The sequence below is a fragment of the Gluconobacter sp. Dm-62 genome (assembly GCF_018256155.1).
In the GTDB taxonomy this organism is placed as follows: domain Bacteria; phylum Pseudomonadota; class Alphaproteobacteria; order Acetobacterales; family Acetobacteraceae; genus Gluconobacter.
On record NZ_JAERLY010000005.1, the window covers coordinates 57,672 to 115,342 of the forward strand.

Consider the following 57,671-nt stretch of genomic DNA (forward strand, 5'->3'; position numbering starts at 1 on the left):
CAAAGTGAGGGTAGCATGACGACGGTTCACAATCTGACCCCCTCCCCGCTGCGAACAATCGTTCTGCAGGGAAGCAATGGGACAGTCTCTCAGGTCATCTTCGCCCCAAAATCTTCTGCTGACTGTCTGGACTATACACTGGACTTCTCCGCACTTCTGGTCGGCACAGACGATACTCTGGCCGCGATCAAGTCGGCAACAGTCATCACGGGCCCGGGTGGAGACTATGCCCTTGCGATCATGTGGAGTGCCGTAGCAGGCACACAGCTGGTCATGTTTCTCGCCAGCGGTCAGCCGGATACGACCCAGAAAGTCCTTTTGGAAGTCATAACTGCACAGGGTCGTGTCTACTCCGTGATGACTGCCCTTCAGGTCACGAACCTGACAGCCGCGACCGCCCCGCCATCGGACTTTCCAGCTGATACGCTGACAAACGGTAAAGTCATGATCGCTGGCACTGCGGTGCTGCCGGCTGGCTACTCGGATAACGGGCAAGTGGTCATGGCGACAGAGGATGAGGCCCCAGTCGGCACGCCGGCGTTCGAGAGTGTCGCAGCGGAATCCTACTCCGGCGACGGATCAGGCCTGAATGTCACGTCCTCTGATAAGACCCAGACACTGGCGGAGTGGATGTCGAGCTCGGGCACAGCAGGGCCAGAAGGTCCCACTGGTCCCGTTGGCCCTGCCGGTCCTTTAGGTCCGCAAGGAGAACCCGGTCCGGCAGGAAAAGATGGTGCTACCGGACCTCAGGGGCCAGCCGGAGAAACAGGCGCGAAAGGTGACACTGGCACGACGGGAGCAACTGGCCCGCAAGGGTTACCGGGAGATACTGGCCCAGTGGGGCCTGCAGGGCCAGCTGGCTCAGACGCTGACGTGACGGCTGACAGCATTAAGGCCGCGCTCGATTTCACGCCTGCAGATGCCGCTGACACTCTTTCGCTCGCGAACGGCGGTATTGTTAAAGGCGGCGTAACACTGCAAGGCGGTGGGGCAACCATTACCTTCAAAGATGACGTTGGAAGTTATGTCTTCGGGCAGTGGTCCTACAACAAACTGACATTCATGGGCGGATCAAACGCGTGCTTCGTCTGGCCTGGCGCTATAGGGACGGCTTCCTACGCGTTTGCAGACCTACCTTCCCCGGATGTGAGGGTCATGGCTTTTGTGACAGACAAATCCATCAACGGCGGCGCGCAAGGCGTCATGGCCGTGTGGAACCCGGACACAAAAGTCTGGACCGGAATGGGTGGGGAGACGCTGACATAAGGGCGCTGGCATTCTGCGGGCTTCTTGCCCTCTGGTCGGATTGGCCGCAGCTGTTACGATCTGTCAGGCCCTTGCCAGTTTTCGGAATATTGACAGATATCAGCCGAAGGATGGACCGGATGCCAGAGCCCGGACAGTAGTTTAGTCATGCCAAGGCGCCATATAGGAAAAATGATACTGTCAGGCAGAATCTGGATCGGCATCCGGAGCCATTGATCTCAAACATCCGAGGTGGACCCGTCCGTTCGGACAGTTTTGTGGGCTTGATAAGCTATACCCGGTTGTCGTTATGCCGCCATTCTGACGGCGCTGCTGTTGGCCATCTGGTCCGGGGTTAACCCCGGACCAGATGGCGTCGGCACGTCATGATACGCCTCATCGGGCGTGCGTCCAGCCAGTGCCGAGTGCGGATGCTGCTCGTTATAATGGGCGATCCATCCGGCAAGCCCGGCCCGTAGCTCCGATCCGGTCTCGAATGCGTGCAGATAGACACATTCGTATTTCAACGACCGCCACAGACGTTCGATGAACACGTTGTCCAGCCAACGACCGCGCCCATCCATGCTGATGCGAACCTGGCGTCGCTCCAGGACCTCGGTGAACCGGGGCGTCGTGAATTGTGAACCCTGGTCCGTGTTGAAAATCTCCGGGGTGCCGTAGCGCACCAGCGCATCCCGGAGTGCCTCGACGCAGAATTCCGCATCCATCGTGTTCGACAGACGCCAGGACAGCACCTTGCGCGTGTGCCAATCCATGACCGCCACCAGATAGAGAAAGCCCTTCCGCATCGGGATATAAGTGATGTCGGAACACCATACCTGGTTGGGCCGGTCGATGACCGGATTCCGTAGCAGATACGGATATTTCCGATGCTCCGGATGGGGCACGGTCGTGCGCGGCTTCTGATAGATCGCCCGCAAGCCCATTCGCGCCATGAGCCGGCGAGCCCGCTTGCGGCCGACATCGTGGCCGAGACGACGAAGATGCCGGGTCATCTGGCGGGATCCGTAATACGGTGTCTCCAGGAACTGCGCGTCGATCAGCCGCATCAGTTCGAGATTCACCTCGCTCTCTGGCACAGGCCGGTAGTAGACGCCCGATCGGTTGAGTTGCAGCAACGTGCATTGCCGCACGACCGAAAGCCGAGGCCGTTTCAGGTCGATCATTTGCCGCCTCTGATCACGCCCAACCGAACAGAGGCATCGCGCAAAAAATCACGTTCCACCGGTAATTGGCCGATCTTCGCATGCAGCTTCTCCACGTCGGCCGGGCTGGCTGTCGCTTCCGGTGCTGCCTTGCCAGAAAAGAGGCTCGCCATGCCCTCGATCGCCTGGCGCTTCCATTGGGCGATCATCGTCTGATGCACGCCGTGCTTCGACGCCAGTTCCGCCAGCGTCTGCTCACCCCGGATCGCCTCTAGCGCGACCCGCGGACTTGAACTCACCCGAATACCGTTTCCGCGTAACCTTGCCCATAAACCCGCCCTGTCTCAGGTCGGATTATAGCTTATCGCCCTGTCCGAAAAACGGGGACCACCTCAGGTTGCATGACCTCATTTCCAGCCAAGGCGGGCGCGGGCATCTTCATGGTGTCGCTTTATCTTCAATTATTCTGAGGACGCATACGACCCGTTTTCCCCTGACCTGCGTCAGACAACCGCTGACTTTTCGCATTTTCAATTTTCAGGAGCAGCCTGAACCCAACACGCGCCCGCTTCGGTTAGGTCTGCTTCAACGCGATGTCCACGGCGGAAGAAACCTACCCAGAGGACGAATACGATATTGGTGTGGCTTTGCTCGCTGCAATGGTGGATCAGGCTGCCGCCTGTCAGCGTTCTCCACAAGACCGGTGTCATGCAGTTTGGGATCAGGGCTTACTGAAGGGAGAGCTGGCTTCGTGGTGCACTTGTCAATTGGAATGGACATGATTTGCCCTCCTGCAAAATGATTCAAGCACCACGCGAACCAGAGGTTCATCTGAGACAAAAAGAAACCCGGCTCTCCTCGGGTTGCTTGTTAGTTCACCAGATTGGGTGGCTCCTGCATTGGCGGGGGATCCTCACCCGGAGGTGGATACGGGTTGGGCTTGGGCGGGGCTGGCGGCATTGGTGGCCGAGGGTTGGGCAATTCACTGACGCGCTGAGGATAGGACATCATCATCTCCAGTTCAGGTGTGACAGTGCTTGAAAGCTGGTGCGAGACGCGAGTTCACTCGCCACCGAAATAAAGCTGGTCAGACCGGGCTATTTTCCGGCGTCAGGCCATATCTTAAGTCCATACCTCGACATGGCTGACGATCAAATGCTGAGAGAACAATTATTTACTGTAGTCAAAATATATCTCGGCACAAACCTGACCTAATCAAGTAGGGTTCTAATTTTTCCGTGTTCCAATAGTGAAAATCACTCTCAATGAACGAATATTGACGCTATCATACACAAAACCAACCCACAGACCGCAATCAATGTCTCAAGAACAGACCATGTTTTCAGTGTCTGAGGGACTGTAAGCCCCAGATATTCCTTCAGCTGCCAGAAGCCGGCATCGTTCATCGGACCAAAAGCAACCGAACCCGCGCCAGTTACCAGAACCATGAGTTCAGGTGAGACCCCGGTGGAGCGGGCAAGGATCGGCGCTACAATACCGGAGGCCGTTGCCATCGCAACAGTGGAAGACCCACACGCAACACGGACAATAGCTGCAAGCATCCAGGCCAGAACAAGCAACGGCATATGGGCGCCAAGAGCGGCATCCGTAATGGAACGCGATACACCGCTATCAACCAGAACACGCCCAAAACCACCGCCCGCTCCAACGAGAAGCATGATCAGTGCGGTAGGTCCAAGACATTCATTCGTAAATCGCAGAATTGTCTCGCGCGAAAAGCCTCGTGCCTGTCCAAGTACATAAAATGACAACAACGTAGCTAATAGAAGCGCAATGTCAGTATTCCCGACAAAGCGCAATACAGTGTTCAATGTCGTGTGCGGAGCAGCAATATGATCCGCTGTAGATCCAACAAGCATCAGAATAACTGGCGACAGGATTGTGAAAACCGTAACACCAAAGTTCGGAAGATTGGTGGGAGGCTCACTATTTACAAACTGCTTTGCCAGTGGATTGACCCCGACTGGTATTACGCGCGCTGAAGCAAAACGACCGAACAAGGGGCCCGCTATGACTGCGATCGGGGTTCCGATCAGAACACCGAGGAGAATAGTGCGCCCAATATCAGCATGATAGGCGCTCAGTGCCAGGAGTGCGGCTGGATGGGGCGGAATCAGGGCATGCGTGATGGACAGCGCCGCACCCATGGGGAGAGCGACACGCAGCAAAGGCGTATCGGTACGATCTGCCAAAACAAAGGCTAGCGGAATTAGAAGAACAAACCCAACTTCGAAAAATACCGGCAGACCGACCAGAAGCCCGATCAGCATCATCGCCCAATCTACATGTCGGCGACCCGAAATCGACGATATGGTCAGGACAATACGATCAGCTCCGCCAGACTCAGCCAGCATTTTTCCGAGCATGGTCCCAAGTGCAATAACAGTTCCGACATGCCCCAGAACATGGCCCGCCCCGGCTTCGAAAGATCCTACGACCTTGTCCGCGGGCATTCCGGCAATCAATGCCAATAGAATTGAGACGGAAAAAAGCACAATAAATGGATTAATTCGAAGACGGGCAATGAGGATCACGACGGATGCAATAGCAGCGGTCGCAAGCGAGATGGCGAAGATTGAGCTCATCCGGTGATAACTTCCTTCTGGTGTCCCCGACCAGAACGCCGTTCGTGTCGAAAACCGTCCTATCACAAACCTGACAGACAACGCCCCGTACCACGCTTTACAGACATTGAAACGGGGATCTTATTCAAAATACTAAAGTGATACGGTAATTCCGCCATCAACAGTCAGCATCTGACCATTTACAAAGCTTGAGGCCGACGAAGACAGAAACACGGCCGCGCCGACAAGCTCCTCCACCTGTCCCCAGCGCCCGGCGGGGGTGCGTTTGCAAAGCCATTCCGTAAATGCCTCATCAGAAACAAGCTTCTGGTTCATCTCCGTTGCAAAATATCCCGGCGCCAGTCCATTAATCTGAAGACCATACCGAGCCCAGTCTGTCGCCATGCCTTTTGTAAGATTTTTAACCGCGCCCTTGGTGGCCGTGTAGGGTGCGATACCCGGCCGGGCGAGGTCACTCTGCACAGAACAGATATTGACGATCTTGCCACGCCCCCGTGGGATCATGTGCCGCGCAACAGCTTGTCCCACGAAAAAAACAGCATTGAGATTAGTCGAAATCAGGTCATCCCAGTCTTTTCGCGTAAACTCTTCCAACGGTGCGCGTCGTTGTATCCCGGCGTTGTTGATGAGAATGTCGATCGGCCCCCGATCGCGTTCGATCGCAGCAACACCGTCAATCACCGCATCCTGATCCGTCACGTCGAAAACAGCTGTACTGGCTTTAAAGCCCGCTGAATTGAAGTCCCTTTGAACCGCGTCCAGACTTTCTGCATGCCGACCATTCAGGACGATTTCCGCGCCGTAGAGCGCCAGCCCTTTTGCCAGAGTCAGACCGATTCCGCGCGATGCTCCTGTCACAAGTGCGCGCGTACCGGAAAGTGAAAAAAGATCGGGATGGGGCATATTGATAACCTCGAAAATCACTATTTCCCTGTTCCTAGCAGTCCGAACCGCTCAGGGAACAACAACTCCACGTGCCTGCAACGCAGCTCGTCACGCAGGTACCAAACTTTTGTAAGAAAAATATCTCACATGCATATGGACACCTTAATTGTTATATGTAACACGTTAAATGATAGTTCATGCCGGTGATATGTGATATTTAATCACGATCAGGTGTCGTACGGAACTTCAGGTCTGCATGATCTGTCATGCAGACGCTGCTTCTCTGATCTGGGTGTGAATGTATGGATCTGGTTCTTGGAATTGACGTCGGCACAGGCAGCGCGCGCGCAGGTCTCTTCACCCTTGACGGGCAGAAGAAGGCAGCTTTTGTCCAGAAAATCCAGACATGGACACCTCGGGCTGAATACGCCCAGCAATCCTCTGAAAATATCTGGTCATCGGTCTGCGAAGCAACCCGCCGGGCTCTGGCAATGCTTGAGGAGCCTTATCAGGTTATCGGCATTGGTTTCGATGCAACCTGCTCTCTTGTTGTCCTTGATGAGCAGGGACATGGCCTGTCAATCGACTTGGACGGCGAACCCGGACAAGATGTCATCCTCTGGGCCGATCATCGCGCCGTAGAGGAAGCACGGGAGATCAATCGTGGTGGCCACGAAGTCCTGCGTTATGTAGGTGGTAAGATCTCTCCCGAGATGGAAACACCGAAGCTGCTCTGGCTGAAGCGTCACCTTCCTGAAGTTTATCATCAGGCGGGTTACTTTTTTGACCTTCCCGATTTCCTGACATGGCGTGCAACTGGTTCCCAGTCGCGTTCGGCTTGTTCAACAGCCTGCAAATGGACCTATCTCGCCCACGAGAAGCGCTGGGACGAAGGCTATTTCAGGTCGGTTGGGTTGGAAGAACTTGTTGCTGACAACTTCAAGCGCATCGGAAATGACATTCGTCCCCTAGGCGGTGTTCTGGACCTTAGCTTGAGCGATAAAGCAGCTACGGAAATGGGCCTCTTGGCCGGGATCCCCATTGGTGTGTCGGCGATCGATGCCCATGCCGGTGGCATCGGCCTGTTCGGTCTCAATACGGAAGGTTCTTTGTCTGATGATCAACTTGAGCGCTCAATCTCACTAATCTGCGGCACTTCGAGCTGTCATATGGCGGTCTCGAAAGAGGCACGTTTCGTCCCTGGCGTATGGGGCCCTTACTGGAACGCAATGGTCCCCGAAATGTGGCTGAACGAAGCCGGACAGTCCGCCACGGGTGCCCTGATCGACTTCATTATTTCCAGCCATACCTTCGGCTCCACACTCATGCAGGAAACCAAAGACGCCGGAACCAGCATCTATGCCCTGCTGAATGCGCGGATCGAAAAGCTGGAAAGCGACAGGTTGCCGGGAACAATCACGGCTGGGCTGCATGTTTTGCCGGATTTCCACGGAAACCGGTCTCCCCATGCTGATCCCGATCTAACCGGAATGATCAGCGGCCTCACCCTGTCCGATACGATCGATGATCTCGCCCGGCTTTACCTCGCCACCGTGCAGGGTCTTGCCTACGGCACGAAGGACATCATCGAGGCCCTCAACGCGCAGGGCTATCGCATCGATACGATCCTCGCGACCGGCGGCAGCACCAAGAATCCGGTCTTTCTCCGCGAACACGCCAATGCAACCGGATGCCGCATCCTGCTTCCTGCCGAGCCGGATTCCGTTCTTCTGGGTGCCGCCGTCCTCGGTGCCGTTGCAAGCGGAACATACACCGACCTGCGGCAGGCCATGGCGCGGATGAGCCATGCCGGAGACGAGATCCTCCCCACCCCGCGCGTCGCTGCGTATCACGCCGCCAAGCGCAACATCACGCATGACATGCTCTCGAACCAGATCATCTGGCGTCAGCAGATGCGTGACGTTCTGGAAAAGGAGAGCACGCCCTGAAGCTCTTCCCCCACTCCGCTTCTCCCATACCTGAAAACATATCCGCATTTCTTTTCCAGAGGCCGATTTCCATGACCCGTCTGAAATCAACCCGTACCGCCATCTGCACTCTCGCCCTTCTGCTCACGGGCTCGACACTGTCCAGCGCCCAAGCCACCGGCACTCTCACGATTGCCACCGTGAATAACGGCGACATGATCGTCATGCGTCAGCTTTCGAGCGAGTTTGAAAAAGCCCATCCGGACATTCACCTGAACTGGGTGACGCTTGAAGAAAACGTTCTGCGTCAGCGCGTCACAACTGACATCGCCATGAAAACCGGCCAGTTCGACGTCGTGACCATCGGGAATTACGAAGTACCGATCTGGGCCAAACAGGGCTGGCTTACTGAGATCAAGCCCGATGCCGCCTATGACGTGAACGATATTCTGCCAACCGTCCGTGATAGCCTGACTGCGGATGGCAAGCTCTATGCCCTGCCGTTCTACGCGGAAAGCGTCATGACCTATTATCGCAAGGACCTGTTCCAGAAAGCTGGTCTGACGATGCCGGATACCCCGACTTACGACCAGATCCGTCAGTTCGCCGACAAGATCACGGACAAGAGCAATCAGGTCTATGGCATCTGCCTGCGCGGCAAGCCCGGTTGGGGCGAAAACATGGCTTATATTTCGTCGCTCGCCAACACGTTCGGCGCGCAGTGGTTCGACATGTCCTGGAAACCGACCATGACATCCGACGCTTGGAAAGCGACCCTGAACTGGTACGTCTCGGCCCTGAAAGCTGACGGTCCTCCGGGCGCCACGTCCAATGGCTTCAACGAAAACCTGGCCCTGTTCGCCAGCGGTCATTGCGGGATCTGGATCGATTCCACGGTCGCAGGCGGCCTGCTGTTCGATCCCAAGCAGTCGCAGGTTGCGGACAAAGTCGGATTTGCCCCTGCCCCCAAAGGCCCCTACGGCAAAGGTCCGACCTGGTTGTGGAGCTGGAGCCTTGCCGTCCCCGTCAGTTCCCATCAGAGCGCGGATGCCCAGACCTTCATCACATGGGCCACGTCCAAGGATTACGTGAAGCTGGTCGCCGCACAGAAAGGCTGGGTCGCGGTTCCTGCTGGAACCCGCGCGTCAACATATGCCGCGCCGGAATACACCAAGGCCGCGCCCTTCGCCTCCTTCGTGTTGAACGCGATCAAAACGGCTGATCCTAATGGCCCGACCGCACAGCCACGCCCTTACACGGGCGCGCAGTTCGTCGGCATTCCGGAGTTCCAGGCTATCGGCACGCAGGTCGGCCAGACCGTTGCCGCGACCCTGTCCGACCAGATGACAGTCGATCAGGCCCTGACCTCCGCGGAGGCTTCGATCACCCGAGCGCTCCGTCAGTCCGGCCGCGCGCGCTAACGCCGTCTGATCAAGGTTAAGAACGCCATGCAGGCCGTACTCGAACATAGCCCGCCCGCAGGGGCGACAGCCCGGACCACGAAGAGGACAGGTTTCCTGCTCCTCTCTCCGTCCGTGCTGATCCTTCTGGTCTGGTCGATCGTCCCACTCGTCATGACCCTGTGGTACTCGCTGCAGAACTACAATCTCGTTGACCCCACGCTTCACGGCTTCGCCGGGCTCGACAACTACTGGTACCTGCTGACAGACCCCGATTTCCTGCACTCCCTGCTGAACACGCTCGTACTGGTTGCCGGGGTGCTGATCATCAGCGTCGGTGGAGGCACCCTTCTGGCAGTCCTGTACGATCAGGAGTTCTTCGGTCGCGGCATTGCCCGCATCATGGTCATTTCGCCGTTTTTCATCATGCCCACGGTCTCGGCATTGCTGTGGAAAAACCTGATGCTGCACCCGATCTATGGCGTCTATTCCGCCATGATGCGGGCCGTGGGCCTCACGCCGATTGACTGGCTGGCGCGCTTTCCGCTCATGACCGTCATGATGATCGTTGCCTGGGAATGGCTGCCTTTCGCGGTCCTCATCCTGCTGACGGCCGTACAGTCTCTGGATGGGGAACAGCGCGAAGCCGCCCGCATGGACGGCGCAGGGCCGATCGCCCGTTTCCGCTACATCATCCTGCCGCATCTGGGCCGCGCCATCAGCGTCGTGGTCATGATCGAGACGATCTACCTGCTGACGATCTTCGCCGAAATTTCCGTCACCACGGCGGGCGGCCCCGGCGTGGCCTCTACCAATCTCGCCTATCTGATCTATTCCCGCGCCCTGCTTCAGTTCGACGTGGGCGGTGCATCCGCGGGTGGCGTGGTTGCGATCGTCATTGCCAATATCGTTGCAATTTTTCTGGTGCGTGCCGTAGCCCGCAATCTGGAGGCCTGACATGGCGCTCAAGACCAAAACCAGCACCCGGATCGGCGTCACCATCCTTGGCTGGGGCATCGCGCTCTGGCTGTTCTTCCCGATTTTCTGGATGATCCTCACGAGCTTCAAAAGCGAAGTCCAGGCCATCTCCACGCCGCCAAAACTGTTCTTCATGCCGACGCTGAGCAGCTATGCCGAGGTGTTCGAACGGGCAAGCTACTGGCACTTTGCGCTGAATACCGTGATCGTCTCGGTGGGGGCCACAGCTATTGCCATCGCACTGGCCGTCCCGGCGGCGTACTCAATGGCCTTCATACCGTCAAAGCGCACCCGCGGCACCCTGCTGTGGATGCTCTCGACCCGGATGCTGCCCCCCGTCGGCGTGCTGGTTCCGATCTATCTTCTTGCCCGCAACACGCATCTGCTCGACACCTGTACCGGCCTTGTAATCGTGGACATGCTCACGAACCTGCCGATCATCGTCTGGATGCTCTACACGTTCTTCCGCGAAGTTCCGGCGCCTATTCTGGAAGCAGGCCGGATGGACGGTGCCACACGCTGGCAGGAAATGACGATGGTCCTCCTGCCGCTTGCCCTGCCCGGCATCGCCTCCACAGCACTCCTGTCGCTCATCCTGTGCTGGAACGAGGCCTTCTGGTCCCTGAACCTGACCTCCTCGCACGCAGCTCCGCTGACAGCCTTCATCGCATCCTTCTCCTCTCCCGAAGGGCTGTTCTTCGGAAAACTGTCCGCGGCCTCCACCCTGGCCGTCGCCCCGATCCTGATTTTCGGCTGGATCAGCCAGAAACAGCTCGTCCGCGGCCTGACCTTCGGAGCCGTCAAATGACTCTGATCCCGGCTCATTCCCTTCACTCTTTCTACACGAACGGGGCCTGACCCATGGCGACTGTCGAACTCAAAAATCTCCGCAAGACTTACCTTACGGAAGAAATCATCAAGGGCATTTCCCTGTCGATCGAAGAACGCGAATTCGTGGTTTTCGTTGGCCCGTCAGGCTGCGGAAAATCCACGCTCCTGCGCATGATCGCAGGACTGGAAGACATCACCTCCGGCGACCTCCTGATCGACGGGCATCGCATGAACGACGTAGAGCCCGGCAAACGCGGTCTGGCCATGGTCTTTCAGTCCTACGCGCTCTACCCGCACATGAACGTCTACAAGAATATGGAATTCGGCCTCAAACTGTCCGGCATGCCGGAAGCCGAGCGCCGTGCAAAAATCGAGCATGTCGCCCGCACGCTCCAGCTCGAACCCTATCTGAACCACAAGCCCGGGCAGCTTTCCGGCGGTCAGCGTCAGCGTGTCGCCATCGGGCGCGCCATTGTGCGCAATCCGAAAGTGTTCCTGTTCGACGAGCCGCTCTCCAACCTCGACGCCGCCCTGCGCGGCCAGATGCGCGTGGAGCTCTCGGCCCTGCACCGCAAGCTAGGCGCCACCACGATCTATGTGACCCATGACCAGGTCGAAGCCATGACCATGGCGGACAAGATCGTCGTTCTGCAGAAAGGCGTGGTCGAACAGATCGGCTCCCCGCTCGAACTGTACCATCACCCGCGCAACCTGTTCGTGGCCCGCTTCATCGGCTCCCCGCCGATGAACTTCTTCTCGGCTATTTTCCAAGGCGGAGACGCCGCCGGATCGAGCGTGCAGTTGCGGGATGGATCGAGCCTCTACGTCCCCGTCACCTCCCCGGGCCTTCTGCCAGGAACAAAGGTGACGGTCGGCATCCGCCCCGAACACGTCGAGCTGGCGTCCTCAGGTCCGAACAGCGGCGTCGTGGAAGTCATCGAACGCCTCGGGGCCATCACACTTGTCCACGTCCGGATGCCGGACGGGGAAATCATCGTCGTCCAGACGGACGGCGCTGCTCTCACGGATGTAGACACCCGCGTCAGCCTGACCCTGCCCCCGCACAACTGTCACCTTTTCGCGCCCGACGGTCTGGCCTTCGAAGCCTGTCACCGTCACCCGCTCGCTGCCTGATTTTAGGAACTGCACATCATGTACATGGAAAAACTCCGCCTCGATAACCGCGTGGCCATCGTCACCGGTGGCGCACAGAATATCGGTCTGGCCTGCGTTACCGCACTGGCAGAAGCCGGCGCCCGCGTCATCATCGCCGATCTCGATGAAGCCATGGCAACAAAGGCCGTGGAAGACCTGCGCATGGAAGGCCATGATGTCAGCAGCATCGTCATGGACGTCACAAAAACGGACAGTGTGCAGAACGCCATCCGTACTGTTCATGAGCAGGAAGGCAGTCTGGATATTCTGGTCGCCTGCGCGGGGATCTGCATTTCCGAGGTCAAGGCCGAGGATATGACGGATGGTCAGTGGCTCAAGCAGGTGGACATCAACCTGAACGGCATGTTCCGCTCCTGTCAGGCCGCAGGACGTATCATGATTGAACAGAAGAAGGGTGTCATTGTCGCGATCGGCTCCATGTCCGGCCTGATCGTCAACCGTCCGCAGCAGCAGGCTGCCTATAATGCGTCAAAGGCAGGTGTTCACCAGTATATCCGCTCGCTGGCCGCAGAATGGGCACCTCACGGTATCCGCGCGAATGCCGTGGCACCGACTTATATTGAAACCACGCTGACCCGCTTTGGCATGGAAAAGCCAGAACTCTACGATGCCTGGATTGCCGGAACCCCGATGGGCCGGGTTGGCCAGCCTGACGAAGTCGCCTCCGTCGTGCAGTTTCTGGCCTCCGATGCAGCAAGCCTGATGACAGGCGCCGTCGTGAATGTGGACGCGGGCTTTACCGTCTGGTGAGCTCATGCGATCCGGGCACCAGAAACGTGCCCGGATCACCGTAGCAAAAAAACGTAACAATCAGTCATCCGAGCAGAAATCTTTCAAAGTTTCATTTCGTCGCGACTCTACTTGCAACTCACTCGCAATATCGATACCAGCCTCTGATCACGCGTCATCGCGAACAGTCATTGAGGTCGGGTATGCACCGCAGCAGGATTTTTTACGCGATACCCCTCTCCCTCGTCATGAGTGGAGAAGTCTTCGCAGCCGACCAGAACACCACAACCGAACAGCCTCCGCGCTCGGGCACGAAAAAAGCCATCCCAACCGGGACACAGGCCCAAACCATTGAAAAGCTTGAAGTCCGCGCGCGCAGGGCATCCACACTCGCCTCGTCCGCAACCAAATCGGACACGCCCCTGATCGAAACGGCGCAGTCGGTTACGGTCATCACCCGCAATGAAATGGATATCCGCAACGTTCTGAACCTCAATCAGGCCGTGCGCTATACGGCGGGCGTCACAGCGGATCTTCGTGGCGGGGGCGTGGGAACACGTTATGACCAGTTCGCCCTGCGCGGATTTTCTGTGCCGACCTTTCTCGATGGACTGAAGCTTCAGGACAGCCCGACCGGTTATGCCGTGGCCCAGACCGACACCTCGCGTCTGGACCGTATCGAAATCCTCAAAGGCCCGGCATCGGCCCTCTACGGCCAGTCGAGCCCCGGTGGCCTTGTCGCTCTCTCCAGCAAACTCGCCACGGATCAGCGCTCTTACGGCAGCGTGAATGCAACCGGCGGCATGTTCGATCTGTATCGCGTGGATGCCGATGTCGGCGGCTATGTGACGGATAACGGTTTCGTCCGCTATCGCCTTGATGGCACGATCAACGGCCAGCACAGCCAGCTCGCCCGGACCGGCAGCCGCCGCTTCTCCATCAGCCCGTCCTTCACCTTCGGTGGCGATGGCCCGACGACGCTGACAATCCTGGGGAATTACCAGTACGATCCGGAAAACGGCACTTATGGCGGCGTCCCGCTGGTCGGCTCGCTCAAGGCCGCCTCGTTCGGCTACCTGCCCCGCAATTTCTACGACGGTGATTCATCGTTCGAAAAATACAACCGCCGCCATGGCTCAGTCACCTATATCCTGAACCATCGCTTCAACAGCGACTGGAGCTTCAGCACGCGCGGGCGTTACGACGACATCAAGACCCAGTACCGCAGCGTCTATGACAGCGGCTATTACGTTTCGGATGACACATTGGCCCGCTCGGCCATCGCCACCAACGAACATACACACAACCTGACATTCGACAGCCAGTTCAAGGGCAAGGTCCGTACCGGGCCGCTGCGTCACACCATGATGTTCGGCTTCGACTACATGCAGCAGAGCGCCTCGGAAGTTGGCTACTATGGGTCTGCACCGGACCTGAACGTGTTCCATCCGAACTCCCAGATGGCCATTGCCAGCCCTGCTCCCTGGGTGAACTACAACACCGATTCCCATCAGGCCGGTATCTACGGACAGGACGAAATCCACTGGCGTCATCTGATCCTGACGGGCAGCATCCGTAACGACTGGTATCGCTCGCACCAGACCGACAACATGTACAACACGACGACCAACCAGAGCCCGAGCCAGATCACATGGCGCGCTTCCGGCCTTTACCATTTCGATTTCGGTCTCGCGCCTTACATCAGCTATTCGACGTCATTCCAGCCGCAGTCGGGCAGCGTCTCGACGGATGGTGGCAAGACCGTTCGCCAAGCCAATCCGTCCCTTGGCAAGCAGCTTGAAGGCGGCCTGAAATACCAGCTTCCGGGCACAACGGTTCTCCTCACGGCCGCAGGCTTTCATATCGAACAGACCAACGTTCTCGTCGGTATTGGCAATACGGGCTACAGCGCCGAAAGCGGACTGGTCCATTCGGACGGTTTCGAGTTCGAAGCCCATGCGGAACCGTTCCACAATCTCGTCCTGACGGCGGCTGTCAGCATCCAGAAGGTGCATGATGACTCAACCGGCAAGCCGCTGATCCAGTCCGGCAAGGGCAATGCGTCGCTCTTCGCGTTCTATACGATGCCGTCCGGTCCCGCGAAGGGTCTCGGCTTCGGCGGTGGCATGCGCTATTCCAATAAATCCTATGGTGGTGAAGCATCTTACGGGAGTGTCTGGGTGCCGCAATATGCCTTGTTCGACGCGTCAGTCCGCTACGACCTGTCCAACCTTTCCCACAGCCTGCACGGCTGGAATGTCGGCGCGAGCGTCCGCAATCTCTTTGACAAGAACTTCGTCGCCAACTGCCTGAGCTATGCCTCTTACGGTCAGGAATTCTGCTATTACGGAGAGCGCCGCAACGCGCAGGCCAATATTGGCTTCAGCTGGTAAAACCCTCCCAGTCCGTTCCAAACGCTACGACATGGCCCTGCGCTTTGTCGTGGCGTTGCCACTTGGCTATGTGCTGTCAGCAGTGGCGGGAATCTGTATCGCGTTCGGGCTCCCCCTTTCGAAGGCAGACAGCGCCATGGCCGGGATCCTTCTCGGCCTGTTCCTATGGCCGATCGTCTTCATGGCATCTTTCGGTTTCACAAATATCAGACGGCTGGCATTGATAACCATCATGCTGATTCTGTGCCTGACGGCACTGGCAGCTTCAGGCGGCTGGCGACCATGAAGCCCACATTCCGCGCCTCGATGGCTATGGTCCACACGACACTGGGCCTCGTGACAGGCTGGGTGTTGTTCGCCATCGCCCTATCCGGCGCATTGAGCGTTTTTCGGCAGGACATCAGCCTGTGGGCACGACCTGAACTCTCCGGTGCGGCGCCTGATCCGCTTCTGACGGACGCCCATGCACTGGACTGGCTAAGCCGCAACGCGTCCAGCGCCAGCGCCTGGTATGTCGCCAGCGCAACCGATCTTAGTTCCTTTGCAACAGCCCTCTGGCCAGATGCAAAGGGCGATTACATCCAGCGCGCCCTCGATCCGATCAGCGGCAGCCCGGACGGCATCCGGGACACGCTCGGTGGCGAGTTCTTTTACCGGTTCCATTTCGAGCTCCAGCTTCCCTACCCCTGGGGACGGCTGATCGCAGCACTCGCAGCACTCGCCCTCGTCGTCGGGCTGCTCACCGGCGTCATCATCCATCGCCGCATCTTCGCAGATTTCTTCACCTTCCGTCCGTCCCGCGGACAGAGAAGCTGGCTGGACATGCACAACCTGCTCGGTGTCGCAGCGCTGCCCTTCCATCTGATGATTTCCTTTACGGGCGCCGTCACCCTCGGGTCGCTGCTGCTCCCATGGAGCACGCAGGCTCTCTATCGAAACGACCTGATGGCCTCCTATACGGAATTGAACCCGGCGCTCTATTCCCGCCCTGCAAGTGGCCATGCAGGGCATCTCGCGCCGCTCCTCCCCATGCTGCGGGAGGCTGAAAGACGGTTTGGCGGCGCGGGTCTGGAACAGATCTACGTCTTCAACCCGTCCGATCAGGCCTCACTCGTCACGATGATCGCAGGCAATAGCCACACCGTCAGCACGTCCTCACAGACCATCACCTTCGACGGCTCGTCAGGCCATATCCTTCAGGAGCACATTGAAAAACGCCCCGTCATAAAGGCGTACACGTTCCTGTATGGACTGCACGTCGCGCGCTTTGCCCCCGGCGTCACGCGCTGGCTCTATTTCCTGTCCGGACTGGGGCTCGCAGCCCTGATTGGCAGCGGCATGCATCTTTGGACAATCAAGCGCCTGCGCCGCCCGCATCATCTCGGACACCGGATCGTCGCACGTCTGAATGTCGGGATGCTGATGGGAACGCCAATTGCGTTCGCATCCTTTTTCATCGCGAACCGAATTCTTGCGACAGCGATGCCGCATAGAGCCAGCTATGAAGTGACAGCCCTGTTCTTCGTCTGGGGCATTACACTGGTCTACGGACTGGCCCGTCGTCCCGAGCGGACATGGCCCGGGCTTCTGGGTGGCAATGCCGTAGCGTGCTTTCTGGTCTCGCTGCTCAGTCTGCCATGGCAGACCAGCGTAATCGCAGGCGTCAGCACGACGGCCGCTGCCCTGTCTGCCTCCTTCGCCTACGCGACCTTCCGCACCATACGAAAAGCGGCCCTCCCGACATGAGCTGGATTTCTCTGCTTTGTGGACAGAGCGCAATGCTGATGCTTGTCGCAGGTTCAATGCGTGGAAACCGCGTCTTCTGGCGCGACAGTCTCACGGACGTCCAACGGCGCACTCTGAAATCATGTGCCGCCACCGGCCTGCTCTTCAGTCTTGTCCTTCAGGCAATATCCGACGGGTTCATTGTCCTGAATGTCATTGAATGGGCTTTGCTCACTGGTCCGGAAATCATGATCGCGACCCTCGTATGCTCCGTCCGGGAACACATCGCGCGACCATGATCCCAAGGCGCTTTATCCAGCCATCGCCGGATCGGTGATCGTCAGTTGCCCCGTTTCCATCCGACCGCCCAGAACATGCCTGAAGTCCGGATCATCCGGCGAAGTCAGCGTCACGTCATACCACTGATGCGTCACGGACAGGTCCAGCCTGATCTCATGATGCCCCCCGCCTTTGAGAACGACCGTCCGAAGTGGTGCAGCATTTCCCTGTCGATACTGGACAGTCACCGGCACCTTGCCGCCATTAACGAGCGAAAGAACGATTGCTGGCCTTTTCCCCTTTGTCCCGATTTCATAATGACAGCCTGACCGGAGCACGACACGGTCAATATGCCCCCGATACGCCCGGTAAAACCCGTTGGGCGCATGAACCGCCACATCATACAGACCATCCGTAGCGGGAAGCGTTACATCCAGTTCGTCACCAGCCGCGACCGTATAGGTTCCCGCCTGCATATCCCGACCGCCATTGCGATAGTCATAAACATTAAACGGAGCGCCAGCCGCCCGCTGCCCATGAACGCTCTGCCCTGCCCGCAACATCAAGCTGACATGGCCATGCCCTGCATTCACGCCACCATCACAATAGAGCTCATAAGGCAGCGCGCAGGCCGGACGCGTCCCCGTTTCCTGTCGCACGGTGTTGTGCAGCAGATCCGGCTGATCCTTCAGCGCCATGACCTCGGCGGTTGACAGGGCGTGAAAACCACCCGGCATCGGACGGTTCCGCGCATCCTCGATGGCGCGCAGATGCGTGTTCCGATCCAGATAGCTCAAGGACGGGGCCGCTTCGTCATGCGGATGGAAACATGACGTTAAATCGCCGCAGATCGCCCGACGCCATGGAGAAATATTGGTCTCCCGGACAGGTGTTCCGAACTTCTTCTCAACGAAGTGCTCCAGAAACCGCAACGTCGAGCTGTGATCGAAGAGCTGCGAATTCACCCGCCCTCCCCGGCTCCAGGGAGACGCAACCACCATCGGCACCCGGAACCCGAGCCCGATCGGACCACTCCGTGCGAGGCGATCGGGAACGCCGAGGCGCACTTCGTCCTCAGCACTTGTATATTCCAGCCCGTCCGGCCCGATCGAGGCGGAAGAACGTCCCGTCTCCGGACGCTGGGGATCGGGCGCGGCATAAGAACAGCAATGATCGAAATACCCATCATTTTCATCATAGGTCAGGATGAAAATGGTCTTTTTCCACACGCCCGGATTTTCGGTCAGAATGTTCATGACTTCTGACGCATACCAGGCTCCATACCAGGCGGAGGTCGGATGGTCAGAGAAATGCTCAGGCGCTGCCATCCACGACACGGCCGGAAGCTGCCCCGTCTGCACGTCCTTGCGGAACTGGTACAGCACATCGCCCTTCGGCGCCTTCATTCCCTTTGCGTCCGGATCATCCGCAAAGGCCAGGTCTTCAAGCGTGTGATAGTCAGGATCGGCCCGGTTGGTCACAAAAGCCTTCGTGAAAAGAGCGCGCTCTTCAGGTGTCAGATTCTCGAACCCCTTCGCGGAGTCCTGACGCCGGCGCAGAACCTCCATCAAGGCCTTTGCCTCAACGAGCTGCTCGCCCCGATCGCCAGAGACCAGCATCTCCAGTTTCTCAAGCCGGTTGATATGCTCCGAACATTCCCTGATCCGTTCTTCGATCCACGCCCCAAAGCCAGGATTGGAGCTGACATTAAAATTGTCGAAACACTCCAGCACGTTACATCCGAAATTGGACAGCCAGGAACGCTCTGCCGCGGACATGCTCCCCGTCTGGCTGATCTCGTTCTGATAGAACTTCCATGAGACCCCAACCTTTTCCAGCCGCTCCGGAAAGGTCGTCCAGGTCATGCCGCCTTCAAGGATCTCCGGATTGCGCATGTAAACGTTTGAGTCGGTGCTCTGCCGGTCACGAACAGTCCCGGTCCAGAAGACAAGACGGTTGGGCGTCGTACTCGTCATCGCCCCACAATAATTCTGATCGCAGACCGTAAAGGCATCGGCCAGAGCATAATAGAACGGCAGATCCTCACGGGTATAATATCCCATGGTCAGAGGATACTGTTTGTATTCTTTCTTGTAAGGGCGCTTGACGTCCACCCAGCGGTCATGATGCCCCCCGTTCCATGCATCGACCTGACTGTCCCGGGAGTGCGGAATAGACCCCATCCACGTTACTTTGGTATCATGAATGTTCAGACGCCAGGGCGTATAGGTCTCGCCGCTTTTGCCGGACTGTACGAAGACGGAGTTGCCATTCTTCTGACGGATCGCCCGTTTGTCATTAAAGCCCCGGACACCGGCCAGTGTTCCGAACATATGATCAAAAGACCGGTTTTCCTGCATGAGAATAACGACATGCTCGGCATTCAGATAGTTCGTTCCGGGGTCTGGAGCGATGGCATAGGCGCGACGAATGGCGGCCGGAAGCCCTTCGGTCGCTGCGGCGGCTCCACCAAACAGGGCGTATTTAAGAAAGGTTCTGCGAGTGGACATATCAACCGTTGCCTGAAGCCTGAGAGCGCATATTGCTCAAAAATAAAGGAATATGGGGTTTGAATAGTCGCCCTTCAGGCCGAATTCATCCCGCAACGCCTCGACTTCATAAAAATTTCACTTGGCAACAAAAGATGAACGGGCGTGGATCGTTTGACCGATCACACGCCCGTTCGTTCCAAACTCTCGGAAAACCGCGATCAGAAGTCGATCGACGTCTTCACGTAATACATGCCGCCGTTGAACCCATACGGCGAATAGGACGCATATTTTGTTAGGCCCTGCTGTGTGTGTGAGATGGAAGACGGAACGCGCGTCGGGTATTTATTGCCAAGATTGTTGGCCCCCACTCCGATGCTCCAGCGCGGCAGGATCTTGTAGTCCACTTCAAGATTGGTCAGCAGCGCGGGGTTCTGCATGAACGGAACACTCCCAGCACCTGTCGGAGCAGCCATATAGATGATTGAACCGTAGCGCATTTCCTGCACAAAGGCGGACCACTTGCCATATGTCCAGTTTACGCTGATCTGCTCGCGGTTCTTCGGAGCGGCATGAAGGACAACTTCCTTCGTATATTCATTGACGAAACTGGCTTTCGAGGAGCGGATTTCCGTATCAGAGAAGTTGATTCCCATTGCAAACCGGAACTGGCCCAGACGCTGCGTATGAAGCGTATAATCAGCGCTGAAATCGCCACCAAATGTCTGGGTATTATAAAGATTTGCGTAATAGGACAGTGATGTCGCGCTCTCAAGACTGTTCTGCGCCAACAGGTTCATGAGGACGGAGTCATTCGCGTCAACACTGTAGGTCTTCGTGCTGCCCAGACGAGAATTGATGGCGATGTAATACAGATTTCCAGTCACATGGAAATTGTCTACAGGCGTTGCATCAAGACCGATGCTGTAGCTGCGGGAATATTCGCCCTTCATGCTGCCTGAACCGAGATACTTGGCAATCGAGCTATTGGCCGGAACCTGATCCACCGTATAGCCAGGATACGGCGCGGAGTAGAAATAGGACATCTCGCCAAGCGTCGGCGGACGATAACCCGTATTGACGTTGGCGCGCACGGCCCAGCGCTTGTTGAAGTTATAGCGGGTCCCGGCCGAACCAGTCTCGACAGTGGCCAGGTTGTTGTAGCTCGCAACGCGGCCACCCAGCGTCCATTCCCACTTCTTCGTTACATAGAAGTCGAGATCGGCGAAACCTTCATAGACGTCACGGTTCTGGTTGGTCACGGCCATCGGAACGTTACCCGGATGATCGGTGGCGCCCAGTCCTTCCCAGGATGCCGTCTCACCTTCGGTCATCTGGAAGGTATCGTGGCGGTATTCAGCGCCAAACTTCAGATCGACCGGCCGCGGCAGAAAACCCGTCTGAAACGAACGCGAGCCACGGATACCGCTCGTCAGTTCGGTCGCAATGGACGATCCGTCATAGAATGACGTCTGCGTGCTGTCAGGAAGGGAAACGTTTTCAGAGTCCTTGGTGCCGTATTTCTGCGCATCCCGCCCGAACGTGACATAGGCATCCCACGCAAACCCGAATTTATGGGTCCGAATGCCGTTATCCGTCTGGAAATCGTACTGATCCATCGTGATATAAGGCTGGTTGCCGTTCGGATACAGGTTTGTATTGATCCAGGTATCCGTATCGGCCGCACTACGGTACGTCTCGGCCACGTTGGCACGACGATGCGAGAACGTCGAAGTGCTGTAGGCGCTGAACCCCTCTCCCAGCGGCAGAGACATATTCTCGCTCAATGTCTCGAGCGTGGATTTGGGAAGACCAAGACCGCGCTGAACATCACGATTGGCGGTCTCGTTACGGGAATCGCTGTACAGCGTCCCGTAGAAATCGCCGCCGCGGGTGGTCGGCAACTGATGCGTCACCTGGGCTGCGAGATCGAGATATCCGCCTCTGTTGCCCAGAGCCATGCCGTAATTGGCTGATCCATCAAGTCCTTGGCCATCGCCTGCGTAATAGCCATTGTTCTTGAAGTTGATGCTACCACCATGCGTATCGCGCTTGAGCACGATATTGACCGCCCCTGCGATCGCATCCTGGCCGTAAAGTGCCGAAGCCCCTTCCGTAATGACCTCGATATGATCAATCGCAGATACAGGAATCAGAGAAATATCGGCTGGTTCACTGCCCCAGTTCGTACCGGCATTCGAATTGAAATTCGCACCGATATGACGACGATGACCGTTGACGAGGATCAGCGTATCGTCAGGTGACTGCCCGCGAAGCTGCATGGTCTGGACGAAAGCACTTGCGCCACCACCTGGCAGAGCCGCCGTCGTAATAGCCGGATTAGCTTGTGCCAGTGCGGACAGAACATTCGTCTGGCCCGTCTTGAGAAGTTCCGCCCCGGTCACCACAGTCACCTGCGTCGTACTATGACGAGCCGTTACCGGAGAGAAGACAGAGTTCGTCTGCCGTCCACCAACCTGAATACTTTCCGTTGACACAGCCTGAAGCGATGTCGGGGCATGATGAACCGGCGCCTTACTTTGAGAAGGAGCAGCGGCTGAGCCTTTTTTGGCGATAATCTTGTGATGTTTCACAGGCACGGATGGCGCAGCCGACGCTGCAAAAACCATATCCGGCATGAACGCGCCCAGTGCAGCACTTGCGACCAGACAGAGTTTCCAATTTGACCCAATCAACATTGCATCCCTCTCAAGTCGCCGGAATCCCGATACGAAAGTATGAGTTTATGGTACGGATACGTTATGTTTTGGCGTCATATGGATTATTTATATTCCAATTTCGCAACGAGGACGCAGGAAAGTTTCGCAGCGTCACGCATCGTGAAAATTTGGGCGCTTTCCGATGGATTCATTGACGATTTCCACCATTAGGCAGACTATCGGGATCATAGTTCGTCACATCAGGAGATTGATCCGTTGGATATCAGGCGTTTGCAGGCCTTCGTGAAGATCATCGACCTCGGCAGCATTTCTCGCGCTGCCGACCTGTTGAATATCGCCCAGCCCGCACTCAGCCAGCAACTGGCGGCCCTTGAAAGCGCCTTCCGCCAAAAGCTTGTGATCCGAAGCAAGAGCGGCGTCACTCCTACAATTGCCGGTTCAGTGCTCTACCGGCACGTTCAGCCCCTGAGCAAGCAGTTCGACCGGGCGATGGTCGAAATCACACAGGGTGCCGGCCCCCTCGTCGGCAAGGTGTCCGTCGGCCTGTCCCCGTACAGCGCGGGTTCCACCCTCTCTGTTGAGCTTCTTCGCCGTATCCGGGAAGAACTTCCCGGCATTATTCTGCATCTGACCGAAAGTTTCGACGACATCTATAGTGAGCTTGTCATGACAGGCCGACTGGATATGGCCGTCATTCATGGCTCAGGCCCCATGAAGGGCGTCAGCTTCACCCCCCTGATGAAGGAGGAGTTTTTCCTGCTGGCCCCGCACGCACTCGATATCCCTCATGATGACGAGAACACGGTCCAGCTTGCTGACATTACGGAAATACCTCTTCTGGTGCCTCCGAAGCATAACTTTGTCCGAAAGGCCATCGACATGGCGTTTCTGCGCAAGGGGCTGGAGCCAACCATCGTCGCGGAAATCGAAGCCCTGACCACGCTTCAGGGCGCCATCCAGGAAGGGATTGGGAGCACCATCCTTCCCTGGTCGGTAGCAAGCAGGATTGCTGTCGAAGGCAAGTCCCGCATCTATTCCCTGCGCAATCCCGTCATCAGCGAGAATGTATCGCTCTGCATTCCGGAACTCGTTCCCGAGACGGAAGCGTCGGTTGCCGTCCGCGAGCGCCTTATCGAACTTGCCCGGGCCATGGCCTCGTCCCGCAACTGGCCTGGAACGCAAGCCTCTACATAGCGGCCTCTTCCACCCGTCCAACATTAGGCCGGGTCAGAAATTCGGGCCGCAGCAGGCTTGCAAGCGCCTTCTCGGACAGAAGCTCCTCCTGAAGCACGAGCTCCGAGACGGTCCGGTTTTCCACAAGGGCGCGTCGGGCAATCTGCGAGCAGGTATCGTATCCCAGAACAGGCACCAGTGCTGTGACGATGCCAATATTTCGTTCAAACAGGATAGCGACACTGCTCCGTATCCGCGACAATACCAGCCACGCATTTCCTGGTCAGAACCGTTACGGCTGCCGTCAGCGTCTTCAGGGACGAGAAAAGACAGTATCCGATCATTGGCTCGAACGGATTGAGCTGAAACTGCCCCCCATCGGCACACATGCTAAGCGTGACGTCATATCCCGCAACAAGATAGGCCACCTGGTTAACCGCCTCCGGAATGACCGGATTCACCTTGCCGGGCATGATCGAAGACCCAGCCTGTACTGCTGGCAGCGTGATTTCTCCAATACCCGCCCGTGGCCCGCTTGAGAGCAGCCGCAGATCGCTTGAAATCTTGGACAATTTGAGCGCCAGTCGCTTCAGAACACCCGAGAACTGTACGAAAACCCCGACATCCGACGTTGCCTCGATCTTGTCAGCTGCCCCCGTGACAGCCAGACCTGTCAGCCTGCCAAGCTCCCCCACAACGGCCTCTGCATAGCGCGGATCAGTGTTCAGACCCGTTCCAATCGCCGTCCCGCCCAGATTGACTGTCAGGAATGCCTTGGACTGATCCCGGATGTGCTGGATTTCAGTTTCAATCGCATGCTGAAACGCCCTGAACTCCTGCCCGAGCGTCATGGGAACCGCGTCCCGCAACTGCGTGCGCCCGACTTTCAGAATAGCTGCGAATTCATCGGCCTTTGTCCCGAAGGCCTGCGCCAGATCTTCCAGAGCGGCCAGTAAAGGTGCGGTCGCCGCAAGCACACCCAGCCTCAGCGCCGTGGGATAAACATCGTTGGTGGACTGCGCCATGTTCACATGGTCGTTCGGATGCAGAGCCCGGTAATCGCCAGCCTTTTTCCCTGCCAGCCTGAGCGCCACATTAGCAATCACTTCGTTGACGTTCATGTTGGTGGACGTTCCAGCCCCCCCCTGCATGGCATCCACGATGAAATCCTTACGGTAATCATCGCTCTTCAGCAGCGTGAGACAGGCCGCTTCGATCAGGTCCGCCCGCGTCTCATCCAGATAGCCGAGAGCTCTGTTCGTCCAGGCTGCCGCCCGCTTGACCGTCACAAACGCACGGATGAAGTCTGGAAACGCTCCCACCGGCTCGCCACTGATCGGAAAGTTCTCTGTTGCCCGACTGGTATGGACACCCCAGAGGGCTTCAACTGGAATCCGAACTTCTCCCAGCAGATCTTTCTCAACCCGGAAACTGGCTGGCGGTAGCATATCCTTCTGCTGCGTCGTCATGTGCGCCAGGACTTCTGACTGGGGTGCAGATGTCGTCATTTCGGATATCCAGAGCTGTGATTAAACCAGAGCATGACCCTTCGGCAAAGGGTCTCCAGAAGCCTTTCAGCCCCTGACTGATCTGGAGCCTATTATTGCGACTTCGATTCAACCCCATATGATTGTGATATAGGGTCAGACAATTTTCGGCAGTATCTTGGCGCTGTCGAAACGACTTACGATGCCTCCATTCGCGCACGCGTTACCAACCCCTGCGGCAATGGAGACCCATCAATGCCCGGTTTTGCTGATCGACTGAACGGAATTGGAGTTTCGGCCTCCGCCGCCATGACCGACAAAGCCCGCGAACTCAAGGCAGAAGGCCTCAAGATCGTCAGCCTCTCCTCCGGCGAGCCTGATTTTCCGACCCCCGACCATGTCGTGGAAGCCGCCATTGCCGCCGCCCGCGCTGGTGATACCAAATACCCGCCCCAAGATGGCAAGCCCGCGCTCAAGAAGGCCGTGCAGGCCAAGTTCCTGCGCGAGAACCATCTCGATTACGCCCTCGACGAAATCCTCGTCGGCAATGGCGCCAAGCAGATCATTTTCGACGCGATGATGGCGACCTGCAATGCTGGCGATGAAGTCGTTCTCCCCGCCCCGTACTGGATCAGCTACTCGGATATCGCCCGGCTGTGCGGCGCAAAGCCCGTGCAGGTGGACTGCCCGGCTGAAGACAATTTCCGCCTGTCCGCCAAGGCGCTGGACGCAGCCATCACGCCCAACACCAAATGGCTTCTGCTGAATTTCCCCAATAATCCGACCGGCGCCTGCTGTCCGCGCGCGGATATGGAAGAAATCGCCGCCGTCCTGCTGAAGCATCCGCATGTCTGGATCATGACGGACGATATCTACGAACATTTGATCTATGACGGCTTCGAGTTCTGCACCATCGCCGAAGTCGAACCGCGCCTGAAAGACCGCGTGCTGACCGTCAACGGCGTGTCCAAGGCCTATGCCATGACCGGCTGGCGCGTCGGCTATTGCGGTGGCCCGCGTGAGCTGATCGCCGCCATGAACAACATGCAGGGCCAGTCGACCAGCGGTATCAACACCATCGCCCAGGCCGCAGCCATCGCCGCTCTCGAAGGTCCGCAGGACTTCCTGAAAGAGCGTGCCGCGGAATACCAGTCGCGTCGCGATCTGGTGGTTGGTCTGCTGAATGCCATTCCGGGCGTGACCTGTCACACACCTCAGGGTGCGTTCTACGTCTACCCCGAAATCGGTGCCTGCCTGGGCAAAACCACACCAAAAGGCCGCCATCTGGCAACAGACGCCGATTTTGTCATGGCGCTTCTGGAAGAACGGCAGGTCGCATCCGTTCAGGGCGGCGCTTACGGCATGAGCCCGTTCTTCCGCATTTCCTATGCGACAGACCGGGAAACGCTGAAGGAAGGCTGCCGCCGTATCGCAGACTTCGTCGCCTCCCTGCGCTAAAACGAAAAACGAGGAAGCCTCACGGCTTCCTCGTTTCCTCTGAATCCGGCAATTTCCGTTACGATCAGGCTGCTGGTTCAACCCGCACAACAACGGCTCCATAGCCGGTCAGCACACCCTCCTGCCCGACAACATCAACGACGGTTCCTTCAACAGGCACCGTGACCGGAACCTGCAAGGTGCCGATCCGCATCTGGCCCACAACATCGCCCTGACGCACCACAGTCCCGATCTCCGCCAGATCCGTCAGTGCCAACACCCCGAAATAGGGTGCCTTAACCGCAATGTCGGACGACGGCACCTCGACAGGCGCCGCCGCGGTTGCGACCTGCGCACCTGACACCAAAGCGGGAGCGGGAGCCGGCACGCGCATGAAGCAGCGCGCGCCCATACCATCCGAAAGCTCGATCGTCTCCAGCCCAGCCTGAACCAGCAGATCCGCAATCCGGGCAAGATCCTCCGAAGACGGGATCCCTTCAAACACCGGAACCTGATTTTCCATAGTGCTCATGATGGCGCCCTCTCTGCCAGCCAGCGTTCGAGATAATGAATATCGACACCACCGTCCTGAAACTTCGGATCAGCCAGCAGGTCCTGATGAAGGGCAATATTGGTCGAAATCCCCTCCACCCGCATCTCGGCCAGCGCCACCCGCATCCGGGCAATCGCCTGCTCTCGCGTTGCGCCGTAGCTGATGATCTTGCCGATCAGCGAGTCATAATATGGCTGAACCGTGTAGTTATTGATCACATGCGTATCAACGCGAATACCCGGCCCACCCGGCAGATCCCAACGCGTCACCGTACCCGGAGAAGGCATGAACGTCGCCGCATCTTCCGCATTCAAGCGGCACTCGATCGCATGCCCCTGCATCAGGATGTCTTCCTGCCGCACATCAAGCATTCCACCCTGCGCGACCCGTAACTGCTGGGCGACAATATCAATGCCGGTCGTCTCTTCCGTAATGGGGTGCTCGACCTGTACACGCGTATTCATCTCGATGAACGCGAAGATCCCGTCTTCATACAGGAACTCGAACGTCCCGGCCCCGCGATAGCCGATCTGGCGGCAGGCCTGAACGCAGCGCTCCCCGATTTCGGCAATAGTTTCTGGCGGAATGCCGGGAGCCGGTGCCTCTTCCAGAACCTTCTGGTGACGCCGCTGCAAGGAGCAGTCCCGCGCGCCAAGCCACAGCGCCGTCCCATGCGTGTCACACAGGACCTGAATTTCGACGTGGCGTGGCTTCTGCATGTATTTTTCAAGATACAGCGTCGGATTGCCAAAGGCCTGCTGGGCCTCCTTGGCCGTGAGTGCTACGGCATCCTCAAGTTCATCGACGGTGTGTACGACCCGCATGCCACGACCGCCACCACCGCCCGATGCCTTGACGATCACCGGAAAGCCGACTTCAAGCGCAACAGCCCGAACATCTTCCGCCGATGCCGGAAGCGGCCCGTCAGAGCCTGGAACGCAGGGCACGCCCGCATCCCGCATGGCCCGTTTGGCCGTAATCTTGTCCCCCATCATTCGGATGGAATCCCCGGTCGGACCAACAAATGTCAGTCCTGCCGCTTCAACCGCGTCCGCGAAATCGGCATTTTCCGAAAGGAAGCCATACCCCGGATGGATGGCCCCTGCCCCCGTTACCTTCGCGGCCAGAAGCAGGCCTTCCCTATCAAGATAGCTTTTCGACGCAGCGGCCGGGCCGATGCACAAGGCGACATCCGCTTCACGGACATGCCGGCTGTCCACATCTGCTTCCGAATAGACCGCGACCGTCTCCAGCCCGAGCTGACGACAGGCGCGCTGGATCCGCAGGGCAATTTCCCCACGATTGGCAATCAGAACTCTTTTGAAACGCTGCATGTCACTCATACCAGACGGAACAGAGGCGTTCCCATGTCAACTTCGGTGCCACCAGCGACCAGAATCTCTTCAACCGTGCCCGCAATATCCGCGCGGACAGGATTAAAGACCTTCATGGCCTCAAGCAGACCAACCTGCTGCCCCGCCTCGACCTTCTGGCCGAGCGTGACATAAGGCGGCGCATCCGGTGACGGCGCGAGATGAAACACCCCGTAGGACGGCGCGGTAATGGTTTCCGCAGCCTTGGTTACGGGCGCAGCAACTGCAGGTGCAACAGGAGCTTTCGCCTCTGATGACGCCAAAGGTGCAGCAACGACCGCCGTTCCCTGCTCCCCATGAGGCTTCGCAAGCCGGATCTTCCGACCGTTTTCCTCAATCTCAAGCTCCGCAATCGGAGCCTGAGCCATGAGATCGATCAGACGTCTGATCTGTGAGAGATCCACTGATATCAGCCCGGAGCAGAGGTTTTCTTCGCAAAGTTCAGACCACCCACGACCTGCATCGTCGGCAGCACTTCCATGAAGCTGACATTCATGCGTTGAGGCGCCTCAACCGCGAAAGCCACGGAGTTGGCAATGTCTTCCGGCAGCAGAGAATCATACTCGTCGAAAAAGCGCTTCTTCGCCTCGGCCATGTCACCGATCAGCCGACCAAAAACCTCAGTTTCAACGCGCGCCGGCGACACTTCCGTCACCCGGATCTGACGGCCGAACAGGTCACAGCGAAGCTGCTGGGACAGCGAATGAACAGCGGCCTTCGTCGTGTGATAGACCGTGTTTCCACCCGCAAAAGCATAATGGCCAGCAATCGAACTGATGTTGACGATATGACCATGGTTCCGCTCGATCATGCCCGGCACCACCAGTCGCGTGAGTTGCAGAACAGCGCGCAGGTTCACATCCACAAGCGCATCGATATCATCCGGCGTCGTATTGGTGATGTTGCCTGTCCGGGACTGGCCCGCATTGTTGACCAGAACATCGACTTCCAGGCCAGCGATCAGAGCCTCGAGCCCGGCCTGATCCGACACGCTAACGGCATGGGGGATGCATCCCGTTTCGCTTGCCAGGGCTTCAAGACGCTTCGCATCACGGGCCAGAGCATGAACTTCAATGCCGCTTTCACTCAGCCGCCGGACAATGGCAGCGCCAATACCCGAAGAAGCGCCAGTGACGAGAGCGGTGCGATAAGGAGTATTGCTCATGCGAAGGAAACCCATTGCTGGAGTATAAGAAAGACCGCCCTCCGCGCCGTAGACAATACGGAGCATCAGACAGGAATATTATTCCGACGCTAATGGACTTATTTGGCAAACACCAAGAGCCGTTCGTTCTTGCCCCATAACATAATCCGATGGAACCCACCGCTCACCCCTGAGAACCATAAGATTATCCAATGACATCACAAGGCGAATTGCTCTGGCCATTATTCCCGTGCCAGTCATATCGTTTCGTTACCGCCTCAAAAAGAGGCATTGAGAAAATGCGACGGAACCGTCACAGCCCGGGAACTGCATGTTTTGACCGCTGACACGCTCCTCACACCGGAACGACATCACGCCGCCAGCGCCTCCATTAGCGCTCCGGTCATCAGCATGATGGGCACGCGCGCCATGCTGTTCGAAGCCCCCGGCGAATTCACCATGCAGCAGCAGCAGCGGATCTGGGCCCTCATTGTCCACACCGAGAACCGCCCGGACATCCAGGAACTCGTTCCCGGCGTCACAAACCTGCTCCTGATCTTCACCCATGCCCCCGAGCATCCCGAACAGGTCGCAGACTGGCTGCGCAAGGCTTGGGAAACCCTCCCGCCCCGCCAGATCGATGGACGCCTGTTTGAAGTTGGCGTGCGATACGGCGGAGCACTGGGCGATGATCTGGCAGCCGTTTCCGCCCATACAGGTCTCTCTCCCGAAGAAGTCATCCAGCTCCATCAGGCGGGCGAATACACCGTCTGCGCCGTCGGAAGTGCGCCGGGATTTGGTTACCTGCACGGTCTTGATCCGCGCATCGCAACGCCACGGAAATCCGTCCCATCCCTGAATATGCCAGCAGGAACCGTGACGATTGGCGGAATGCAGGCCGGAATTTCCGCGCTGACCGGACCGAATGGCTGGAACTCGATCGGATATACGGAGATCTGCCTGTTCGATCCCCATCGTAGTTCCCCATCGCTCTTTGCCATAGGCGACCGTATCCGCTTTTACCCGGAGAGCATCGAACTGTGATCACGATCCTTGAGACAGCCCCTCTCAACACCGTGCAGGATCTGGGACGCCCGGGATATCGCAATCTGGGCGTCGGCAGTTCGGGCGTCATGGACCCGCTGGCCCTGAAAATCGGGAACAACCTCCTTGGCAACAGGGCCGACGACGCCTGCATCGAGCTTCAGACCTATCCCTTCGTGATCCGCTTCGAGACCCCGACCAGCTTCGCCGTCACGGGCATTGACGCACCGATCACACTGGACGGTAGCCCCGTTCTCGCGTGGTCGGTTGAAACGGCCGCTGCCGGGCAGATCCTGCAGGTAGGAATCCCGAAAACAGGCGCCCGGGGCTATGTCTGCGTTGGCGGCGGCATAGACGTTCCGGTTGTGCTGGGCTCACGCAGCACGCAGCTTCGCGGCAGTTTTGGCGGGGTTGAGGGACGGTTTCTTGAAGTCGGGGACCAGCTTGTGACGCAGCCTGCGGCCGAGCATCTCTCAGGCTATGGCGCCGTACCTCCCGCGCGGGTTCTTGATACGGCACCCAGCGAAGAAAAAACCGTAATGCTCCGCGCCATCCCGGGAACGGATTATACCCGTTTTACGACTGACTCCCGAGAGCGCTTCTGGGATCAGCCGTGGCGTATCACGCCACAGAGCAACCGCGTCGGGTATCGTCTCAGCGGCGCACCGCTGGCTTTGCTCGAACAGGTGGAACTGCGGTCATACGGCATCATTCCGGGTATTGTGCAGGTCCCGCCAGCAGGCGAACCCATCGTCCAGCTTGCCGATGCCAACACGGCTGGTGGTTATCCACGCATCGCAACCGTCATCGAAGCCGATCTCTGGCGTCTGGCTCAGGCCCGGATCGGGACGTCCATCCGCTTCGTGGAATGTAGCCATAAAGCCGGCGTTGATGCCGAACAGCCGATCAACAGCTATCTGGACGACCTGCGCCTGATGATGGCCCATTATCGCGCGTCCAGTCAGTCCCGAAACGGCGCCAAACCCGGAGGCAAAGCATGAAAATCGACCTCAATTCCGATATGGGCGAAGGCTTTGGCCGCTGGCGCATCGCCGATGACGACGGGCTGATGGATGTCATCTCGTCCGCCAATATCGCCTGCGGATTTCATGCCGGCGATTACGCGATCATGAACCGGACCGTTCAGCTCGCGAAGGAAAAAGGCGTCGGGATCGGTGCGCATCCGGGACTGCCCGATCTCATGGGCTTCGGCCGCCGATCCATGGCCGTTTCGGATGCCGATATGGAAGCCATGATGGTCTACCAGATCGGTGCACTTCAGGCTGTAGCGGCCCTGCACGGCCACCGGGTGACCCATGTCAGCTATCATGCAGCCTTCGGAAATATGGCCAATGCCGACGAAGGCCTCGCGCTCCGTCTTGCCCGCGCCATTGCGGCGCTGGATCGGGAACTGACAATATTCTGCATGCCGGGACAGCTCACGGAGCGCGCGGCGGATAAGGCAGGCCTTCGTGTCCAGACCCTTTTCCTTGCGGATCGAGCCTATACAAGCCTTGGCGCGCTGGTTCCTCGGGGTCAGCCCGGAGCTGTCATTCATGATCTGTCTGCCATCAAGGCGCGTGTGCGACAGTTCCTTGAAGATGGCTCCGTCACGACGTCCGTGGGGTCTCGGCTTGAGGTCAAGGCCCAGTCCATTCTGGTCCACAGTGATACGCCCGGTTCGCTGGAACTGGCCAGGGCCATACGCTCGGAAATCGAGGCCACCGGGGCAGTTCTGACGCCAGCCTGCCAGCTTCACGACTGACACCCATAAGAAATCCTTATTACGACGCCAGAAGTTCCTATGGCTGGATTTCACAAACATGCATTACGTTTTCAGAACGTCGTTGGAGATCATTCCTGCAACGGTTCTGGATCCGCTATCAAAGCACTGCTGCGTCAGTATCGTGCATCGGGGTATGAGTTGTCATGAAGCATGATCTGAAACGCGGTGCAGTGCTTCTGGCATCAGCTACTTTTTTTGTTGCGGCGCTGAATGCACTTCAGAAACTGACAGGGACAAGACTTCCCGCGCTTGAAATTATTTTCTTCCGCAACCTGTTCTCCCTTCCCTTTGTTCTTCTGATTGCCTCCAGAACAGGCATCATCCTCAAGACACATCACTTCAGAGGTCATCTCATCCGCTCGGTTATCGGGTTGATCAGTATGATCATGGTCGTCATTACCGTGACGCGTCTGCCGCTCGCGGAACAGCAGGTTCTCTCCTACACCCAGCCCCTGTTTCTGGTGCTGCTCTCGATCCCGCTTCTGGGCGAACGTCCTTCCATGCAGCGCTGGATTGCGGTTCTGATCGGGTTTGCGGGTGTGGTGGTGGTCGCTCTGGGGAAAGGGCTCCTCAATACGGATGCAACCTCCGTTTCCACCATTATCTATCTGCTCGCTCTGGCGCAGGGTGCGGTAGGCGCCCTCACGACCATGCAAATCCGGCAGCTTTCCGCGACAGAAGCCAGCACGACAATTTCGCTGTGGCAGGCCATTCTCATGACCGTCATGACAGCGGCCCCACTGCCCTTCATCTGGGTTACACCCGGCTGGCAAGATGCTCTGTGTCTTGTGGTTGTCGGGGCTTTTGCCGGCATCGCACAGGTCCTCCAGACCGAGGCGTTCGCGTCCACACAGGTCTCGGCCATCGGGCCTTTCGCCTATACGGGCCTACTCTGGGCGGCGCTGATCGGGTGGTTCGGCTTTGGCGAAATTCCCAGCTCAGCAATGGCTGTGGGCGCCGTCCTGATCATTGGCTCAGGAATCTGGATGCTCCGTCACGACCGGGCCTCGAAAGCCCGGACGGCCGTCACCGCAACCGTAGAGGCGGCGGAAGGCTCCTGATCCCTCCTCCCCTTATTATTTCCCAATTCCATCCCTGATTTCGCCCCTACCCGAAGCGATAGAAATCCCCGGAGAATGACAGCGTGACACCCGATCAAGCCACACCGTCCCCATCCCGGAAGCGGAACATTCCGTCTCGCTACATATTTTTTCTGCTTGTCTTCCTGATGTACGTCATCAGCTACGGTGACCGTGCGGCCTTGTCCATTGCGTTGCCCACGCTCGGCAAAGAGTTCACGCTGTCTCCGGTACAGATGGGCTGGGTCTCGTCCAGCTTCCTGTGGTCGTATTTCCTGCTGAATCTTCCGTCAACCATGCTCCTCGACCGCAAGGGAGCACGCCTGATCGGCAGTCTGGCCGTCTCGATATGGTCTTTTGCGATGCTGCTGGGCGGGATGGTTCACAACATTACGCAGTTCCTGATGACACGCGTTCTCCTTGGCGTAGGTGAGGCACCGACTTTTGGTGTAGGCGCAACCGTCGTCCGCAACTGGGCGCTTCCCAAGGAGCGTGGTTCGGTCATGACGGTTCTGCTGACCGGCATGCAGCTTGGGCTGGCGGGCGGCACGATCGCAGGGGCTTATCTGATTGCGCTCTTTGGATGGCGTTTTGAATTCATGGCGCTCGGCGTCATCGGCCTGGTCTGGGCGGCCATCTGGTGGCTGGTCTATCGTGCTCCCGCCGAAAAAAAATCCTCCCCTACCCGCGCGCCCTTTTCATTCACATCAGTGCAGAACCTGTTCCGCTCCAAGTCCTTTCTCGGCATTCTCGTCGTTCAGTGTACCCAAAATTACCTGAACTTTCTGGTTATGTCGTGGATGCCGCTCTATCTTATTCATGAGCTACATATCGATATTACCGGAACGGGCAATCGGACAGCATTGTGCTACCTTACCGCCGCTCTCGGGGCCATTATCATCGGACGTATTCTGGAACACATCACGTTCCGCAACGGAATTCACCCGCCCCGCCGCAGATTTATTGTTGCCATCTGCCTCGCAGGCGCCGCCACAATCGGATTTTTGCCCCACTTCCACACCATGACGCCAATCCTCTTCATTCTCGGCGGCTCTCTTGCCTGTCTGATTGCAGCGAATGGAGCCAACACTGCCCTGCTGACGGATCTTATTGAAGATGGAGACAAAATCGGCACTGTCACCGGCGTTACACTCACCTGCAGCAATTCACTCGGGCTTTTTGCCCCGATTGTCACAGGCTACATCGTCTCATACACGGGCCGTTTTGATATGGCTTGGTATATGTGTTCCGCAGCATTGATTGGCGCAGGCCTTCTTTCACTTCTATTGGTTCGCGCACCAATTTCCATGCAGCACAAACAATAGATCCTGAGCCCCATAAAACGAAAAATGCCCTGTATTCTGCATGTTCAAGCAGAATACAGGGCACGAACCGTCACGGAGAATTAGTTCCCGAGCGAACGATCCACAGAACGACCTGCGCGCTCGATCGGCCCCTTAGGCGGATCTACCGTATCACGGACCTTCTCACCGAACGTCCGATGATGTTCGCATGCAGTCAGCGTAACACAGGATACCGAGAGAGCCAGCAGAAGCAGGATTGATTTACGCATACAGACTGTCCTTGGAAAACGGTTGAGCGTCATAGAACGGCGATACTCACGTTCGGTTCCCTTTATGAAACGGCCTGATGAGGTGACGATCGACGTCATCGACTTCCCGGATTTGTCTTCAGATCAATCTCAAACTTCACAATAAAACCTGAGATAAATTCCAGCCCACACCCTCATTTCCTGTCGCAAAACGGTCATGTTTCAACAGTCGCATCTCCATGCCGTGTCTCATAAATTACGAAAAGGTAAACAACCCATGGATCAGTGATGTCTGAATCGACCATAGGCTCCCGCGCGGAGATCCCGGCTTCCTCGCGCCCCGACATGAGTGGGGGCAACAAGCCCCTTCATGTCGCACTCTTTTTTATCGTGCTGTTCGGCGCGCTGGGGTTCGCCGCATTCAGCATCCTGCGGGACATGCATTCGGTCGGCGAAGGTGCTCTGGCAACAGGCACTTTCGTGATGCTCGGCATTGCCCTGATCATTGCGCTTGCTTTTGAGTTCGTGAACGGCTTCCACGATACGGCCAACGCGGTCGCGACCGTCATCTATACCCGCAGCCTGCCGCCGCTCGTGGCCGTTATCTGGTCCGGTTTCTGGAACTTCCTCGGCGTCGCGCTCTCGACGGGTGCGGTGGCCTACAGCATCGTGACGCTTCTGCCGGTGGAGCTGATCCTTCAGGCAGGAAGCAGTGCGGGCTACGCCATGATTTTCGCCCTGCTGATCGCCGCCATCGTCTGGAACCTCATCACCTGGGCCTTCGGTATTCCCAACAGTTCGTCTCATGCGCTCGTGGGATCGATCATGGGTGTCGGTCTGGCCAACCAGCTGATGTCACCGACAGGAGCCGCCACACAGGGCGTGGACTGGGGACAGGTCGAGAAGGTTTGTGCCTCTCTTCTTTTCAGCCCGATCTGCGGATTTGTCATGGCCGGAGCTCTGCTTCTCGTCATGAAACTTGTGGTCCGTAACAAGGCGCTCTATCAGGCTCCCGAAGGCGACACCCCGCCGCCGCTGTGGATCCGGGCACTGCTGATTTTCACCTGCACAGGCGTTTCGTTCTCGCATGGTGGCAATGACGGACAGAAGGGCATGGGCCTGATCATGCTGATCCTGATTGGTGCGGCCCCCACGGCCTATGCGCTGAACCGGGCGATGCCGGAGAGTGCCATGCCGGCCTTCATCCAGTCATCCTCCGAAGCCGAGAAGATTTTTCTCACTCACGTCCCGAACCGATCCACGACGCTAACGGCCGAAAACGCCCGTGAGATCGTCGGCGCTGGTCTGCGTGCCAAGTCTATCGCGTCTTCTGAAACCTATGACGCACTGGCCGTCCTCAGCGATGACATCTCCACATCAGTCAAGACCTATGGCTCCATGAAGGCCGTCCCGGCCGCGGCTGTCCCGAACGTCCGTACGGATATGTATCTGGTCGCAGACGCCATCCGCGTCATGGGAGAGGCCAAGGGTTTTACCCCGGCAGAAACGAAGTCTCTAAAATCCTTCCAGTCCGAACTGTATCACGGCACACGCTTCATCCCGCTCTGGGTCAAGATTTCCGTCGCCATCGCGCTGGGCCTTGGCACGATGGTTGGCTGGAAGCGCATTGTCGTGACGGTCGGTGAAAAGATCGGCAAAACGCACATGACCTACGCCGAGGGCGCATCTGCCGAAATCGTGGCGATGACAACCATCGGCCTTGCGGAGGGATATGGCATGCCCGTTTCCACGACCCATATCCTGTCCAGCGGCGTGGCAGGAACCATGGCCGCCAACGGCTCCGGCATCCAGCTCTCACCCCTGCGCTCCATGGCGCTGGCGTGGGTCACGACCCTGCCCGCCGCAATGGCGATTGCCGGAATCCTGTACGTCCTGTTCCGTCAGATTTTCTGATCAGCCCCTAACGCATTGTGCGGATTTCAGATCCGCACAATGCTGCTGGTACAGATGCCAGCTCAGCAGACAATGGGCATTCGGCGTATGGCGCGGCATGTCTTCCAGCGGAACAACACACACAGTCGTATGCTCGTGCTCATCCGCCAGCCCGGCTTTCCGATTGAACAACCCGTCCAGTTCCGCCCGTGTCAGAACGATATCGACGGCATAGAGTATCATCTCTTCACTGCTCCCCCCGGGCGACAAAAAAACCGGAGTGTCACGCAGCCTGTAGGGTTTACCTGCTGTCAGGTTGAGTCCCGTTTCTTCCCGTAATTCGCGAAGCGCGGCTATCTCTACAGCTTCCCCATCAATTACGCCGGCTGGTAAAGCCGTCACCATCTGCCCGACCGGAAGCCGTGCTTCCCGCACAAGGACGACATATTTTTCGTCAACGGCATCCTTGATTGTGACAACGGGCATGATGGAAATCGTCGGATCCCGCAGCATGGCAAAACAGGGCATTTTTGCGCCCTCGTTCCATGCATCTGCTTCTACGACGACGAAGCCGACACGTGTGCCGAACATCAGCACATCGCGGACAAGAACGGAGCGCAGATCGAAATTTAACCGGGTCTTTTCGAGCCAGTTCGAAAATTGTGGAGCTTTGAGGACTTTTTCCTGAAGCTCCGAAGATATGCCCGTCGCAAACCGGACCGGAACATTCTGCTGCGTCATGGCCGACCTCTCCTCAGACGTTATGAAGATACCTCTTCCATAACGCCCTTTGGGGCAACTCCGGTGCGAAGATCGACCGTTATATGCTTCCCATGAGAACCGCGGTGTCGATCATCCTGTTCGAGAACCCCCATTCGTTATCGTACCAGCTACAGATATGAACCATCTGGCCTTTCTGAATGAGGGTCGTCTGCGTCGCATCAAACGTGGAGGATGCAGGGCTGTGGTTGAAGTCGCTGCTGACCAGCATTCCGTCGCTGTAATCCAGTATCCCCGCGAGAGACCTCTTGGACGCCTCGTGGAAAACCGCGTTCACGTCCTCCACAGATGACGGAGCACGTGATGGCAGGAAATCAAGTGCGACCATTGAGACGTTCGGCGTCGGGACACGCAGCGACGATCCGGCCAGCCGTCCCCTGAGATGCGGCAGGACAAGATCGATCGCCTTGGCCGCGCCCGTGGACGTCGGAACCATGTTCAATCCGGCGGCCCGCGCGCGCCGCAAGTCACGATGCCTGCGATCCACGATCTGCTGGTCCCCGGTATAAGAATGGACCGTCAGCATGTAACCGCATTCGATACCGAACGCTTCGTCCACAACCTTCACAAGTGGCGCCAGACAGTTGGTTGTGCAAGAACCGTTCGAGACGACAGTCATGCCCGGCCGGAGAGCGTCATTATTTACGCCATACACGATCGTCGCATCAACATCACTTGCCGGAGCAGAGATAAGGACTTTCCGCGCTCCCGCCTGCAACAGAGGCTGCACGGCCTGTTTCGATGTAAAAAGCCCCGAGCATTCCATGACGACATCCACACCATCGAGGGCCACCGCCGCCGGATCACGCTCCGACGAAATGCGGATCGGCCCGTAATGCCTGCCTTGCGCCTCAATCCTCAGCTGGTCGCCTTCAAGCTGGACCTTTCCTGAAAACCGGCCGTGAATGCTGTCGTAAACCAGCATGTGAACCTTGTCTTCAACACTGCCTGGACCATTGATAACAACGGGAACAATGTCGGTCCGACCGCTCTCGATAATACTTCTCAAAGTCAGACGCCCTATCCGTCCAAATCCATTGATCCCGATCTTGACTGCCACGATACCGTCTCCGTTTGGTGCCCCGATGTCAGGGCCTGTCCTGGTGTGAGTGAGGATTGGCCTGCGCTTACAGGCCGATGCGATTGAGGGGTTTGCCAGCCATGAGGTTCCGCTCGATCTGCTCAAGCGACACGCCACGCGTTTCGGGCACGAACTTCATCGTCACGAAAATGAAGACGAGGTTCAGGAGCGCGTAGAGCCAGAAAGTCTGCGCATTTCCCATTGCCGTGAGAAGCGACAGGAACGTGAGACCAACAATCATGTTGGTGCCCCAGTTGGTGAAGGTGGAGCATGCGATGCCGAAGTCACGCCCCTTGATAGGCTGCACTTCAGAGCACAGGATCCACACCAGAGGCCCGGCGGAAAATGCAAACCCGACGATGAAGCACAGCAGCATCGCAACAGCCGCGTAACGCGCCAGATCGCTGTTACCCGTGCCGAAATACAGCAGCATGCCAACCGTAAACATGCCGAGCGCCATCATGATGAAGCCCGCGATCAGCATGGGCCGCCGGCCCCAGCGATCGACATATCCAATGGCAATGAACGTGGAGAGCACATTGACCAGCCCCACGATGACCGTGCCCCACAGCGCAGCGCTGGTGCCAAAACCCGCCATCTCGAAAATATGCGGCGCGTAGTACATGACCACGTTGATGCCGGTGAACTGCTGGATCGCCTGAAGGGCCACGCCCAGATAGACCGCCCGGCGGAAATTGGGGTTTTTCTTGAACAGCGTGTAGCCACCGTCGGACTGCGCAAGCTGCTCGCGGATCTCGACGATCTCATCGCGGGCATGCGCATCATTGCCGCGCAAACCGTGCAGAACGTCGAAAGCCTCGTCATGCCGGCCCCGCAGAACCAGCCAGCGCGGGCTGTCCGGCAGGAACAGCACACCGATCAGAAACAACACTCCGGGAACACCCACGATCCCGAGCATCCAGCGCCACGACCCCGAATAAGCGAGCAACGCATCGGAAATGAACGCCACCAGAATGCCCACCGTAATCATGAGCTGATAGACGGAAATCAATGCGCCACGATGCTGCTGATGGGCGATTTCCGAGATGTAAAGTGGCGCGGTAAAGCTCGCGACACCGATCGCCAGCCCGAGGACGACGCGCCCGCCAATCAGCAGGGCGACAGATGGCGCCAGCGCGCACATCGCCGATCCGGAAATGAAAAGCAGTGCCGAAATGATCAGCAGTTTTTTGCGGCCCAGAATGTAGGACAGGCGCCCGCCACACAGCGCGCCCAGCGCTGCCCCGACCATCATGCCGGAGACAATGCACTCCTTGCCGAAATCATTGACCTGAAACTCAACCCCGATGAATTTCAGCGCTCCGGATATGACACCCAGATCCAGCCCGAACATCAGACCTGCCACCGCAGCCAGTGTGGCTACGAGGGCACTTCTGCCGTTGAGTGAAACGCGCGGAACGCTCTGTACAACGCCAACGTCACTCATGACCATCTTCCTCTTCTTGATCTTCTTGCATGATCGGAAGAAACACTTCGGCAGACATGGATTCCGAACCCTGCATGGATGCCGTTACTTGGATATTTGGACTTACATATTCGGGTAATTCGGGCCGTCCCCGCCCTGTGGCGGGGTCCAGACGATGTTCTGGGACGGATCCTTGATGTCGCAGGTCTTGCAGTGCACGCAGTTCTGGAAATTGATCTGAAAGCGCGGCTTGCCCGCATCTTCGACAATTTCGTAAACCCCGGCCGGGCAGTAACGCTGCGCCGGCTCGGCATAGACCGGCAGGTTCACCGTGATCGGAATATCAGCATTCCGAAGCTTCAGATGGCAGGGCTGACCTTCATGATGGTTGGTAAACGAAAACGCCACATTGGTCGTCCGGTCAAAACTGAGCTTCCCATCCGGCTTCGGATAGTCAATCGGCGAAAAATCCGCTGCCTTCCCCGTCGCCGACGCATCGGTCTTATGATGATGCAGGGTTCCAAACAAAGGCGCTCCCGTTACGGACGCCGTCCACATATCCAGACCGCCCAGCACAATCCCGCCCGCCAGTCCGAATTTTTCCCAGAGCGGCTTGACGTTCCGGACGGTCTTGAGATCGCTGGCAACCGGCCCTTCTCTCAGAGCAGTTTCATAAGCCGTGAGTTCATCGCCGCTCCGCTCCTCCCGGATTGCCGCATGAGCAGCTTCGGCAGCGTGCATTCCCGAATAGATGGCATTATGGCTGCCCTTGATGCGCGGAACATTCACAAGTCCCGCGGAACAGCCCAGCAGCGCACCGCCGGGGAAAACGACTTTCGGGATGGATTGCCATCCCCCTTCCGAAATAGCGCGGGCGCCATAAGCAATCCGCTTTCCGCCTTCCAGCAGTCCAGCCATCAACGGATGATGCTTGAAACGCTGGAATTCCCGGTATGGGTCGAGATAGGGGTTTTCGTAGCTCAGATGCACGACAAACCCGACACAGACCTGATTGTTGTCCAGATGGTAAACGAACGCGCCACCACCGGCATTGCGCCCCAGAGGCCAGCCCATCGTGTGCACAACCGTGCCGGGTTTGTGCTTTGCCGGGTCCACCTCCCAGATTTCCTTGAGGCCAATCCCGAATTTCTGCGGGTCCTTACCGTCCGACAGACCGTAACGCTTCATAACCTGAAGCGCTAAAGATCCCCGCGCACCTTCGGCGATCAGCACATACTTTCCTGCCAGGATCATGCCGGGTTCGTAGTTCTCTCCCGGCGTGCCATCAGCGTTCCGCCCGAACTCGCCCGCGATCACGCCCCGGATTTCGCCTTTCCCGCCATACACAAGTTCACTGGCCGCCATACCGGGGAAAATCTCGACGCCCAGCCCTTCTGCTGTTTCGGCAAGCCAGCGGCAGACATTCCCCAGCGAGACGATGTAATTGCCGTGATTGTTCATGAAAGGCGGCATGAGCCAGTTGGGAAGACGTGTCTGGCCCTTCTCACCCAGAACATAGAAGCTGTCCGTCTCCACCGGCACGGTGATCGGCGCGTTCATCTCCCGCCACTCCGGCAGCAGGACGTTGAGCGCGCAGGGATCAATGATCGCGCCGGAGAGGATGTGGGCGCCAACCTCGGATCCCTTGTCCAGCACGACGACGGACAGGTCCGGGTCTAGCTGCTTGAGACGGATGGCAGCGGACAGGCCTGCGGGTCCAGCGCCGACGATGACGACGTCATAGTCCATGCTTTCGCGTTCAATCGCCGTCATGACTTTTCTCCCTGTCCGCACGTGATACCGAGGCTGCGCATGATCAGATCTTTGCTGTCAGTTCGGGCAGGATGGTGAACAGGTCCCCAACCAGCCCGTAATCGGCAACCTGAAAAATCGGGGCATCCTCGTCCTTGTTGATCGCAACAATCACGCGGGAGTCCTTCATGCCCGCGAGATGCTGGATGGCGCCCGAGATGCCGACCGCGATATAAAGGTCCGGCGCCACGACTTTGCCGGTCTGCCCGACCTGCCAGTCATTGGGCGCATAGCCCGCATCGACCGCCGCGCGGCTTGCGCCGACCGCAGCGCCAAGCTTGTCCGCAAGAGTGGTAATGGCGTCGAAGTTTTCCTTCGACCCGAGGCCACGTCCACCAGAGACGATAATCTTGGCGGATGTCAGGTCCGGGCGTTCGGATGCGACCGTCTTGTCCTCGACCCACTGTGACAGGCCGGGATCAGCCGGAACGCTGGCGGCTTCGACGGAGGCACTCCCGCCGCCCTGTGCAGCCGTGAACGCCGCTGTGCGGACCGTGAAGACCTTGACGGGATCGGATGAACGGATCGTCTGGATCGCATTGCCCGCGTAGATCGGACGCTCGAAAGTGTCCGCGTCCTGAACGGCTGTCACTTCAGACAGGACCATGACGTTCAGGAGTGCTGCGGCACGCGGCAGCACGTTCTTGGAAAATGCCGTCGCACCCGCTGCGATGTGGCTGTAGTCTTTGGCCAGCGAAACGATGAGCGCGCTGACGGGCTCGGCAAGGCCATGCGCCAGAGACGCATCATCCGCCACGAGCACCTTCGACACACCCGCCAGTTTCGCCGCCTCGTCGGCCGCTGCCGCGCAGTTCTCGCCCGTGACGAGAAAATGCACATCGCCCAGCGTGGCAACCGCTGTCAGGGCCTTGGCGACCGTATCCGTCCCAAGACGCCCCTCATTGACTTCGGCAAGTAGCAGAACAGACATCAGAGGACTCCTGCTTCATTCTTCAGTTTGGACACCAGCTCATCGACAGACCCGACCTTCACCCCGGCCTGACGCTGCGGTGGCTCAACTGTCTTCAGAACAGTCAGACGCGGGCGAACCGCGACGCCGAGAGTGTCGAGCGACACCTCTTCAAGCGGCTTTTTCTTGGCCTTCATGATGTTGGGCAGCGCCACATAGCGAGGCTCGTTGAGACGCAGATCCGTTGTCACAACGGCGGGAAGATTCAGCCTGATGGTCTGAAGACCACCATCGACCTCACGCGTCACGAGTGCAGACCCGTCCTCAACCGTCAGGGCCGAAGCAAATGTGCCCTGCCCCCAGCCCAGCAGAGCGGCGAGCATCTGGCCGGTCGCGTTCATATCGTTGTCGATGGCCTGCTTACCCGCGATCACCAGGCCCGGCTGTTCGTTCGCGACAACCCTGCTCAGGATCTGCGCCACTGCGAGCGGCTCCAGATCCATATTCACGTCATCCGTTGCTGTGACGAGAATGGCGCGGTCCGCTCCCATCGCAAGAGCAGTCCGCAGCGTATCCTTCGCCTGCGCAACCCCGATGGAGACGACGACCACTTCTGTCGCCACACCTTTTTCCTTGAGACGAATGGCCTCTTCGACCGCGATTTCGTCAAAGGGGTTCATGGACATCTTGACGTTCGCCAGATCGACGCCAGACCCATCCGGCCGGACGCGGATGCGGACGTTATAGTCGACGACCCGTTTCACAGGGACGAGGATCTTCATGATACTCTCCGTTCTCAGCAGATATCGCGGAAGCGCTGTATCATCACATCCAGCACTTCGGCCGGATCGCGCTTCCACCAGTTGTTTGCAGAAAAAATCTCGACTTCGCAGAACCCGTCATATCCCGCGCGCTCCACCCCCGCGCGCAGACCTCTCAGATCTGCCACGCCGTCCCCCATCATTCCGCGATCCAGCAGAAAATCCGTCGTGGGAACCAGCCAGTCACACAGATGGAACCCCATGATGCGCGTCCCTGCCCGTTCAAGCTGGCGGGGAAGATCGGTGTCCCACCACACGTGATAGACATCGACCGCCACACCCAGCGTGTCGGAATTGAGAACGTCGCAGATATCCAGGGCATCACGCAGCGTCGGCAGGCAGGACCGATCCCCGCCATACATCGGATGCAACGGCTCCAGAGCCAGCTTGACGTCCCGTTCGGACGCATAATCCAGCACCGCAGAGAGACGATCCGTGACAATATCGAGGCTCTCCCTGACGCCTTTGGTGCCGGGTTCAACGCCGCCCACGACGATGGTCAGGATCTTTCCTCCCAGATCAGCGGTCTCGTCGATGGAACGATGGAAATCATCCACGACCGCCTGCCGTCCGTGTGGTGCCAGAGGCCCCACGAGAAACGGTGAACGGCACAGCCCCACGACCTCCACTCCGGCCCGCCGGGCGTACTGCCCGATGGCCGAAGCCCGGCCCTGAAGTTCCGGACGCCAGAAAACGATGCCGCCGATGCCACGCTCGGCGCAGGCGTCGATCATCCGTTCAGCGGACCATCCAGCCCCTGCCCCCGGCATATTATGGCCAAGGGTCGCGGTATTCAGGGCCAGCGCGGAATGATCATGGGTGAAGTCGCGCATCAGTCAGCCCCATAGAGCGACAGAAGCGAATTCATGCGGCGGACGGCCAGTTCCGGATTACGGAGCAGGCCGCAGCCATCCGCCAGCCGGAAGATCTCCGTGAAATACGGCAGCGGCCGCATGGACTGCGCACCGCCCAGCATGATGAAGTGATCCTGAAAGCCGTTCAGCCAAGCCAGGAACACGACGCCCGTTTTGTAATACTGGGTCGGAGCCTTGAAGATCACCCGGGCCAGCGGAACCGTGGGATCCAGCGCCGCGCGGAAGGCGGCCTTGTCGCCTTCGCCGAGTTTGCTCACCGCATAGGCGGCCAGCGGCGCCAGCGGATCGAACACGCCCAGAAGCGCGTGGCTGAAACCCTGCTCGTCGCCTTCGATCAGTTCCGGATAATTGAAGTCATCCCCGGTATACATTTTCACGCCTGCCGGAAGCAGACGGCGCATCCGGATTTCCTTGTCCTTGTCCAGAAGGGAAATCTTGATGCCGTCGACCTTGGAGACGTTCTGCCCGATCATCTCAAGTACGGTTTGCAGAGCCTCGTCGAAGCTGTTCGTGCCCCAGTATCCGGCCAAAGCGGGATCAAACGCCTCACCCAGCCAGTGCAGGACGACTGGCTCGTCACAGGCTGAAAGAACTTCGCGGTAGACGCGCAGATAATCCGCCGGTCCCTTCGCGACCCGGACCAGCGCCCGGCTCGCCATCAGGATGATCCGGCCACCAACCGCCTGAATGGCTTCGACCTGTTCCAGATAGGCTCGGATGACCGCATCCACATCCCGCACGCCTGCCGGGTCCAGATGATCGGTGCCACAGCCATTGACGACATCGGCATCCGGCAGTTCCGCCTTCGTGCGGCGGATCAGTTCCAGCGCCATCGGCCAGTCCAGACCCATGCCACGCTGGGCCGTGTCCATCGCTTCGGCGATACCGAGCCCAAGATCCGCAAGGTGGCGGCGGAACGCCATCGTCTTGTCCCAGTCGATGGTACCGGGGCCGGACGGCGCGCTACCCGTATAGGGATTGGCGACGACATGGGCCGCCGAATAGACGATGCGGGCGGGATTGCGCCCCAGCACACCTGTCGGTGCGGGGGTTCCGATCAGGTGATAGTCCGTCTTCCGGCCGGTTTCATCGGGAAGAATGATTTTCATGACCGTTCTCAGAAACGCGGCACAAGCATTCCGGCATCCGCCGAAATCACCTGGCCTGTGGTGTAGGGAAGTCCGCCCGAAGCGAGGGTTGCGATGATGCCGCCCATGTCCTCGGGCTCGCCGACGCGCGGCAGCAGGGTCAGTCCGTCCACAGCACGCTGGCGGTAGTGCTCGATCACGGCCGCTGTCATGTCGGTCGCGATCAGACCGGGCTGGACGTCATAGACCGCGATGTTTTCCGGTCCGAGCCGGACGGCCAGAGCCTTGGACACCATCGCCGCAGCCGCCTTGGACGCGCAGTATTCAGAGCGCTGGACCGCTACGGCCGTGGCGTTGGAGGACGTTACATTCACGATGGAATGAAACACCCCCTCGGGCCGCGGACGGGACAGAAGCAGCTTCGCAAAAGCCTGCGAGAGAAAGAACAACGCCTTGGTATTTACCGTCAGGCACCGGTCCCAGCTTGCCTCGCTCACATCCAGCAGGTCACCGCGCTGGAGAACGCCGACACCCGCATTGTTCACGAGCGTTGTCAGCGGCCCGAGCTTGGCCTCAACCTGCGCCAGCCGCTCCGCATGGACAGACAGATCCGTGATGTCGAACGGGAGCGCCATGACGGACGCGCCAGTTTCAGACAGACGGCTGACGGCGGAACGCAGTTCCTCGTCATCAAACGGTCCATTGACCGCTAAAGCGAAGCCCCGTTTCGCCAGAGCCTGCGCCGTCGCGAAACCGATACCCCGTGAGGAACCGGTGACGAGAGCGACCTGTTTCATGCCCGTGCGCCTTTACGGAGCAGTTCACGCGCGATGATCATGCGCTGGATCTGGTTTGTGCCTTCATAGATCTGGGTGATCTTGGCATCACGGTACAGACGCTCGACCTCGAAGCCACGGATATAGCCCGAGCCACCGAAAACCTGCACGGCATCGGCCGTCCGCGCCACCGCCATGTCACCGGCAAAGCACTTGGCCATGGAGCACGCGCGCGTCGCATCCTGCCCACGATCGATCTTCGTGGCCGCTGAATGGACCAGAAGCCGTGCGGCCTCAATGTCCTTGGCCATGTCGGCCAGAAGCCACTGCACGCCCTGAAATTCGGAGATGTGCTTGCCGAACTGCTTGCGCGTTCCGGCATAATCCACGGCCGCTTCAAGCCCGGCCTGAGCAATCCCGACGGCCAGTGACGCAATCCCCACGCGCCCCTTGTCGAGCACGCTCATCATCATGTGGAAGCCACGGTTCATCTCGCCCAGCAACGCATCACTGCCCAGACGGACATCCGAGAAATCGAGCGCGCCGACCTGGCTCGCCCGCTGGCCCATCTTGTGTTCCTTGGGGCCGCGCTCGACGCCCTTGGCATGCAGATCCACGATGAAAATGGACATACCGCGGTTGCCCGCTTCCTTGTCGGTCCGCGCCAGGACAAAGCCCGTATCGGCGACCGGCGCGTTATGGATCCAGATCTTGCCGCCGTTGAGGACCCAGCCGTCGCCATCGCGCACGGCGGTCGTACGGATACCGGAGACGTCCGTACCAGCCTCGGGCTCCGTGATACAGTAGGCGACCTTGCGCTTCATGGAGAGGATGTCGGGCAGCATTTTCTGCTGCTCCGGCGTTCCGTGACGGACCAGAAGCGTGGAGATCAGCTCCACCAGACCGCACTGGTCGGCCACGCTGGCATAGCCACGGGAGAGTTCTTCCATCACGACCGCATAGGTCAGCGTATCGAAGCCCGGTCCGCCGAGTTCTTCGGGCACAGCAATGCCGAACAGGCCCAGCTTGCCCATTTCTTCATAAATTTCTGCTGGGAAGCGCTCTTCGCGGTCCAGCGCCTCTGCGGCGGGACGGATGACGTTATCCACGAAAGACCGTGTCGTTTCGCGGACTTCTTCCTGCATTTCGTTCAGAAACATAGCCGACTCCACATAAGTAACTAACTAGATGGTTACTATTGAAAATTGTTAAAGACTACGGCTTTCGCCACACTCACCGATCAATCATTATTGAAGCTTTCCGAGCCGGTCCTAGCGAACCAGTACGGCTCTGAAATCATTGACGTTTGTCCCGGTCGGACCCGGCACAAACAGGTCTCCCAGCGCCTCGAACGCGGTATAGGCGTCGTTCTCCATCAGGATATCCGTGGGGTTGAACCCCTGCTCCCGCAGGCGTTCCATGCTGACGCCATCCGCGAACGCCCCAGCGTTGTCTTCGGAACCGTCAATCCCATCGGTATCCGCCGCCAGAGCCGAGAACGGCAGCCCTTCCGCCGCCAGCGCAAAGGCCAGCAGGAACTCGGTATTGCGACCACCCCGACCACCCTGCCCGCGTATGGTGACGGTGGTCTCTCCGCCCGAGAGAATGACGACAGGGCGCCGGAAAGGCCGCCCCCGCAGAATGACTTCCCGTACCAGAGCGGCATGCACCTTGGCGACGTCCCGGGATTCCCCTTCGATCGCGTCCGACAGGATCACGGGATAAATCCCCGCCTGCCGCACCTTTTCCGCCGCAGCTTCCAGCGACAGATGTGCGGAGGCGATCACGTGCACCTCGTTTCTGCTGAAAATCGGATCGGTCGCGAGCGGAGCACGCCCTTCTTCCCCATCCAGCCAGGATTGGATCTTTTCGGGCAGACGCAGCTTCCACGTCTTTGCCAGACGACGGGCATCTTCCCGCGTCCCCAGATCAGGCACGGTTGGCCCGGAAGCCACCTGTGCGGGATCGTCAAACGGAACATCCGACACCACGAGAGACACGACTTTCGCCGGTGCCGCAGCCGCGGCAAGCCGGCCGCCCTTGATGCCCGAGACCTGCTTACGGATGCTGTTCATGACGGAAATCGGCGCACCGGATGCGAGCAGGACGCGATTCAATTCGGCCTCGTCCTCAAGCGTCATGCCCGGCGGCGGGGATGGCAGAAGAGCCGACCCGCCACCACAGATGAGAGCCACGACGAGATCGTCCGGTCCCAGCCCCTTCACCGCCTCGAAAAGCGCCTCCGTGGCTTTCAGGCCGGCTTCGTCCGGCACCGGATGCGAGGCTTGCAAAACGCGGATGGATTGCGTCGGGCAGACATTGCCGTAACGCGTGACCACCACGCCGCTGAGTGGTCCTTTCCAGACGCGCTCGAAAGCCGCGGCCAGCTGGGCCGCGCCTTTTCCCGCGCCAACCACAACCGTCCGTCCCTTCGGGGGCTCGGGCAGATGTGCCGCCAGGATCTGCTCCGGTTCGGCCGCGCCAACGGCGGCGTCGAAGAGTCCTGTCAGAAACATGCGGTCCTGAAGCATCATGGTCAGTTCCTGTCTGTCCGTCTGGCGCGAGGGGTGAAGGTCACAGGGGCAGTCCCATGGGTTCATCCTGGAACAGGGCCGCGTCCATGTCCTTCAGATCGGGCGAGACTTCGAGGTGAGCCGTTGCCTGATCCAGAATGTCCCGCTGCAAGTCGATCCCCGGCGCGATTTCAGTGACCGTCAGCTTGCCACCCAGCAGCCTCAGAACGCAACGCTCCGTCACATAAGTGATCTCCTGGCCGGTTTCGGTGGCACGGGCTCCAGAAAAGCTGACCTGAGACACTTCAGGCACGATCTTGGCGATCTTGCCTTCCTTGTCGATCACAAGACGCCCGTCCTCGATATGCATTTTCGCCCCGGCATTGAAATTGCCAGAGAAGATGATGCGCTTTGCCCGCGCCGTGATGTCCACGAACCCCCCGGCCCCCGCCGTACGATGAGGCGTAGCGGCGAGACGGCTGACATTCACCGAGCCGTTCTGTCCGATCTCAAGAAAGGACAGCAGGGAGCAGTCGAAGCCGCCTGCCTGAAAATAGGAGAACTGGTGAGGCGATGCGACAAAGGCCTCGGCGTTACTGGCGCAGCCGAACTTGAAGTCCAGCAGGGGAATACCGCCCACGGCACCCTGCTCGATCACCCAGGTCACCGCGCCGTGGCGGCCCTCTTCCAGTAGGATACGAGGGACGTTTGCGGAAATGCCGAAGCCGATATTTACCGCCCAGCCCTGCTTCAGTTCCTGCGCCACGCGGCGTGCCATGACTTTGGATGGTCCGAAATCGGGGATGTCGAACGTCGAAAGCGGGCGGAAAATCTCGCCGGAAATGGCGGGATCGTAAGCCGTGGCGGTTGTCTGGAGTTGGTCCGGGGCCTCGACGATCACATCGACCAGAATACCCGGAACCTTGACGTCATGTGGCTTCAGAGTGCCCTGTGCGGCCACCCGACGGACCTGCGCAATCACGAGGCCACCGTTGTTGTGCGCCGCCAGCGCCATTTCCATGGCGCCGAGCGTGGCCCCTTCCTGCTCAAACGTCAGGTTGCCGTTCTCATCTGCCGTCGAGCCGCGGATGATGGCCACATCCGGACGCAATGCCGGGAAATACAGCCAGTCTTCGCCCTCAAAATCCATATGACGAACGAGCGGGTTCAGCCGTGCCGTCTCGTTCATCGCGCAGCCATCACGCTTCGGGTCCGCGAAGGTATCAAGCCCGACCTTGGTCAGCACGCCGGGACGCTTTGCGGCCCCTTCCCGCAGCATGTCGAAAATCACGCCGGACGGAACGTTATAGGCGGCCAGATCCTCCGCCTGAATCCGCTGCCAGATCAGTGGTGGCTCGGCATTGCTCGGCCCCGAAGGATAGGACCCGCCAATAATCTTCGTGATCATGCCCGGACGGGCGAGATGGTCCACGCCCTTGGTACCGAACATGTCGCCCGCGGCAATCGGATGGATGGTCGTCAGCTTTGCCGGTGATTTCGTTGCCTCGAAACGCTGCCCCAGTGCCTCGAGAACCGCGTCAGGACACAGAAGTCCCGAAGACGAATTGACGGCAACCATGGCTCCGTCCTTGATGAGGCTCACAGCCTCGGCCGCTGTCCTGACTTTCATCATGTTCCAATGCCTTTGTATATAACTAGTTAGTTACTATAATTCCGAATAAAAAAGCCCGGCCCGACAGCACGGCTTTTCCGCTATCCCGTGTTTTCAGATGATGCGGGAGACCCCGGTTCAGGCGTTCCCCTGAATGAAGTCTGCTGCCCGCTCGCTGATCATAATCGTCGCGGCATTCGTGTTGGACCCCAGCAGCGAGGGCATGACCGAGCTGTCGCAGATCCTGATGCCTTCAAGGCCATGCACCTTCAGGCGCGGATCGACGACGGACATGTCATCCCGGCCCATCTTGCAGGTGCATGTCGGATGATAGGACGTCCGGCCATGTTCCCGCGCATAGTCACGATACATCTGCATCGTCGGCTGTTTACCGCTAAAGAAACAGGTCTTCCTGATGTGCTTCTGCAAGGAGGGCTGGGAGAACATCTCGTAGCTCAGCCGCACACCTTCCGCAGAGGTTTCAAGATCAGCGGGGTCGCCCAGAAAATTGGGATCGACCAGCGGATTGAGCCTCGGATCCGCCGAACGCAGCCGGACGGTTCCGCGTGACTTCGGCCGCAGCACATAGCTGTTCAGCGTGATGCCGGACGTGCCTTTGGGAACGGACGTCACCCCTGCTTCCGCTCCCGCACCGGCGAGAAAATGGAACTGCAGATCAGGCACTTCCGAAGACGGGTTCGAGTACCAGAATGCACCGCCTTCAACCACGTTGGACGCAACGGGGCCCGAGTTGAACATCGTGTATTCAAGACCCGCCCAGAGCATCCAATGCAGCTTGCGGTATTTGTCGAAGCTCTCATCCGTCTTAAGTTCAGCCACGATATCCACGCCGAAATGGTCCTGGAGGTTCTCCCCCACGCCAGGCAGATCCTGAACGACGGAAATCCCCTTTTCCCGCAGATGCGCGGCAGGACCGACGCCTGACAGCATCATCAGCTTTGGTGTTCCGATGGCGCCTGCGGTCACGACGATTTCCTGCGTGGCCTCGGCCGTCTCAAGAGTGCCATTCGCAATGTACTGCACGCCCGTAGCCCGCGTTCCATCGAACACGATCTTCAGAACCAGTGCACGCGTCACGACTGTGAGGTTTTTGCGCCCCAGAGCCGGACGCAGATATCCCACAGCCGTGGAGCAGCGCCGGTTGTTCCGGATGGTCATCTGATAGATGCCGGCTCCGGCCTGCGATGCGCCATTGAAGTCGGGATTGTAGGGCAGCCCCAGTTCCTGACAGCTCTGGACGAAGGCGCGGCTGGTAGGGTTCGGCTCTGCAAGATTGGAAACTCCCAGCGGTCCGTTCGTCCCATGCCAGTCCCCTGCGAAAATCGCATTTCCTTCGGAGCGGATGAAGTATTTCTGGACGTCCCTGAAGCTCCACCCATCAGCACCTTCCGCAGCCCAGCGGTCGAAATCGGACGGATGCCCCCGCGTGAAGACCTCCGCATTGATGGACGACCCACCACCCAGAACCCTTCCCTGCACATAAGGGATCTGCCGGTTATTCGCATTTTTCTGCGGTTCCGTCAGAAGATCCCAGGTGTGCGGGCCGGTGGTCATCTTCGCGAAACCGACCGGCATATGAATCAGAGGATGCGTGTCCCGTTTGCCCGCCTCGATGAGACAGACACGGACGGAAGGATTTTCGGAAAGGCGAGCTGCGAGAACACAGCCAGCCGAACCGCCACCGACAACGATGTAATCAAAGCCGCTCGTCATTACGAAATCCAGTGCGAACGTTTGCCAGTCTCGATATGGACAGACTTGATCTGCGTGTATTCCTCGACGCCATACAGGCCGGACTCACGCCCCCATCCCGACTGCTTGAAGCCACCCAGAGGCGTCTCGGGACCACCGCTCATGATGGTGTTGACCCAGAAACGGCCTGCGCGAACGCGACGCGTCACCGCCAGTGCCTTGTTGATATCCTTGCTCCAGACCGATGCGGCGAGGCCGTAAACCGTGTCATTGGCAATTGCGATCGCCTCATCAACCGTATCGAAATGGAAGGATGCCAGAACCGGGCCAAAGATCTCGTCACGCGCGATACCCATGGAGGGCTTCACGTCAGTGAAGAGCGTCGGCTGGATGTACTGGCCGTTGCCGAAATCGACGATCCCGCCACCGCAAAGGAGCTTGGCACCCTCGGCCTTGCCCTTCGCGATATAGTCAAGAATGGTCTTGTTCTGCGCTTCGGTCGTGATGGCGCCGATCTGCGTTTCCGGATCAAACGGGTCTCCGACGCGGATCTTTTCCATTTTCGCGACAACGAGACGCTCGAACTTCTCGGCAACGGACCGTTCAACGATCAGGCGGCTCGACGACACGCAGCATTGCCCGGTGTTGAAGCTGATCCCGAAGGCCACGGCATCGGCTGCGTCTTCAAGGTCACTGTCCGCAAACACCACGATGGGGTTTTTGCCACCCAGTTCGAGGCCGAGCTTCTTGAGGTTGCTGTCAGCCGCCGCATGAATGCAGGACTTCCCAACTCCCGTGGAGCCGGTAAAGGACAGCATGTCGATGTCCTGATGCTCAGTCATGGCCTGACCGATCGTGCGACCCGTTCCCGTTACAACATTGAATACGCCTTTCGGCAGACCTGCATCCGCAAGAACTTCCGCCAGAAGAAGCGTCGTGGCGCTTGTCACTTCGGCAGGCTTCACGACCAGCGTGCAGCCGGAAGCGAGAATGAACGGCGCGCGCTCGCACAGGATCATGAACGGGAAGTTCCAGGGCGTGATCAGACCAACAACGCCAATGGGTTCCCGCAGGACCATACCGAACAGCCCCCCCCCCAGATTGTTGAACGTATCACCATGCAGCAGACGTGCAGCACCGGCAGCCATTTCAAAACAGGCGATACAGTGATCGATCTCACCCTTGGCTTGACTGATGGGTTTGCCGTTTTCGAGAACCTCCCAGTAAGCAATGTCGTCGCGGCGCTCGCGCAGCAGGCCCGCAGCCTTCAGAAGAACCGCGGCACGGTCCGCGGATGGCAGACCCGACCAGCTTCCATTCTCAAATGCGCGACGTGCAGCAGCTACGGCCTCGTCAAGGTCTTCACGGGTGCAACGCGGAATACGGGTGACGGGAACATCATGAGCCGGCGAAGACCGATCGAAGAATTCCTTACCTGCGTGCCATTCTCCATCAATAAAGAATCCGAACTCACGCGGCTTTAACGGTAAAGATATATTTTTTGCGACAACATTCATGAGACTTCTTCCTGCTGACTATGGGGCCGTCATCCCTTTTTTCAATGTACAGCCCGATTTTTATTCTTCTGACCTGGAAACCCCGAGAGATATTACAACGTACGATTTCCGTTCCCGGACGATCCTCACTTGCATTTGACCGGAGGCGCTCGGGTTCTAACTTCCTAACGCCTAATGCACCGTATAGTTACTTACACATATCGCAGGGGTGCACCAGCATGAAATCACGTTACGTTGATATTTTTTCTCACTTTAAGTGTGATTTTATGGGCTGCTTTTCTTTTGGGGCGGTTTCCCTCAAAAAGAGCGTCCATGTTGAGTGCGGAACAAGCCCCTGATGCCCCTTGAGAAAAGCAGACCGTCCTCCTCCTCTACGAAAAAGCGTGTTAGGGACGCGGAGGCCACAAAATTACGCATTCTCGAAGCAGCCAAGAAAGAGTTTGCAAAGAATGGGCTTGAAGGCGCACGGGTCGACGCAATTGCTCTGGATGCCAACGCAAACAAGCGCATGCTGTATCACTATTTCAAAAGTAAGGACGGGCTCTTCAGGACGGTTCTGGAACGAGAATATCTTAATATCCGGGCTGAAGAGACCAAGCTGGATCTTGAGAACCTACCACCCAGAACAGCTCTTGAAACGCTCGTTCGCTTTACATGGGAATACTACATTGCAAATCCCGAGTTCATTACCCTCGTAAACAGCGAAAATCTCTGCAAGGCCGCGCATATCAAGAACTCCCCTACCCTGAAGACGATCAGCCAGAAATTCGTTCGTCGTATCCAGTCACTTCTGGATCGGGGGGTTCGAGAAAACGTCTTTCGCGAAGGCATTGATGCTGCACAGCTGAACATCACGATTGCCTCGATAAATTACTATTATTTTACGAACCGCTTCACCGGATCGGTAATCTTCGAGCGGGATTTTACGGCGCCCGAGGCGTTAAAAGAAAGAATTACCTTTAATATCGAAACGATATGCCGTCTGGTTTGCAAGAACTGACGGTGATTTTTTATTATGAAAATCTTCCCTTACACCTCTGAATTCAGGGTCTATTTCTCCCTACAATACGACAAATATTGAATCCGGGTTACAAATTATAATCTCGTTTCGTCATTTTTCGCTTGCATCATCGATCGATGTAACGTCTATCTGATTGTGGCAGGTGCTCTTAAGCGAGTTTTCGACGCGTGTTGCGTCATTCGTTCTCCTTAGGTGTTATGATTTCGTGCGTATTTTGTGCACGACTGCTATTGTTAAAAAGGAGCCTCGTTATGGCAACAGGCACCGTAAAATGGTTTAACTCCACCAAGGGCTTTGGTTTCATCCAGCCTGACAACGGTGGCCAGGATGCGTTCGTTCACATCTCTGAACTCGAGCGCGCCGGAATGCACACCCTCAACGAAGGTCAGCATGTCTCTTACGAGCTCGAGTCTGGCCGCAACGGCAAAACATCGGCAGTGAGCATCAAGGCAATCTGATTGCCCTGATGTACATTTCGATGTGCAGAGAGCCGCCCGTAAGGGCGGCTTTTTTTATGCCCGGATTTTAGCGGCCAGCGACGTTGTAGAGGTCTCCCCCCCCCCTCGCTTCGGCATATCCGAAAATTCAGCGTAGCTAAATCTGCCATGCGCCCCGTCCCGATAGGCTCAGCTTCGCCATCACGCTGTCCGGAACAACAAGAACTTCAGATTCAAAGTTCTTATCCCCCTACCTTCAGAGCATACAGGCGACGGCCGCCTTTGATCCTGAGATTGATATCAGTGACATCAACCGGGTCGGCCGCCTGCACTCAGTCTTTTATTCGTCAGCATCCTGATCTGCACATAAGGCCGTTTAGCCCTGCTGTTGATAGACCTGTCCGTAGCGGTTGGCGAGATAAGCGGCCAGCGGAATATCCTCCTGACGGACAAAGCCCTTTGAAGGGATCTTGCCCTCTGCCAGCAGATCCAGAACAGCACAGATGGATCCTGCCGTCGTAAGCTGGATGGCAGTACGATATCCGCCCATAAACTCACCGGCATAAATGGTGCGGGCCAGAGTTTCCTGCTGCTGTCTGCCATCCCGCATTCCGGTGACGATCACCGACAAAACTACCAGATCCTGTGCCGTTCCAGGAATGGCATGCGTAAAAATGTCCTGGAGGATGTGCCGCCGCTCTGACAGACGCAGGTCCGACAGGAGGACCTTCATGATATCGCGATGTCCCGGATACCGCATGGTACGGTAATTGAGTTCCCGAACCCGACCATCATAGGTTTCACAGAGTGAGCCCAGGCCACCGGATGTATTGAAAGCCTCGTAGGTAACGCCATCGACCCCAAGGGTTTCCGTGCCTTCAAGAGCGGGAACGAGAGTGCGTCGGCCGCTGACAATGGCCTCACACGGCTCAATATACTCGTTGATCAGGCCTTCCGTACTCCATGTCAGGTTGTATCCCAGAGCATTGGAGGGGAAACGCGGCAGTGCTCCGACACGCAGCCGGATCGTATCGACCTCGTCAAAATGTCCTGCCAGATCGTGCGCGGCAATGGAGACAAAACCGGGCGCCAGACCACATTGGGGTATGAACGCGCTCGATGCACCTTCGGCCAGCGCCCTCACATCCTTCGTGGACGCGACGTCTTCGGTCAGATCCAGATAATGAACCCCGGCCGCCGCGGCAGCTTTTGCGACAGTCCGCGTCAGGTGAAAGGGAAGCGCGGACAGAACAGCGAACTGACCTTTCAACAGGTCCGGATCAAGGCCCTGAGCGATATCGGCTGTCCGGCGGGCAATCCCTTCAGGCAGCTTCAGGCTGTTGAGATAGTCTGCATGACAATCGAGCAGTGTCACACGGTATCCGCCGTGATGAAGAAGCTCTGCGATGGCTGAACCGATCTTGCCTGCGCCTGCGACTGTAACCTGCTTCATGGTCGTATCCTGTTCCGGAAGTGTTACGGACAGGATCAGGGTCGAAGCCGACGGATCTCAAGTGGCAGCATGACGGCGAAAAGGCATTCCCAGCGGCAGATTGCCGTCTATAACAGGCAGAATGACGGACCCGACTGACCAAGCCCTTCTTGATATACTGCGTCGCAATGCGCGCATTCCCACTGCTGCTCTGGCCCGCAGGCTGGGAATGTCACGCACGACTCTGCAGGGGCGCATGGAGCGTCTGGAACGGCAGGGGCATATTCGCGGCTACACGCTCCTCGAAAGTCCGGATGAGGATCTGGTACGCGCCCATGTCTCGATCGTCATCACGCCAAGACATAGTCAGAAAGTGGAACGGGACCTGAAAATGCTCCCCGAACTGCGGGAGCTTCATGCGGTCAGCGGCGCCTCCGACCTGATCGCTCTTCTGGGGGCCTCTACAACCGAAGACATCAATCGTGCCATTGACGATATCGGCCAGCTTGAAGGCGTGGAACGGACGGTCTCGGCGATTATCCTGTCGACGCGCTTTCGAAAGGGACGTTGAGACAGGCTACAGAAGGCTTCCCATCAGAAACGGCTTGATTTCAATATTGTCCGCTGTCCACTCTTCAAGAAACTGACGTTTACCGCTCATGACGGAGCCCGGATGCCGACGCCCCTTCCCACTTCTGACGCCATCACAGTCAACAACCTCCGAAAAACCTACCGGATCCGTGAGGGGGGGAGCTGGCGCGGGAAAACGCGCGATATCGTCGCCTTGGACGGGATTTCCTTTTCGGTTCCCAGAGGCCAGATCGC

49 protein-coding genes and 1 pseudogene (1 of these 50 only partly in view) are annotated in these 57,671 nt (G+C 58.1%); 23 read left to right on the forward strand and 27 right to left on the reverse strand.

Annotated elements, in window-relative coordinates; genetic code table 11:
* Positions 1–15 precede the first annotated feature (15 nt).
* Positions 16–1,266: a hypothetical protein gene (locus tag JK202_RS16400; RefSeq protein ID WP_283091787.1), complete on the forward strand. Its 1,251-nt coding sequence runs from the start codon at positions 16–18 to the stop codon at positions 1,264–1,266.
* A 287-nt stretch (positions 1,267–1,553) separates the two neighbouring features.
* On the opposite strand, the pseudogene JK202_RS07525 reads toward JK202_RS16400, so the two are convergent.
* The 3 genes and pseudogenes from JK202_RS07525 to JK202_RS07535 form a co-directional block, all read right to left on the reverse strand.
* Positions 1,554–2,741 (reverse strand): annotated as a pseudogene (locus tag JK202_RS07525) (IS3 family transposase).
* A 932-nt stretch (positions 2,742–3,673) separates the two neighbouring features.
* Complete coding sequence (locus tag JK202_RS07530; protein WP_211559781.1) at positions 3,674–5,017, reverse strand: gluconate:H+ symporter; 1,344 nt, start codon at positions 5,015–5,017, stop codon at positions 3,674–3,676.
* A gap of 132 nt (positions 5,018–5,149) precedes the next feature.
* Positions 5,150–5,920: an SDR family oxidoreductase gene (locus JK202_RS07535; protein WP_211559951.1), complete on the reverse strand. Its 771-nt coding sequence runs from the start codon at positions 5,918–5,920 to the stop codon at positions 5,150–5,152.
* 284 nt (positions 5,921–6,204) lie between these two features.
* Here JK202_RS07535 and JK202_RS07540 point away from each other — a divergent pair, with 284 nt between their 5' ends.
* From JK202_RS07540 to JK202_RS07585, 10 genes are all read left to right on the forward strand, one after another.
* The gene (locus JK202_RS07540) at positions 6,205–7,851 is read left to right on the forward strand and encodes an FGGY-family carbohydrate kinase (protein WP_211559783.1); all 1,647 of its coding nucleotides are present in this window, start codon (positions 6,205–6,207) and stop codon (positions 7,849–7,851) included.
* 71 nt (positions 7,852–7,922) lie between these two features.
* Positions 7,923–9,251 (forward strand): sugar ABC transporter substrate-binding protein, encoded by a 1,329-nt coding sequence (locus JK202_RS07545; protein ID WP_211559785.1) that lies wholly within the window; start codon positions 7,923–7,925, stop codon positions 9,249–9,251.
* A 27-nt stretch (positions 9,252–9,278) separates the two neighbouring features.
* Positions 9,279–10,187: a carbohydrate ABC transporter permease gene (locus tag JK202_RS07550; RefSeq protein ID WP_211559787.1), complete on the forward strand. Its 909-nt coding sequence runs from the start codon at positions 9,279–9,281 to the stop codon at positions 10,185–10,187.
* Position 10,188: 1 nt separating this feature from the next.
* Positions 10,189–11,016 carry a carbohydrate ABC transporter permease gene (locus JK202_RS07555; RefSeq protein WP_211559789.1) on the forward strand — a complete coding sequence of 276 codons (828 nt, stop codon included), beginning with the start codon at positions 10,189–10,191 and terminating at the stop codon, positions 11,014–11,016.
* A 53-nt stretch (positions 11,017–11,069) separates the two neighbouring features.
* Complete coding sequence (locus JK202_RS07560; RefSeq protein WP_211559791.1) at positions 11,070–12,173, forward strand: ABC transporter ATP-binding protein; 1,104 nt, start codon at positions 11,070–11,072, stop codon at positions 12,171–12,173.
* An 18-nt stretch (positions 12,174–12,191) separates the two neighbouring features.
* Positions 12,192–12,965, forward strand: a complete 774-nt coding sequence (locus JK202_RS07565; RefSeq protein ID WP_211559793.1) for an SDR family NAD(P)-dependent oxidoreductase — start codon at positions 12,192–12,194, stop codon at positions 12,963–12,965.
* A gap of 182 nt (positions 12,966–13,147) precedes the next feature.
* Positions 13,148–15,337, forward strand: a complete 2,190-nt coding sequence (locus tag JK202_RS07570; RefSeq protein WP_211559796.1) for a TonB-dependent siderophore receptor — start codon at positions 13,148–13,150, stop codon at positions 15,335–15,337.
* Positions 15,321–15,623, forward strand: coding sequence for a hypothetical protein (locus tag JK202_RS07575; protein WP_211559797.1), 303 nt, complete (start codon positions 15,321–15,323; stop codon positions 15,621–15,623). Before JK202_RS07570 ends, JK202_RS07575 begins: the two co-directional genes overlap by 17 nt.
* Positions 15,620–17,083: a PepSY domain-containing protein gene (locus tag JK202_RS07580; protein WP_211559799.1), complete on the forward strand. Its 1,464-nt coding sequence runs from the start codon at positions 15,620–15,622 to the stop codon at positions 17,081–17,083. The genes JK202_RS07575 and JK202_RS07580 overlap by 4 nt, the downstream gene beginning before the upstream one ends.
* Positions 17,080–17,361 (forward strand): hypothetical protein, encoded by a 282-nt coding sequence (locus JK202_RS07585; RefSeq protein WP_211559801.1) that lies wholly within the window; start codon positions 17,080–17,082, stop codon positions 17,359–17,361. Before JK202_RS07580 ends, JK202_RS07585 begins: the two co-directional genes overlap by 4 nt.
* 12 nt (positions 17,362–17,373) lie before the next feature.
* On the opposite strand, the gene JK202_RS07590 is transcribed toward JK202_RS07585, so the two are convergent.
* Both JK202_RS07590 and JK202_RS07595 read right to left on the reverse strand, forming a co-directional pair.
* Positions 17,374–19,851, reverse strand: coding sequence for a phosphocholine-specific phospholipase C (locus JK202_RS07590; RefSeq protein WP_211559803.1), 2,478 nt, complete (start codon positions 19,849–19,851; stop codon positions 17,374–17,376).
* A 200-nt stretch (positions 19,852–20,051) separates the two neighbouring features.
* Entirely contained in the window at positions 20,052–22,529 is a 2,478-nt protein-coding gene (locus tag JK202_RS07595; RefSeq protein WP_211559805.1) for a TonB-dependent siderophore receptor, read from the reverse strand.
* A 237-nt stretch (positions 22,530–22,766) separates the two neighbouring features.
* On the opposite strand from JK202_RS07595, the gene JK202_RS07600 reads away from it, so the two are divergent.
* Positions 22,767–23,705: a LysR substrate-binding domain-containing protein gene (locus tag JK202_RS07600; protein ID WP_211559807.1), complete on the forward strand. Its 939-nt coding sequence runs from the start codon at positions 22,767–22,769 to the stop codon at positions 23,703–23,705.
* On the opposite strand, the gene JK202_RS16500 is transcribed toward JK202_RS07600, so the two are convergent.
* Complete coding sequence (locus tag JK202_RS16500; RefSeq protein ID WP_349291841.1) at positions 23,698–23,946, reverse strand: hypothetical protein; 249 nt, start codon at positions 23,944–23,946, stop codon at positions 23,698–23,700. The two genes, JK202_RS07600 and JK202_RS16500, sit on opposite strands and share 8 nt — an antisense overlap.
* Positions 23,909–25,192 (reverse strand): aspartate ammonia-lyase, encoded by a 1,284-nt coding sequence (locus JK202_RS07605; protein WP_349291842.1) that lies wholly within the window; start codon positions 25,190–25,192, stop codon positions 23,909–23,911. The genes JK202_RS16500 and JK202_RS07605 overlap by 38 nt, the downstream gene beginning before the upstream one ends.
* A gap of 234 nt (positions 25,193–25,426) precedes the next feature.
* On the opposite strand from JK202_RS07605, the gene JK202_RS07610 reads away from it, so the two are divergent.
* Entirely contained in the window at positions 25,427–26,629 is a 1,203-nt protein-coding gene (locus JK202_RS07610) for a pyridoxal phosphate-dependent aminotransferase (RefSeq protein WP_211559809.1), read from the forward strand.
* A 64-nt stretch (positions 26,630–26,693) separates the two neighbouring features.
* Here the strand turns inward: JK202_RS07610 and JK202_RS07615 are convergent, their stop codons facing one another.
* The 4 genes from JK202_RS07615 to JK202_RS07630 are packed head-to-tail and all read right to left on the reverse strand — an operon-like array spanning position 26,694 to position 29,699.
* Entirely contained in the window at positions 26,694–27,140 is a 447-nt protein-coding gene (locus JK202_RS07615) for a hypothetical protein (protein WP_211559812.1), read from the reverse strand.
* A complete protein-coding gene (gene accC, locus JK202_RS07620; protein ID WP_211559814.1) occupies positions 27,137–28,504 on the reverse strand; it encodes an acetyl-CoA carboxylase biotin carboxylase subunit in 1,368 nt (455 codons plus the stop codon). Before accC ends, JK202_RS07615 begins: the two co-directional genes overlap by 4 nt.
* On the reverse strand, positions 28,501–28,938 hold the full coding sequence (locus JK202_RS07625; protein ID WP_211559816.1) for a biotin/lipoyl-containing protein: 438 nt from the start codon (positions 28,936–28,938) through the stop codon (positions 28,501–28,503). Before JK202_RS07625 ends, accC begins: the two co-directional genes overlap by 4 nt.
* 5 nt (positions 28,939–28,943) lie before the next feature.
* Positions 28,944–29,699 carry an SDR family oxidoreductase gene (locus JK202_RS07630; protein WP_211559818.1) on the reverse strand — a complete coding sequence of 252 codons (756 nt, stop codon included), beginning with the start codon at positions 29,697–29,699 and terminating at the stop codon, positions 28,944–28,946.
* A gap of 390 nt (positions 29,700–30,089) precedes the next feature.
* Between JK202_RS07630 and pxpB the strand changes: the two genes are divergently transcribed.
* The 5 genes from pxpB to JK202_RS07655 all read left to right on the forward strand — a co-directional run bounded on the left by pxpB (position 30,090) and on the right by JK202_RS07655 (position 34,912).
* Entirely contained in the window at positions 30,090–30,722 is a 633-nt protein-coding gene (gene pxpB, locus JK202_RS07635; RefSeq protein ID WP_211559953.1) for a 5-oxoprolinase subunit PxpB, read from the forward strand.
* Positions 30,719–31,723, forward strand: coding sequence for a biotin-dependent carboxyltransferase family protein (locus JK202_RS07640; RefSeq protein ID WP_211559820.1), 1,005 nt, complete (start codon positions 30,719–30,721; stop codon positions 31,721–31,723). Before pxpB ends, JK202_RS07640 begins: the two co-directional genes overlap by 4 nt.
* Entirely contained in the window at positions 31,720–32,487 is a 768-nt protein-coding gene (locus JK202_RS07645) for a LamB/YcsF family protein (protein WP_211559822.1), read from the forward strand. Before JK202_RS07640 ends, JK202_RS07645 begins: the two co-directional genes overlap by 4 nt.
* A gap of 164 nt (positions 32,488–32,651) precedes the next feature.
* Positions 32,652–33,569, forward strand: a complete 918-nt coding sequence (locus JK202_RS07650; RefSeq protein ID WP_211559823.1) for a DMT family transporter — start codon at positions 32,652–32,654, stop codon at positions 33,567–33,569.
* A gap of 167 nt (positions 33,570–33,736) precedes the next feature.
* Positions 33,737–34,912, forward strand: a complete 1,176-nt coding sequence (locus JK202_RS07655) for an MFS transporter (RefSeq protein WP_211559955.1) — start codon at positions 33,737–33,739, stop codon at positions 34,910–34,912.
* 80 nt (positions 34,913–34,992) lie between these two features.
* On the opposite strand, the gene JK202_RS07660 is transcribed toward JK202_RS07655, so the two are convergent.
* The gene (locus tag JK202_RS07660) at positions 34,993–35,160 is read right to left on the reverse strand and encodes a hypothetical protein (protein ID WP_167386170.1); all 168 of its coding nucleotides are present in this window, start codon (positions 35,158–35,160) and stop codon (positions 34,993–34,995) included.
* Between the two features lie 267 nt (positions 35,161–35,427).
* Between JK202_RS07660 and JK202_RS07665 the strand changes: the two genes are divergently transcribed.
* Complete coding sequence (locus tag JK202_RS07665) at positions 35,428–37,053, forward strand: inorganic phosphate transporter (protein WP_211559825.1); 1,626 nt, start codon at positions 35,428–35,430, stop codon at positions 37,051–37,053.
* On the opposite strand, the gene JK202_RS07670 is transcribed toward JK202_RS07665, so the two are convergent.
* The 14 genes from JK202_RS07670 to JK202_RS07735 form a co-directional block, all read right to left on the reverse strand.
* A complete protein-coding gene (locus tag JK202_RS07670; RefSeq protein ID WP_211559827.1) occupies positions 37,054–37,773 on the reverse strand; it encodes an NUDIX domain-containing protein in 720 nt (239 codons plus the stop codon). It abuts the gene before it with no gap.
* A gap of 79 nt (positions 37,774–37,852) precedes the next feature.
* Positions 37,853–38,872 carry a type I glyceraldehyde-3-phosphate dehydrogenase gene (gene gap, locus JK202_RS07675; protein ID WP_211559829.1) on the reverse strand — a complete coding sequence of 340 codons (1,020 nt, stop codon included), beginning with the start codon at positions 38,870–38,872 and terminating at the stop codon, positions 37,853–37,855.
* A gap of 67 nt (positions 38,873–38,939) precedes the next feature.
* Positions 38,940–40,340, reverse strand: a complete 1,401-nt coding sequence (locus tag JK202_RS07680) for a sugar porter family MFS transporter (RefSeq protein WP_211559831.1) — start codon at positions 40,338–40,340, stop codon at positions 38,940–38,942.
* A gap of 102 nt (positions 40,341–40,442) precedes the next feature.
* Entirely contained in the window at positions 40,443–42,092 is a 1,650-nt protein-coding gene (locus JK202_RS07685; protein WP_249199789.1) for an electron transfer flavoprotein-ubiquinone oxidoreductase, read from the reverse strand.
* A gap of 43 nt (positions 42,093–42,135) precedes the next feature.
* Positions 42,136–43,062 (reverse strand): electron transfer flavoprotein subunit alpha/FixB family protein, encoded by a 927-nt coding sequence (locus tag JK202_RS07690; protein WP_211559834.1) that lies wholly within the window; start codon positions 43,060–43,062, stop codon positions 42,136–42,138.
* Complete coding sequence (locus JK202_RS07695) at positions 43,062–43,823, reverse strand: electron transfer flavoprotein subunit beta/FixA family protein (protein ID WP_211559836.1); 762 nt, start codon at positions 43,821–43,823, stop codon at positions 43,062–43,064. The genes JK202_RS07690 and JK202_RS07695 overlap by 1 nt, the downstream gene beginning before the upstream one ends.
* Before the next feature lie 14 nt (positions 43,824–43,837).
* Positions 43,838–44,695, reverse strand: a complete 858-nt coding sequence (locus JK202_RS07700; RefSeq protein ID WP_211559838.1) for a sugar phosphate isomerase/epimerase — start codon at positions 44,693–44,695, stop codon at positions 43,838–43,840.
* The gene (locus JK202_RS07705; RefSeq protein ID WP_211559840.1) at positions 44,695–45,846 is read right to left on the reverse strand and encodes a dihydrodipicolinate synthase family protein; all 1,152 of its coding nucleotides are present in this window, start codon (positions 45,844–45,846) and stop codon (positions 44,695–44,697) included. The genes JK202_RS07700 and JK202_RS07705 overlap by 1 nt, the downstream gene beginning before the upstream one ends.
* A gap of 8 nt (positions 45,847–45,854) precedes the next feature.
* A complete protein-coding gene (locus JK202_RS07710) occupies positions 45,855–46,622 on the reverse strand; it encodes a 3-ketoacyl-ACP reductase (RefSeq protein WP_211559842.1) in 768 nt (255 codons plus the stop codon).
* A complete protein-coding gene (locus JK202_RS07715; RefSeq protein ID WP_211559844.1) occupies positions 46,619–47,761 on the reverse strand; it encodes an acyl-CoA dehydrogenase family protein in 1,143 nt (380 codons plus the stop codon). Before JK202_RS07715 ends, JK202_RS07710 begins: the two co-directional genes overlap by 4 nt.
* Positions 47,762–47,872: 111 nt before the next feature.
* Positions 47,873–49,135, reverse strand: a complete 1,263-nt coding sequence (locus JK202_RS07720; RefSeq protein ID WP_211559846.1) for a glycerate kinase — start codon at positions 49,133–49,135, stop codon at positions 47,873–47,875.
* Between the two features lie 40 nt (positions 49,136–49,175).
* Entirely contained in the window at positions 49,176–50,747 is a 1,572-nt protein-coding gene (locus tag JK202_RS07725) for an acyl CoA:acetate/3-ketoacid CoA transferase (RefSeq protein WP_211559848.1), read from the reverse strand.
* Between the two features lie 117 nt (positions 50,748–50,864).
* Positions 50,865–52,460, reverse strand: a complete 1,596-nt coding sequence (locus tag JK202_RS07730; protein WP_211559850.1) for a GMC family oxidoreductase — start codon at positions 52,458–52,460, stop codon at positions 50,865–50,867.
* Entirely contained in the window at positions 52,460–53,956 is a 1,497-nt protein-coding gene (locus tag JK202_RS07735; protein WP_211559852.1) for an aldehyde dehydrogenase family protein, read from the reverse strand. The genes JK202_RS07730 and JK202_RS07735 overlap by 1 nt, the downstream gene beginning before the upstream one ends.
* Before the next feature lie 337 nt (positions 53,957–54,293).
* On the opposite strand from JK202_RS07735, the gene JK202_RS07740 reads away from it, so the two are divergent.
* Both JK202_RS07740 and JK202_RS07745 read left to right on the forward strand, forming a co-directional pair.
* Positions 54,294–54,956, forward strand: coding sequence for a TetR/AcrR family transcriptional regulator (locus tag JK202_RS07740; RefSeq protein WP_211559854.1), 663 nt, complete (start codon positions 54,294–54,296; stop codon positions 54,954–54,956).
* 272 nt (positions 54,957–55,228) lie between these two features.
* Positions 55,229–55,435, forward strand: coding sequence for a cold-shock protein (locus JK202_RS07745; RefSeq protein ID WP_024717199.1), 207 nt, complete (start codon positions 55,229–55,231; stop codon positions 55,433–55,435).
* Positions 55,436–55,790: 355 nt separating this feature from the next.
* On the opposite strand, the gene JK202_RS07750 is transcribed toward JK202_RS07745, so the two are convergent.
* Entirely contained in the window at positions 55,791–56,867 is a 1,077-nt protein-coding gene (locus JK202_RS07750; RefSeq protein WP_211559856.1) for a saccharopine dehydrogenase family protein, read from the reverse strand.
* Positions 56,868–56,988: 121 nt separating this feature from the next.
* Between JK202_RS07750 and JK202_RS07755 the strand changes: the two genes are divergently transcribed.
* Together JK202_RS07755 and JK202_RS07760 are read left to right on the forward strand one after the other, a co-directional pair.
* Positions 56,989–57,417 (forward strand): Lrp/AsnC family transcriptional regulator, encoded by a 429-nt coding sequence (locus JK202_RS07755; RefSeq protein ID WP_211559858.1) that lies wholly within the window; start codon positions 56,989–56,991, stop codon positions 57,415–57,417.
* A gap of 102 nt (positions 57,418–57,519) precedes the next feature.
* Positions 57,520–57,671, forward strand: the beginning of a protein-coding gene (locus tag JK202_RS07760) for an ATP-binding cassette domain-containing protein (protein ID WP_211559860.1). 829 nt of this gene lie beyond the right edge of the window; 152 of the gene's 981 nt are visible here — the first part of the coding sequence; its start codon is at positions 57,520–57,522; the stop codon falls past the right edge of the window.

Excerpts from the sequence above, each read along its gene's own strand:
- JK202_RS07610 (WP_211559809.1), top strand. The coding sequence starts at position 25,427 with ATGCCCGGTTTTGCTGATCGACTGAACGGAATTGGAGTTTCGGCCTCC.
- JK202_RS07580 (WP_211559799.1), top strand. The coding sequence starts at position 15,620 with ATGAAGCCCACATTCCGCGCCTCGATGGCTATGGTCCACACGACACTG.
- JK202_RS07700 (WP_211559838.1), bottom strand. The coding sequence starts at position 44,695 with ATGCGCGACTTCACCCATGATCATTCCGCGCTGGCCCTGAATACCGCG.
- JK202_RS07605 (WP_349291842.1), bottom strand. The coding sequence starts at position 25,192 with ATGACGACATCTGCACCCCAGTCAGAAGTCCTGGCGCACATGACGACG.
- JK202_RS07565 (WP_211559793.1), top strand. The coding sequence starts at position 12,192 with ATGTACATGGAAAAACTCCGCCTCGATAACCGCGTGGCCATCGTCACC.
- JK202_RS07530 (WP_211559781.1), bottom strand. The coding sequence starts at position 5,017 with ATGAGCTCAATCTTCGCCATCTCGCTTGCGACCGCTGCTATTGCATCC.
- JK202_RS07560 (WP_211559791.1), top strand. The coding sequence starts at position 11,070 with ATGGCGACTGTCGAACTCAAAAATCTCCGCAAGACTTACCTTACGGAA.
- JK202_RS07595 (WP_211559805.1), bottom strand. The coding sequence starts at position 22,529 with ATGTTGATTGGGTCAAATTGGAAACTCTGTCTGGTCGCAAGTGCTGCA.
- JK202_RS07670 (WP_211559827.1), bottom strand. The coding sequence starts at position 37,773 with ATGACGCAGCAGAATGTTCCGGTCCGGTTTGCGACGGGCATATCTTCG.
- JK202_RS07715 (WP_211559844.1), bottom strand. The coding sequence starts at position 47,761 with ATGTTTCTGAACGAAATGCAGGAAGAAGTCCGCGAAACGACACGGTCT.
- JK202_RS07745 (WP_024717199.1), top strand. The coding sequence starts at position 55,229 with ATGGCAACAGGCACCGTAAAATGGTTTAACTCCACCAAGGGCTTTGGT.
- accC (WP_211559814.1), bottom strand. The coding sequence starts at position 28,504 with ATGAGTGACATGCAGCGTTTCAAAAGAGTTCTGATTGCCAATCGTGGG.
- JK202_RS07615 (WP_211559812.1), bottom strand. The coding sequence starts at position 27,140 with ATGAGCACTATGGAAAATCAGGTTCCGGTGTTTGAAGGGATCCCGTCT.
- JK202_RS07740 (WP_211559854.1), top strand. The coding sequence starts at position 54,294 with ATGCCCCTTGAGAAAAGCAGACCGTCCTCCTCCTCTACGAAAAAGCGT.
- JK202_RS07685 (WP_249199789.1), bottom strand. The coding sequence starts at position 42,092 with ATGACGGCGATTGAACGCGAAAGCATGGACTATGACGTCGTCATCGTC.
- JK202_RS07585 (WP_211559801.1), top strand. The coding sequence starts at position 17,080 with ATGAGCTGGATTTCTCTGCTTTGTGGACAGAGCGCAATGCTGATGCTT.
- JK202_RS07660 (WP_167386170.1), bottom strand. The coding sequence starts at position 35,160 with ATGCGTAAATCAATCCTGCTTCTGCTGGCTCTCTCGGTATCCTGTGTT.
- JK202_RS07680 (WP_211559831.1), bottom strand. The coding sequence starts at position 40,340 with ATGAGTGACGTTGGCGTTGTACAGAGCGTTCCGCGCGTTTCACTCAAC.
- JK202_RS07705 (WP_211559840.1), bottom strand. The coding sequence starts at position 45,846 with ATGAAAATCATTCTTCCCGATGAAACCGGCCGGAAGACGGACTATCAC.
- JK202_RS07735 (WP_211559852.1), bottom strand. The coding sequence starts at position 53,956 with ATGAATGTTGTCGCAAAAAATATATCTTTACCGTTAAAGCCGCGTGAG.
- JK202_RS07725 (WP_211559848.1), bottom strand. The coding sequence starts at position 50,747 with ATGATGAAAGTCAGGACAGCGGCCGAGGCTGTGAGCCTCATCAAGGAC.
- pxpB (WP_211559953.1), top strand. The coding sequence starts at position 30,090 with ATGATGGGCACGCGCGCCATGCTGTTCGAAGCCCCCGGCGAATTCACC.
- JK202_RS07750 (WP_211559856.1), bottom strand. The coding sequence starts at position 56,867 with ATGAAGCAGGTTACAGTCGCAGGCGCAGGCAAGATCGGTTCAGCCATC.
- JK202_RS07690 (WP_211559834.1), bottom strand. The coding sequence starts at position 43,062 with ATGTCTGTTCTGCTACTTGCCGAAGTCAATGAGGGGCGTCTTGGGACG.
- JK202_RS07650 (WP_211559823.1), top strand. The coding sequence starts at position 32,652 with ATGAAGCATGATCTGAAACGCGGTGCAGTGCTTCTGGCATCAGCTACT.
- JK202_RS07695 (WP_211559836.1), bottom strand. The coding sequence starts at position 43,823 with ATGAAGATCCTCGTCCCTGTGAAACGGGTCGTCGACTATAACGTCCGC.
- JK202_RS16400 (WP_283091787.1), top strand. The coding sequence starts at position 16 with ATGACGACGGTTCACAATCTGACCCCCTCCCCGCTGCGAACAATCGTT.
- JK202_RS07535 (WP_211559951.1), bottom strand. The coding sequence starts at position 5,920 with ATGCCCCATCCCGATCTTTTTTCACTTTCCGGTACGCGCGCACTTGTG.
- JK202_RS07710 (WP_211559842.1), bottom strand. The coding sequence starts at position 46,622 with ATGAAACAGGTCGCTCTCGTCACCGGTTCCTCACGGGGTATCGGTTTC.
- JK202_RS07550 (WP_211559787.1), top strand. The coding sequence starts at position 9,279 with ATGCAGGCCGTACTCGAACATAGCCCGCCCGCAGGGGCGACAGCCCGG.
- JK202_RS07570 (WP_211559796.1), top strand. The coding sequence starts at position 13,148 with ATGCACCGCAGCAGGATTTTTTACGCGATACCCCTCTCCCTCGTCATG.
- JK202_RS07630 (WP_211559818.1), bottom strand. The coding sequence starts at position 29,699 with ATGAGCAATACTCCTTATCGCACCGCTCTCGTCACTGGCGCTTCTTCG.
- JK202_RS07665 (WP_211559825.1), top strand. The coding sequence starts at position 35,428 with ATGTCTGAATCGACCATAGGCTCCCGCGCGGAGATCCCGGCTTCCTCG.
- JK202_RS07730 (WP_211559850.1), bottom strand. The coding sequence starts at position 52,460 with ATGACGAGCGGCTTTGATTACATCGTTGTCGGTGGCGGTTCGGCTGGC.
- JK202_RS07540 (WP_211559783.1), top strand. The coding sequence starts at position 6,205 with ATGGATCTGGTTCTTGGAATTGACGTCGGCACAGGCAGCGCGCGCGCA.
- JK202_RS07555 (WP_211559789.1), top strand. The coding sequence starts at position 10,189 with ATGGCGCTCAAGACCAAAACCAGCACCCGGATCGGCGTCACCATCCTT.
- JK202_RS07645 (WP_211559822.1), top strand. The coding sequence starts at position 31,720 with ATGAAAATCGACCTCAATTCCGATATGGGCGAAGGCTTTGGCCGCTGG.
- JK202_RS07590 (WP_211559803.1), bottom strand. The coding sequence starts at position 19,851 with ATGTCCACTCGCAGAACCTTTCTTAAATACGCCCTGTTTGGTGGAGCC.
- JK202_RS07545 (WP_211559785.1), top strand. The coding sequence starts at position 7,923 with ATGACCCGTCTGAAATCAACCCGTACCGCCATCTGCACTCTCGCCCTT.
- JK202_RS07655 (WP_211559955.1), top strand. The coding sequence starts at position 33,737 with ATGTACGTCATCAGCTACGGTGACCGTGCGGCCTTGTCCATTGCGTTG.
- JK202_RS07720 (WP_211559846.1), bottom strand. The coding sequence starts at position 49,135 with ATGATGCTTCAGGACCGCATGTTTCTGACAGGACTCTTCGACGCCGCC.
- JK202_RS07755 (WP_211559858.1), top strand. The coding sequence starts at position 56,989 with ATGACGGACCCGACTGACCAAGCCCTTCTTGATATACTGCGTCGCAAT.